Annotated in this window: 49 protein-coding genes; 21 read left to right on the forward strand and 28 right to left on the reverse strand. The window is 70.0% G+C overall.

The features are described 5' to 3' along the window. Positions 1–140: 140 nt before the first annotated feature. From ACFWU3_RS30355 to ACFWU3_RS30370, 4 genes are all read right to left on the reverse strand, one after another. Complete coding sequence (locus ACFWU3_RS30355) at positions 141–2,966, reverse strand: SpoIIE family protein phosphatase (RefSeq protein WP_384444098.1); 2,826 nt, start codon at positions 2,964–2,966, stop codon at positions 141–143. Positions 2,967–3,101: 135 nt separating this feature from the next. Continuing rightward, positions 3,102–3,713 carry a DUF402 domain-containing protein gene (locus tag ACFWU3_RS30360; protein ID WP_384444100.1) on the reverse strand — a complete coding sequence of 204 codons (612 nt, stop codon included), beginning with the start codon at positions 3,711–3,713 and terminating at the stop codon, positions 3,102–3,104. 170 nt (positions 3,714–3,883) lie between these two features. Continuing rightward, positions 3,884–4,846: an alpha/beta hydrolase gene (locus ACFWU3_RS30365; RefSeq protein ID WP_384444102.1), complete on the reverse strand. Its 963-nt coding sequence runs from the start codon at positions 4,844–4,846 to the stop codon at positions 3,884–3,886. Between the two features lie 53 nt (positions 4,847–4,899). Continuing rightward, a complete protein-coding gene (locus tag ACFWU3_RS30370) occupies positions 4,900–5,226 on the reverse strand; it encodes a putative quinol monooxygenase (RefSeq protein ID WP_384444104.1) in 327 nt (108 codons plus the stop codon). Positions 5,227–5,421: 195 nt separating this feature from the next. Between ACFWU3_RS30370 and ACFWU3_RS30375 the strand changes: the two genes are divergently transcribed. The 3 genes from ACFWU3_RS30375 to ACFWU3_RS30385 all read left to right on the forward strand — a co-directional run bounded on the left by ACFWU3_RS30375 (position 5,422) and on the right by ACFWU3_RS30385 (position 8,787). After that, complete coding sequence (locus ACFWU3_RS30375; RefSeq protein WP_384444106.1) at positions 5,422–6,324, forward strand: AraC family transcriptional regulator N-terminal domain-containing protein; 903 nt, start codon at positions 5,422–5,424, stop codon at positions 6,322–6,324. Positions 6,325–6,487: 163 nt separating this feature from the next. Then, positions 6,488–7,243 (forward strand): SDR family NAD(P)-dependent oxidoreductase, encoded by a 756-nt coding sequence (locus tag ACFWU3_RS30380; RefSeq protein WP_384444108.1) that lies wholly within the window; start codon positions 6,488–6,490, stop codon positions 7,241–7,243. Positions 7,244–8,040: 797 nt separating this feature from the next. Beyond that, complete coding sequence (locus ACFWU3_RS30385; protein ID WP_384444110.1) at positions 8,041–8,787, forward strand: DUF1775 domain-containing protein; 747 nt, start codon at positions 8,041–8,043, stop codon at positions 8,785–8,787. A gap of 114 nt (positions 8,788–8,901) precedes the next feature. Here ACFWU3_RS30385 and ACFWU3_RS30390 read toward each other — a convergent pair whose 3' ends face one another. Then, positions 8,902–10,269: a pyridoxal phosphate-dependent decarboxylase family protein gene (locus ACFWU3_RS30390; protein ID WP_384444112.1), complete on the reverse strand. Its 1,368-nt coding sequence runs from the start codon at positions 10,267–10,269 to the stop codon at positions 8,902–8,904. A 211-nt stretch (positions 10,270–10,480) separates the two neighbouring features. On the opposite strand from ACFWU3_RS30390, the gene ACFWU3_RS30395 reads away from it, so the two are divergent. Together ACFWU3_RS30395 and ACFWU3_RS30400 are read left to right on the forward strand one after the other, a co-directional pair. After that, the gene (locus ACFWU3_RS30395) at positions 10,481–10,966 is read left to right on the forward strand and encodes a pyridoxamine 5'-phosphate oxidase family protein (RefSeq protein WP_384444114.1); all 486 of its coding nucleotides are present in this window, start codon (positions 10,481–10,483) and stop codon (positions 10,964–10,966) included. A 134-nt stretch (positions 10,967–11,100) separates the two neighbouring features. Continuing rightward, entirely contained in the window at positions 11,101–11,736 is a 636-nt protein-coding gene (locus ACFWU3_RS30400; RefSeq protein WP_384444116.1) for a DUF1345 domain-containing protein, read from the forward strand. A gap of 71 nt (positions 11,737–11,807) precedes the next feature. On the opposite strand, the gene ACFWU3_RS30405 is transcribed toward ACFWU3_RS30400, so the two are convergent. Next, the gene (locus ACFWU3_RS30405; RefSeq protein ID WP_384444118.1) at positions 11,808–14,108 is read right to left on the reverse strand and encodes an FdhF/YdeP family oxidoreductase; all 2,301 of its coding nucleotides are present in this window, start codon (positions 14,106–14,108) and stop codon (positions 11,808–11,810) included. Positions 14,109–14,156: 48 nt separating this feature from the next. Further along, entirely contained in the window at positions 14,157–14,675 is a 519-nt protein-coding gene (locus tag ACFWU3_RS30410) for an SRPBCC family protein (RefSeq protein ID WP_384444120.1), read from the reverse strand. A 328-nt stretch (positions 14,676–15,003) separates the two neighbouring features. Here ACFWU3_RS30410 and ACFWU3_RS30415 point away from each other — a divergent pair, with 328 nt between their 5' ends. The 4 genes from ACFWU3_RS30415 to lexA all read left to right on the forward strand — a co-directional run bounded on the left by ACFWU3_RS30415 (position 15,004) and on the right by lexA (position 19,496). Next, entirely contained in the window at positions 15,004–16,179 is a 1,176-nt protein-coding gene (locus ACFWU3_RS30415; protein ID WP_384444122.1) for a Cmx/CmrA family chloramphenicol efflux MFS transporter, read from the forward strand. A gap of 203 nt (positions 16,180–16,382) precedes the next feature. Beyond that, entirely contained in the window at positions 16,383–17,597 is a 1,215-nt protein-coding gene (locus ACFWU3_RS30420) for an MFS transporter (RefSeq protein WP_384444124.1), read from the forward strand. 115 nt (positions 17,598–17,712) lie between these two features. Next, on the forward strand, positions 17,713–18,399 hold the full coding sequence (locus tag ACFWU3_RS30425) for a DNA alkylation repair protein (protein ID WP_384444126.1): 687 nt from the start codon (positions 17,713–17,715) through the stop codon (positions 18,397–18,399). Between the two features lie 407 nt (positions 18,400–18,806). Continuing rightward, positions 18,807–19,496, forward strand: a complete 690-nt coding sequence (lexA, locus tag ACFWU3_RS30430; RefSeq protein ID WP_384444128.1) for a transcriptional repressor LexA — start codon at positions 18,807–18,809, stop codon at positions 19,494–19,496. A 200-nt stretch (positions 19,497–19,696) separates the two neighbouring features. On the opposite strand, the gene ACFWU3_RS30435 is transcribed toward lexA, so the two are convergent. From ACFWU3_RS30435 to ACFWU3_RS30450, 4 genes are all read right to left on the reverse strand, one after another. Further along, entirely contained in the window at positions 19,697–19,894 is a 198-nt protein-coding gene (locus tag ACFWU3_RS30435; RefSeq protein ID WP_384444191.1) for a hypothetical protein, read from the reverse strand. 189 nt (positions 19,895–20,083) lie between these two features. Beyond that, complete coding sequence (locus tag ACFWU3_RS30440; protein WP_384444130.1) at positions 20,084–20,653, reverse strand: hypothetical protein; 570 nt, start codon at positions 20,651–20,653, stop codon at positions 20,084–20,086. After that, entirely contained in the window at positions 20,650–20,946 is a 297-nt protein-coding gene (locus tag ACFWU3_RS30445) for a hypothetical protein (protein WP_384444132.1), read from the reverse strand. The genes ACFWU3_RS30440 and ACFWU3_RS30445 overlap by 4 nt, the downstream gene beginning before the upstream one ends. Positions 20,947–21,065: 119 nt before the next feature. Further along, positions 21,066–22,307 (reverse strand): serine hydrolase domain-containing protein, encoded by a 1,242-nt coding sequence (locus ACFWU3_RS30450; RefSeq protein WP_384444134.1) that lies wholly within the window; start codon positions 22,305–22,307, stop codon positions 21,066–21,068. A gap of 230 nt (positions 22,308–22,537) precedes the next feature. On the opposite strand from ACFWU3_RS30450, the gene ACFWU3_RS30455 reads away from it, so the two are divergent. Next, on the forward strand, positions 22,538–23,146 hold the full coding sequence (locus ACFWU3_RS30455; RefSeq protein WP_384444136.1) for a GPP34 family phosphoprotein: 609 nt from the start codon (positions 22,538–22,540) through the stop codon (positions 23,144–23,146). 102 nt (positions 23,147–23,248) lie between these two features. Here the strand turns inward: ACFWU3_RS30455 and ACFWU3_RS30460 are convergent, their stop codons facing one another. The 8 genes from ACFWU3_RS30460 to ACFWU3_RS30495 form a co-directional block, all read right to left on the reverse strand. Then, positions 23,249–23,791 (reverse strand): GNAT family N-acetyltransferase, encoded by a 543-nt coding sequence (locus ACFWU3_RS30460; RefSeq protein ID WP_384444138.1) that lies wholly within the window; start codon positions 23,789–23,791, stop codon positions 23,249–23,251. Between the two features lie 80 nt (positions 23,792–23,871). Then, on the reverse strand, positions 23,872–24,807 hold the full coding sequence (locus ACFWU3_RS30465) for a DUF5996 family protein (RefSeq protein WP_384444140.1): 936 nt from the start codon (positions 24,805–24,807) through the stop codon (positions 23,872–23,874). A 67-nt stretch (positions 24,808–24,874) separates the two neighbouring features. Then, positions 24,875–25,906 carry an aldo/keto reductase gene (locus ACFWU3_RS30470; RefSeq protein WP_384444142.1) on the reverse strand — a complete coding sequence of 344 codons (1,032 nt, stop codon included), beginning with the start codon at positions 25,904–25,906 and terminating at the stop codon, positions 24,875–24,877. Between the two features lie 108 nt (positions 25,907–26,014). Then, the gene (locus ACFWU3_RS30475; RefSeq protein WP_384444144.1) at positions 26,015–26,953 is read right to left on the reverse strand and encodes a zinc-binding alcohol dehydrogenase family protein; all 939 of its coding nucleotides are present in this window, start codon (positions 26,951–26,953) and stop codon (positions 26,015–26,017) included. A 103-nt stretch (positions 26,954–27,056) separates the two neighbouring features. Next, entirely contained in the window at positions 27,057–27,239 is a 183-nt protein-coding gene (locus ACFWU3_RS30480) for a hypothetical protein (RefSeq protein ID WP_384444146.1), read from the reverse strand. Positions 27,240–27,435: 196 nt separating this feature from the next. After that, complete coding sequence (locus ACFWU3_RS30485; RefSeq protein ID WP_384444148.1) at positions 27,436–28,842, reverse strand: amidase; 1,407 nt, start codon at positions 28,840–28,842, stop codon at positions 27,436–27,438. 273 nt (positions 28,843–29,115) lie between these two features. Continuing rightward, a complete protein-coding gene (locus ACFWU3_RS30490) occupies positions 29,116–29,502 on the reverse strand; it encodes a hypothetical protein (RefSeq protein ID WP_384444150.1) in 387 nt (128 codons plus the stop codon). A 169-nt stretch (positions 29,503–29,671) separates the two neighbouring features. Beyond that, positions 29,672–30,574, reverse strand: coding sequence for a LysR substrate-binding domain-containing protein (locus ACFWU3_RS30495; RefSeq protein ID WP_384444152.1), 903 nt, complete (start codon positions 30,572–30,574; stop codon positions 29,672–29,674). 102 nt (positions 30,575–30,676) lie between these two features. Between ACFWU3_RS30495 and ACFWU3_RS30500 the strand changes: the two genes are divergently transcribed. The 3 genes from ACFWU3_RS30500 (at position 30,677) to ACFWU3_RS30510 (ending at position 32,683) form a co-directional block, all read left to right on the forward strand. Next, positions 30,677–31,516, forward strand: a complete 840-nt coding sequence (locus ACFWU3_RS30500; RefSeq protein WP_384444154.1) for an oxidoreductase — start codon at positions 30,677–30,679, stop codon at positions 31,514–31,516. Positions 31,517–31,648: 132 nt separating this feature from the next. Continuing rightward, entirely contained in the window at positions 31,649–32,071 is a 423-nt protein-coding gene (locus ACFWU3_RS30505; RefSeq protein WP_384444156.1) for an ester cyclase, read from the forward strand. Between the two features lie 90 nt (positions 32,072–32,161). Continuing rightward, complete coding sequence (locus ACFWU3_RS30510; RefSeq protein WP_384444158.1) at positions 32,162–32,683, forward strand: winged helix-turn-helix transcriptional regulator; 522 nt, start codon at positions 32,162–32,164, stop codon at positions 32,681–32,683. 45 nt (positions 32,684–32,728) lie between these two features. Here the strand turns inward: ACFWU3_RS30510 and ACFWU3_RS30515 are convergent, their stop codons facing one another. The 7 genes from ACFWU3_RS30515 to ACFWU3_RS30545 form a co-directional block, all read right to left on the reverse strand. Further along, positions 32,729–33,166 (reverse strand): glutaredoxin domain-containing protein, encoded by a 438-nt coding sequence (locus tag ACFWU3_RS30515; RefSeq protein WP_384444160.1) that lies wholly within the window; start codon positions 33,164–33,166, stop codon positions 32,729–32,731. 100 nt (positions 33,167–33,266) lie between these two features. After that, positions 33,267–34,517 carry an acyl-CoA dehydrogenase family protein gene (locus ACFWU3_RS30520; protein ID WP_384444162.1) on the reverse strand — a complete coding sequence of 417 codons (1,251 nt, stop codon included), beginning with the start codon at positions 34,515–34,517 and terminating at the stop codon, positions 33,267–33,269. Between the two features lie 178 nt (positions 34,518–34,695). Next, positions 34,696–35,154 (reverse strand): RrF2 family transcriptional regulator, encoded by a 459-nt coding sequence (locus tag ACFWU3_RS30525; RefSeq protein WP_384444164.1) that lies wholly within the window; start codon positions 35,152–35,154, stop codon positions 34,696–34,698. Between the two features lie 100 nt (positions 35,155–35,254). Next, the gene (locus tag ACFWU3_RS30530; protein ID WP_384444166.1) at positions 35,255–35,476 is read right to left on the reverse strand and encodes a helix-turn-helix domain-containing protein; all 222 of its coding nucleotides are present in this window, start codon (positions 35,474–35,476) and stop codon (positions 35,255–35,257) included. Continuing rightward, positions 35,476–35,973: a DUF2975 domain-containing protein gene (locus ACFWU3_RS30535; protein ID WP_384444168.1), complete on the reverse strand. Its 498-nt coding sequence runs from the start codon at positions 35,971–35,973 to the stop codon at positions 35,476–35,478. Before ACFWU3_RS30535 ends, ACFWU3_RS30530 begins: the two co-directional genes overlap by 1 nt. A gap of 255 nt (positions 35,974–36,228) precedes the next feature. Beyond that, positions 36,229–38,445, reverse strand: coding sequence for a catalase/peroxidase HPI (katG, locus tag ACFWU3_RS30540; protein WP_384444170.1), 2,217 nt, complete (start codon positions 38,443–38,445; stop codon positions 36,229–36,231). A gap of 33 nt (positions 38,446–38,478) precedes the next feature. After that, positions 38,479–38,691 carry a hypothetical protein gene (locus ACFWU3_RS30545; RefSeq protein ID WP_384444172.1) on the reverse strand — a complete coding sequence of 71 codons (213 nt, stop codon included), beginning with the start codon at positions 38,689–38,691 and terminating at the stop codon, positions 38,479–38,481. A 387-nt stretch (positions 38,692–39,078) separates the two neighbouring features. On the opposite strand from ACFWU3_RS30545, the gene ACFWU3_RS30550 reads away from it, so the two are divergent. The 3 genes from ACFWU3_RS30550 (at position 39,079) to ACFWU3_RS30560 (ending at position 40,709) form a co-directional block, all read left to right on the forward strand. After that, positions 39,079–39,489: a Fur family transcriptional regulator gene (locus ACFWU3_RS30550; protein WP_313942289.1), complete on the forward strand. Its 411-nt coding sequence runs from the start codon at positions 39,079–39,081 to the stop codon at positions 39,487–39,489. A gap of 256 nt (positions 39,490–39,745) precedes the next feature. After that, a complete protein-coding gene (locus ACFWU3_RS30555; RefSeq protein WP_384444175.1) occupies positions 39,746–40,261 on the forward strand; it encodes a GNAT family N-acetyltransferase in 516 nt (171 codons plus the stop codon). Positions 40,262–40,337: 76 nt separating this feature from the next. Then, positions 40,338–40,709, forward strand: coding sequence for a VOC family protein (locus ACFWU3_RS30560; RefSeq protein ID WP_384444177.1), 372 nt, complete (start codon positions 40,338–40,340; stop codon positions 40,707–40,709). A gap of 109 nt (positions 40,710–40,818) precedes the next feature. On the opposite strand, the gene ACFWU3_RS30565 is transcribed toward ACFWU3_RS30560, so the two are convergent. Beyond that, positions 40,819–41,475, reverse strand: coding sequence for a maleylpyruvate isomerase N-terminal domain-containing protein (locus tag ACFWU3_RS30565; RefSeq protein WP_384444179.1), 657 nt, complete (start codon positions 41,473–41,475; stop codon positions 40,819–40,821). Positions 41,476–41,764: 289 nt separating this feature from the next. Between ACFWU3_RS30565 and ACFWU3_RS30570 the strand changes: the two genes are divergently transcribed. The 4 genes from ACFWU3_RS30570 (at position 41,765) to ACFWU3_RS30585 (ending at position 46,180) form a co-directional block, all read left to right on the forward strand. After that, entirely contained in the window at positions 41,765–43,228 is a 1,464-nt protein-coding gene (locus tag ACFWU3_RS30570; protein ID WP_384444181.1) for an MFS transporter, read from the forward strand. A 185-nt stretch (positions 43,229–43,413) separates the two neighbouring features. Then, the gene (locus ACFWU3_RS30575) at positions 43,414–43,887 is read left to right on the forward strand and encodes a carboxymuconolactone decarboxylase family protein (RefSeq protein ID WP_384444183.1); all 474 of its coding nucleotides are present in this window, start codon (positions 43,414–43,416) and stop codon (positions 43,885–43,887) included. Between the two features lie 36 nt (positions 43,888–43,923). Next, a complete protein-coding gene (locus tag ACFWU3_RS30580; protein WP_384444185.1) occupies positions 43,924–44,847 on the forward strand; it encodes an RNA polymerase sigma-70 factor in 924 nt (307 codons plus the stop codon). A 382-nt stretch (positions 44,848–45,229) separates the two neighbouring features. Further along, positions 45,230–46,180, forward strand: coding sequence for an aldo/keto reductase family oxidoreductase (locus ACFWU3_RS30585; protein WP_384444193.1), 951 nt, complete (start codon positions 45,230–45,232; stop codon positions 46,178–46,180). 86 nt (positions 46,181–46,266) lie between these two features. Here the strand turns inward: ACFWU3_RS30585 and ACFWU3_RS30590 are convergent, their stop codons facing one another. Beyond that, positions 46,267–47,445 (reverse strand): aminotransferase class V-fold PLP-dependent enzyme, encoded by a 1,179-nt coding sequence (locus ACFWU3_RS30590; RefSeq protein ID WP_384444187.1) that lies wholly within the window; start codon positions 47,443–47,445, stop codon positions 46,267–46,269. 159 nt (positions 47,446–47,604) lie between these two features. Between ACFWU3_RS30590 and ACFWU3_RS30595 the strand changes: the two genes are divergently transcribed. Next, positions 47,605–48,243: a TMEM175 family protein gene (locus ACFWU3_RS30595; protein WP_384444189.1), complete on the forward strand. Its 639-nt coding sequence runs from the start codon at positions 47,605–47,607 to the stop codon at positions 48,241–48,243. The last annotated feature ends 29 nt before the right edge of the window (positions 48,244–48,272 follow it).

Below are 48,272 nucleotides of genomic sequence, written 5' to 3' on the forward strand. Positions count from 1 at the left end.
TAACACACCCCGTGGGGGGGGGGGGGTTGGTTGTGGTGCCGGTTTGGGTGGCTGTGGGGGGGGGGGGGGGGGTCAACCCCCCCCCCCCGGCGCTCCTTCGGTGCGCACCCTCCTCGACGCGTGGCCGCTCACCGGGCCGCTCACCAGGACATGGCGTCCAGGAGTTGGTCCACGGCAGGCTGCGGCGCGTCGAACAGCGGCTGTTCGGTCCAGATGACCTTCCCGGCCGGCGTGTACCGGATGCCCCATCGCCGGGCGAACTGGGAGACGAGGAACAGCCCGCGCCCGCCTTCGTCCGTCGCCGCCGCGTGGCGCAGATGCGGGGCGGTGCTGCTGCCGTCGGACACCTCGCAGATGAGGGTCCGCTCGTACAGGAGGCGCACATGGACGGGTTCGGAGCCGTAGCGGACCGCGTTGGTGATGAGCTCGCTCAGAATCAGTTCGGTGGTGAAGGCGATGTCCCCCAGCCCCCACTCCTCCAGTTGGCGGCCGCACGCGGCGCGCACGGGAGAGACCGCCGAGGGATCCAGCGGCAGATCCCATTCCGCGATCCGCCAGGGTTCCAGCAGGCGGGTCCGGGCCACCAGCAGGGCGATGTCGTCCGTACGGTCCGGCACCACCATGGTCCGGACGACGGCCTCGCACATCTCCTCGGGCGTCCGGTCCCCGTCTTCGGTCAGGGTGCTGCGCAGGAGACGGAGCCCGGCGTCGATGTCGCGGTCCCGGTGCTCGACGAGACCGTCGGTGAAGAGGACCAGCCCGCTGCCCTCGGCCAGCTGTAGCTCGACGGTCTCGACCGGCAGGACGCCGACTCCGAGCGGCGGAGACACAGGCGTGTCCGGGAGGATCTCCACCGTGCCGTCGGGACGGACCAGCGCCGGAGCCGGATGCCCGGCCCGGGCGAGACAGCACCGGCCCGAGACCGAGTCGTAGATCGCGTACAGGCACGTGGCTCCCGTGATGCCGTCGCCGCCTTCCTCCTCCTCGATACGGGCGACCAGCTCGTCCAGATGTCCCAGGATCTCGTCGGGCGGCATGTCGAGAGTGGAGAAGTTGTGGACCGCCGTGCGCAGACGGCCCATGGTGGCCGCGGCATGCATGCCGTGTCCGACGACGTCACCGACGACCAGCGCGACCCGGGCACCGGGAAGCGGGATGACGTCGAACCAGTCGCCACCCACCCCGGCGTGTGCGGGCAGATAGCGGTGCGCCACGTCCACGGAGTCCTGCTCGGGCAGCACCCCGGGCAGCAGGCTGCGCTGAAGCGCCACGGCGAGGGCGTGTTCTCGCGTGAAACGACGGGCGTTGTCGATGGCCACGGCGGCACGTGCGGCCAGTTCTTCCGCGAAGGAGAGATCTTCGGGCTCGAACGGCGCGGCGTCCTCCATGCGCCAGAAATTGGTCACGCCCAGGACGACACCGCCGGCCCGCAACGGCACCGTCACGAGCGAACGGATTCCGTAGGCGAGAGCTGCTTCCGCTCCGGGGGGATCCTGGGCACGCCAGCCGTCCGCCACGGTCAGATCGGCCTCCCGTACGCCATGACCGCTCGCCAGGGCCGCGGCCATGGGGGTCGTGGGGATGTCGAAGCCGATGACCTCGCCCACCGGCTGGAACGGGCTGTCGGTGCGGCGACCGCTCAATGCCGCACGCCGCAGATCCGCCTCGACGCGGGACGGCTCCTCGCCGCGTACGACGCTGTCCAGCAGCTCCACCGTCGCGAAGTCCGCGAACCGGGGGACCGACACCTGAGCCAGTTCCTCGGCGGTCTGCCGCACATCCAGTGTGGTGCCGATCCGGACGCCCGCCTCGTAGAGCATGCCGAGCCGCTCGCGAGCCACCCTCGCCGTGCCGGTCAGGGCGCTCAGCTCGGTGGTGTCGCGCAGCGTGGCCACCGTGCCGGGCACGCCCGCACGAGGTGCCGTGGGACGCGTGTTGACGGCCAGCAGGCGGTCTCCGGCGAGATGCACCTCGTCGGTCACCTCTCGGCCCGAAGCGAGCAGTTCGGCGATGTCGCCGTCGAGACCGAGATCGACGATGCGGCGGCGTTCCGCACCGGGTGGAATCTCCAGGAGCTTGCGCGCCTCGTCGTTGGCCAGCACCAGCCTGCCGTCGCTCCCGACGATGAGAACGCCTTCCCGTACGGCGTGCAGGACGGCGTCGTGGTGCTCGTACATGCGGGTCATCTCGGCGGGCCCCAGGCCGTGGGTCTGGCGGCGCAGTCGTCTGCTCACCAGCACGGCGCTGATCGTCGCCAGCGCGAGTGCGGCGGCTGCACAGCCGAAGAGGACGGGCATCTGACGGTTGACGTAGGCGCCGATGTGCTCGATCCGGACGCCGGCGGCCACCAGACCGACGACGGTGCCGTCGGCAGCGGTCACGGGGACGACCGCCCGCGCGGCGTTGCTCGGGTCTCCATGGAAGATCTCCGTGAAGGCCTCTCCGGACGCGGCGCGCTCGACCCCTTCGGCCCGCAGACCGATCAGTTTGCGATCGGAGTCGGCGAGGCGGACGCCCGACGGGCTCATGACCGAGACGAAGTCGACGCCCGAACCGTGCCGGGCCCCATCGACATGCGGTTGCAGGGCGGCGGCCGGCGCCTCGGATCTCAGCGCCGCCTCGGTGCCCGGGGCATCCGCGAACGACTCGGCGGCCGCGAGCGAGCGGTTCTCGGCGTTCTGCTGGCCGTCGTGCTGCGCTTCGAAGGAGAGCGCGGCCAGCGCGCCCGCGATCAACACTGCCGCGACGACGATCTGGAGGAAGAGCACCTGTCCGGCGGCGCTGCGGCTACCGAGGAAGGCGCGCAGTCCGCGCCGGCGTGATCTCCCGGGCGCCGAAGGCGAGTTGCCAGAAGAAGCGCTCCGCTCGCGCTGCGCAGCGCGGTTCGTGTGGTGCTTGCCCCGGAACCGAGCGACCGACGAGCGGAGCGAGGAAAGCGCCGAGCGAAGGGGAGATTTTCCCGTCATGCCCTTTTTGTAGCACTGGCCGGCTCATATATCGCCCCGACGAGGAGGGGCGGGAGCCTCTGATTCCCTGGCACACGGGTCCCGGCATGCGGGTGCGGGGGGCTGATCGGCAGCGCAGGGCTCCTGTGAGCCGTGTCAGGTACCGATGGCCGCTGCCCCGGCACCCCCGAGCGCCAGCGGTCCGGGAACCTCGGGGGCGGTCGGAGGGCGCCAGTCGCGCCACTGCTCCCACCAGCAGTCACCCGTCTCGATCAGCCGCACCACTTCGTCGGCGGCGGCGCGTACCGCGTCCGCTTCACCGGGGCCGAAGCCGCCCGCGCGCGCCCGCTCCTCGAAGTGGTCGGCGTCCTTCCATGCGAACGGTGAGCCGTCCGCCGGGATCACCAGGTCGAGTTCCTGGTCGAGGGTGTCGAAACCGCGCTCGGTACGTCGCATGGGCCGCTGGAAGTTGACGTACCAGTCCTTGAGTTCGGCCCCCTGCCACCGTGCCCAGACCGCGTATCCGTCCCCCGCGCGCTGCAACTGGAGAACCCCGGTGGACTGCCAGGAGTGGTCGAAGTCCACCCACGGGTGCAGCCCCCAGGAGAAATTGCCGCGGCCGAAGGTCAGCGGCGTCCCCTGGGCCAGGTACACGGCAAGAGTGCGGCCGTCGTCGGCGACCACGCGTACGGGGTAGACCAGCCATTCGCGATCATCCAGGATCTCGCGCCGGACGACGACCTGACCTGCGGAAAAGCGAGGTTCCATGCGTTTCACCCTAGCTTCGTGGGGGTGCGACGTACGCCGCGCCCCCCGCCACCTCTGGTACACGGCGCCGCCCGCTGCGGCCGAGGAGCAGGATGGATACAGAGGCCCTCGGATGTGACGGCCCGGGGGCCTCACCGGGGGTAGCGGGGCGCTCTCCCCGGCGATGCCCGTCACTCGGGACTGCTCAGCACCCTGGCAAGCCAGTCGCTGCGCGTCCTGCGTGCCGCCGCCGACACCCTCACCTGCGGATACAGCGCGTCGAAGCCATGGAAGCCTCCGGCCCAGACATGCAGTTCCGCCTGGCCGCCGGCCTCCCAGATCCTCGTGGCCCAGTCGACGTCCTCGTCACGGAAGACCTCGGCGGAACCTGCGTCGATGTAGGTGGTCGGCAGGCTCGAGAGATCGTCCGCGAGCGCGGGGGAGACGTAGGCGGGCACATCCTCGTCCGCGAGGCCGCCGAGTACGGATCGCCATCCGAACTCGTTCATCTCGCGCGTCCAGACGGCCGGTCCGCCGGAGTACTGCCGGCTGGAAGTGGTGTTGTTGCGGTGGTCGAGCATGGGGCAGATCAGCATCTGGGCGGCGATCGGCGGGGTGCCGCGGTCGCGGGCCATCAGCGTCACTCCGGCGGCGAGGCCTCCGCCCGCGCTGGCGCCGGCGACGACGACCCGAAGGGGATCCACGCCCAGCTCCTCGGCGTGCTCGAAGATCCAGAGCAGGCCCTGATGGCAGTCGTCGACCAGGGTCGTGCCGGTGGCCTCCGGCGCCAGCCGGTAGTCCACGGAGACGACGACGGCGCCGAACTCGTCGAGCCACTCCAGCGGGATGTCGATCTGTGAGAAGCGGTCCCCCATGACCATGCCGCCGCCGTGCATCCAGTAGACGCACGGAGCCTTCGTCGTGCGATCGGCCCTTGCGGGGCTCAGGACCGACAGGGGGATCTGTGCGCCGTCTCCGCTGGGGAAGGTGACCTCGCGTCGCTCGACCGCGCGGCCTTCGAGGAGTGTGTCGACCGGCGTGGCAGGAAGCCCTCGCAATTGCGCGAGCACCTCCCGGTCGAGCTCGGAGGGAAGCGCCATGTCGGCCAGCAGTGCTCGGAGTTCGGGGTCGATGTCGGGGCGTGCCTGGGTCACGACGGGTCCTTTCGGCGAAGAGGGGCGGGGTCGGTCGCGGATCCACGTGACGATCAGTGCGTGGGGAATGCGGCCTTGCCATGGACCGGTACCTGGTCGGTGTACTCGGGCTCCTGGAGCAACAGCCCTTCGATCTGCGAGACGACGCCTTGAGCGGCCTCACCGGCGAAAAGCCGGTGGTGGTCCTCCTCGCTGGTCCAGCCTTCGGTGATGTGGACGACATCGGGGTCGGACGCGGAGCGGCAGACCAGATAGACGACGCAGTACTCACTCGCGCCGGGGCTGCCCTCGTTCAGGCCCGTCAGCAACAGGTCGACGAGCTGGTCACTCATTCCGGGCCTGGCGGTCAAGGTGGCATGAAATCCGTAGGTGGCTGTCATGGCGATCTTTTCCTTTTCGCGTGAAGGCAGGAGAATTATCCGTACGGGGCGGGGAACTGGTCGTCAGCTCCGTGGAATTCGGTGGTTCCATTCAAGCCGTGTGGCCCGGGGAAACGACAGATCGATCCTCGCGTGCCCTTGCACAATCCTCTTCCGGTCGAGAGCATCCGGCCCGCTGTGTGCTGCAATGGAGGCATGTACCTCGACGAGCTCCGCACCCTGCTGGCCCGGCACGCGCGGCCCGACTGGACCACCGCGATCGACGGCGTCCTCATCTCGCGAGTCGAACGGTCGGACCCGCCGTCCCTGTCGATGTCCGGCACGGTGCTCGCGGTCATCGCGCAGGGCGCCAAACACCTTGCGCTGGGGGAGCGGGTGTACGCGTACCGCGCTGGTCAGTACCTCGTCACCTCCGTGGATCTGCCTGTCACCGGCCACTTCGTGGACGCCTCCCCGGAGCACCCGGCACTGGGTTTCGGGCTCACGCTGGAGCCGTCCGCCGTCGCCGAACTGCTGTTGCAGGCCGGACCGGGAGACGTCCCCCGCGCCGGCGGCGGCGCGTCGCCGGGCATCGCCGTCAGCGATGCGCCGGATGCGCTGCTCGACGCCGTGATCCGGCTTCTGCGTCTGCTCGATGAGCCCCGCGACCAAGCGGTGCTCGCGCCCTTGGTCAAGCGCGAGATCCTGTGGCGGCTGATCACCGGCGAACAGGGAGACATCGTCCGCCAGCTCGGCCTCGCCGACAGCAGCCTCAGCTACATCGCCCGGGCGGTGCGGTGGATCCGGGAGCACTACGCACAGCCGTTCCGGGTCGAGGACGTGGCCCGATTGGCAGGCATGAGCGTCTCCGCCTTCTACCGGAACTTCCAGGCGGTGACCGCGATGAGCCCCATCCAGTTCCAGAAGCAGATCCGCCTGCAGGAAGCCCGGCTGCTCCTGGCCACCCGCCCCAACGACATCACCGGCGTCGGCCAGAGCGTCGGCTACGACAACCCCTCACAGTTCAGCCGTGAGTACCGGCGTCAGTTCGGCGCACCACCCAGCCAGGACGCCGCCCGCCTGCGCCGCTCCGTGAGCCCCGCCGACGTCCTCTCCTGACGTCCCGGGCGGGCCATGATGAACGTCCAGTCCTCGATGCGAGAGGATTGTGCAGCCACGCGAGAGGATCTCTATTCTCTTCTCTCATTTACCGGTGCTTCCATGAATGAGTCGGATTCCCGCACCGAGGAATACGAGACCACTCATTACCAGGAGGCACATCATGAAGGTTGCCATTGTCACCGGCGGAAGCTCCGGAATCGGTCAGAGCGCGGCAGTGAAGATCGCCGAGCGGGGCGTCGGAGTGATTCTGACCTACAGCGCCAACCAGGAAGGGGCCCTCGACACCGTGGCGGCGATCGAGAAGGAGGGCGGCACGGCCGTCGCGCTCCCGCTGGACGTCGGCGACACCGGGGGCTTCCCCGCCTTCCGCGACCGCGTGATCGACGCGCTGCGCGACACCTGGCAGCGCGACACCTTCGACTACCTCGTCAACAACGCCGGCTTCGGACAGATGGCGATGTTCGAGGACACCACCGAGGAGTTGTTCGACCGCTTCACACGAGTCCTGCTCAAGGGCCCGTACTTCCTGACCCAGACGCTGCTGCCGCTGATGGCCGACGAGGGGGCCATCGTCAACACGTCCAGCAACTCCGCGACCTCGGTCGCGGAGCCCGGCTACTCGGCCTACGCGACGATGAAGGGCGGTCTGAACGTGCTGACCCGCTACATGGCCAAGGAGTTCAGCACACGGGGCATCCGCGTCAACGCCGTGTCGCCGGGCTCCACCCGCACCCGGATCTCCGGCAACGCCTTCGAGAAGTACCCCGAGGTGATTCCGGCCCTCGCCGCGAAGACCGCGCTCGGACGGCTCGGAGAGCCCGACGACGTCGGCATGGTGATCGCCGGCCTGCTCTCCGACGAGAGCCGTTGGATCACCGCGCAGAACGTCGACGTGTCGGGAGGCTTCAACCTCTGACCACCGCGGGGTGGGGTGCGTTACAGGACGCGATTCCCGAACCCCGGGGCCAGGAACTGCGGTGATGATCCATGATGGGTCAGCCATGCCGTGGACCAGCCGTACTCGCGCCGCGCGCCGCATCGGGCAGGAACCGATCAGCGGCGCGCCGGTGTGCGCTGTCCGGGCCGGGGTGTTCGCCGGCATCGGCACGGCTCTGGCGGTCACGGGACATCATCTGGTCTCGGGCCATCCGGTGCCGTGGCGGGCCGTGTTGCTCGCCGGCGGGCTGCTGTTCGTCCTGGCACTGCCGCTCGTGCGGACCGCGCGTTCGCTCCCCACCGTGCTTCTCGCCACCGTGGCCGCCCAGGCGGCCCTGCACTGGTCATTCCTCCGCGTCGTCGGGGAGGAACCGGGCCACGGGGCACATGCGATGGCCTCGCACGAAGGTCCCGGCGCGGCATGGCAGGCCACCCACCACGATCCTGCGATGACGGCCGCGCATGTCGTGGCCGCCCTGGTGGTGGCCTGGTGCCTGCATCGCGCGGACACAGCGAGCCGCCTCGTGGGACTCCTGGTCGAGGTGCTCGGCGGCATCGTCCTCCGGCTGGTACCCGACGCCGGCCTTGCCGGCGTGACGCGCACGCGTGCTGTGCCGCCGGCACGGACGCGGGCACAGTCGCAGCCGCGCACATCTCTGGTGCTGGCGCACGCCGTTGTGCGCCGAGGCCCCCCCCGGCGTCGTTCGCTACCGCCGTCTGACCTCGGGGCGCGTCTCGTCCGCGCCCGCCAGCCTCAACCCACCATGGGAGTCACCCGTGTCCCGCACCACCCGCGCACGCACCGCGCGCCGCTTCTCCGTCGTGGCCGGCGTCGCCCTCGCCGCCTCGGTCGTCTTCACCGCTCCGGCCTGGGCGCATGTCGAAGTCGAGTCGGAAGGCGCCGCCGCCCTGGCGCAGAACGTCACGCTGAACTTCTCGGCCGAGTCGGAGTCCGACAAGGCCGGGATCACCAAGCTGGAGGTGATCCTGCCCGAGGGACTCGTGCCGTCCGACATCACCTTCGAGAAGGGCCCCGCCGGCTGGAAGCTGACGCCCACGGCTCGCGGCTACGCGGTGTCGGGTCCGAAGGCCGCCGTCGGCGGGGACGTCGAATACTCCGTCGTCGTGCGCCAGCTCCCCGACGCCAAGTCCGTGGCGTTCAAGACCCTCCAGACCTACAGCGACGGCCAGGTGCACCGCTGGATCGAGCTGGAGAAGCCCAGCAGCGACGGGCACGGACACGGACACGGCAGCCCGGCCCCGGTGCTGAAGCTCAAGGCGGCAGCCCCGGGCGCCAAGCCGGTCAGCCCCACTCCCACGACCGAGCCCACCACCGCGGCCCCGACCACGGCCGCGCCCTCGGCGCCCGCCACCGAGGACGGCAAGGCGGCGGAGGAGACCGCGGAGACGTCGGACAGCGGCTCGTCGCCCGTGCTCCCCATCCTCATCGGAGTCGTCGTGATCGCTGCTCTGGCCGGCGGCGCCTGGTGGTTCAAGCGCCGGGGCACAGCGGGCGACGCCTGACGAGCAGGCCGCATCCAACGGCTTGCACCGGGTCGTCGGCGAGGGAGCCGTGGCGGAACTCGCCGCTCACGCACCCTCTTCCGGCGACCCGCCGCAAGCCCGCCGCGCGACACCTCAGAGGTCGACAGCTGCCCGCCGTATCGCGTCGAGCGCGCGCCTCACGTCGTGGTCGGTCGTCGACCAGTTGCTCACCGAGATACGCACGACGCGTCGGCCGCGCCAGGTGGAGCCGCTGATCCACGCCGTGCCGTCGTCGAGCAGCCGGGCGAGCACCCGTTCCGTACGCTCGTCACTGCCGAACTCCGCGCAGACCTGGGTGAACACCACGTCGTTGAGCACCGTCGCGCCGTCCATCCCCGCGATACCCGTGGCGAACGCGGCGGCATGTCGGCACAGCCGATCGACCAGGTCGGCCGCCCCCGACCGGCCGAGGGACCTGAGTGCAGCCCACACGGTGAAGGCTCTGCCGCGCCGGGAGAGCTCGGGGACCTTGTCGCTGGGATCGCCGCGCTCGTGCAGGATCAGGTAGTCGCCGTGCAGGCCCATCGCCGCCCGGAGCGCGTACGCGTCGCGCACGATGGCGAGCCCGCAGTCGTAGGGGACGTTCAGGGTCTTGTGAGCGTCCGTCGCCCAGGAGTCCGCTTCCGCGCAGCCGGCCGTCAGATGCGCGTACGCGGGGGAGACAGCCGCCCACAGTCCGAACGCGCCGTCGATGTGCACCCACGCACCCGCCTCGTGTGCCGCGCGGATCGACTCGACGAACGGATCGAAGGCGCCGGAGTGGATGTCTCCCGCCTGGAGGATCACGATCGTGGGGGCTTGCGCGCCGGTCGCCAGGGTGCGCCGCAGCGCCGCGGGCTCGATGCGCCCCTGATCGTCCGCCGTCACCAGTTCGGGCTGCCCGAGGCCCAGATAGCGCAGCGCCAGGTCGATGGCCATGTGGCGGTTCGCCCCGGCGATCACGCGTACGGCCGGCCCGCCCGCGAGTCCGTCCCGGGCGACGTCCCTGCCGGCCCGTCGCAGTACCGCGTCGCGCCCGGCGGCCAGGCACGTGAAGTTCGCCATCGTGGCGCCCGTGGTGAAGCCGACGGCGCTCTCGCCGGGCAGGCCAAGCAGATCGAGCAGCCAGGCGCTCGCGATGTCCTCCACCGCCGTGTACGCGGGGGAGACCGCGGACATCACGGCGTTCTGGTCCCACGCGCTGACCAGCCAGTCCGCGGCCAGCGCCGCCGGTTCGCTGCCACCGACCACGAATCCGTAGAAGCGGCCGCTGGGAAACGCGGTGAGCCCCGGTTCGCAGGCCGTGGCCAGCAGGTCGACGACGGCGGCGGGCGTACTGGGACCGCCGGGCAGCTCGGCACCGAGCGCGCTCACGATCTCGTCCACCGAGGCGCGGGCGGGAACCCGGCGGTCGGACAGGCTCGCCAGCCAGCGGACAGCATGGTCGTACGCCTGTTGGAGCGCCGTCTCGCGCGGGTCCATACCTCGGACTATGGGACAGTCGCCGGGGCCACGCAAGCGCAGTCGCGAGCGGACCCCTGACGGGGTCGACATGAGGCAACAGAAGTGTCCGCGCCCACGGATTGCCCGCTCTGCGACCAGCTCGGTCGCCCGAGCGCCTCGGACGGCGTGCGCCCTCGCCCACCCCCGGATCCGTACCACCGCGAGCCGGCGCCGTGCGACCATGCGGCCCATGACACCACGCGACGATCTGATCGAGACGGCCCGCCACGTCATGGACTCACAGCGGTATCTCACCCTCGGGACAACCGGGTCCGACGGACGTCCTCGGGTGTCGCCCGTGTATTTCAGCCACGCCGACTACCGGGACATCTACTGGGTGTCATCGCCGGCGGCACACCACTCCGCCAACATCGCCGAACGGCCGGATGTGGCACTCGTCGTCTTCGACTCCACCGCACCCGTCGGCCAGGGACGCGCCGTCTACATCGACGCCCATGCCGCGGTGGTCGACGACGCCGAACTGCCCCGGCACTGCGCTGAGGCGTTCAGCCGGACGGCAGAAAAGGGTGCGACGGCGTTCGAGCCCCACCAACTGAGGGGAGACGCCCACCTGCGCCTCTACCACGCCCGTGCCACGAGTCACGAAGTGCACATCCCCGGGCGGGACCCGGTGCATGGCACGGGCGTCGACACTCGCCGTCCCGTCACGCTCTGAGCGCTGTCCCGTCATCCCCGGCGGGACAGCCCTTGGCCGGCAAAGGCTTTCCGTAGGCGGTCAGGATTCTTCACCCGCCTCTGCGAGGTGCGTTGTCACGCCGAGTGACCACCGCGCGGCTAACGTGGTGCGCCATGAGAACCTGGTTGCCGCTTTCCGCGGTCCCACGACTTGCATGCGCGGTGGTTGTCGGAGCGGTGACCGGTCTGGTCGTGGGATTCTCGACCGGACCACTGCTGGGAATTCTCTCCGGAATCGCCGCCACGGAGACGGTCTTCGTGGTGACGGGCTGGATCGTGCTGTGGCCGATGAATGCCACGGCCACGCAGACCAACGCCCAACGCGAGGACTTTCAGCCTGCGCTCGATGAAATCGTCGTTGTCGGGGTCGCCCTGTGCGGGCTGGTCGCCATCGTGCTGCTGCTCCTGCTGGGCAAGTCCGACACCGGCCACGCGGCGGCCGCGACCGCGCTCGCCGGCGTTTTCATGGCCTGGGCGGCGCTCCATCTGATGTACGCCACGCGCTATGCGTGCCTCTATTATCTGCGGCCCGCGGGCGGCATCGACTTCAACTCCGAACGCCCACCGGCATACAGGGACTTCCTGTACTTCAGCTACAACCTCGGCATGACGTACCAGGTCTCCGACACCGACGTGTCGGGTTCGAAGATCCGTTCCGTCGTGCTGCGGCATTCACTGCTCTCGTACGTTTTCGGAACCAGCATCCTGGCGACGACCATCAACCTCGTGACCGGCATCGTCACCGGCTGATCCCGGCGGCCGCGGTGCGTGCCGTCCGGCCGCACGCACAGAGCCGCGGCCCGGCTTCCAGCAGGTGACACTCACTCCACTCTGACCGCGGTGGGCTCCAGACGGACCACGATGCCCTTCGCGGTCGGCTGGTTGCTCGTCCGGGCCACGCTGTCCAGCGGCAACAGGACATTCGTCTCGGGGTAGTACGCGGCGGCGCAGCCGGGTGTCGTCGGGTAGGGGACGACCACGAAGTCCTCCGCGCGCCGTTCCGCGTTGTCCGACCACACGCTCACCAGATCGACATGCTGCCCTTGCGTCAGACCGAGCTGGGACACGTCCTGCGGGCTCACCAGGACCACGCGGCGGCTTCCGTGGATGCCCCGGTAGCGATCGTTGTTGGTGTAGGGGATGGTGTTCCACTGGTCGTGGGAGCGCAGGGTCTGGAGCAGCAGGTGCCCCTCGGGCGCGTGTGACATCTCCCAGTCGTTGCACGTGAACAGGGCCTTGCCGACGGTCGTGGGGAAGACACCCTCGTTGACCGGATTCGGCAGCCTGATGCCTCCGGGCCGGGCGACCCGGCGGTTGAAGGCATGCAGTCCCGGCACGATGCCGGAAATCCGGTCGCGAATCGTTCCGTAGTCGGCCTCGAACTGGTTCCACGGAACACCGGCTTTGCCGTCCAGGGTTCGCATGGCCAGTCGGCAGAGGATGGCGACCTCGCTGAGAAGGATCGGGGATGCCGGCTCCAGGCGTCCCTGCGAGGTGTGGACCTCGCTCATCGAGTTCTCCACCGTCACGAACTGATGGCCGGTGGCCTGGATGTCCTGCTCGGTGCGGCCGAGGGTCGGCAGGATCAGAGCGGTCCCGCCGCACACCGTATGGGACCTGTTGAGCTTCGTGGAGATGTGGGCGGTCAGGCGGCACTGCCGCATGGCGTCCTCGGTGACGTCACTGTCCGGAGCCGCCCTGACGAAGTTCCCCGCGACGCCGAGGAAGACCTTGATACGGCCTTCGCGCATGGCTCTGATCGAGTTCACCGAGTCGAGCCCGTGGGCGCGCGGCGGTTCGAAACCGAACTCCCGCTCCAGCGCGTCGAGGAAGGAGTCGGGCATCTGCTCCCAGATGCCCATCGTGCGATCGCCCTGGACGTTGCTGTGTCCGCGCACGGGACAGGCGCCCGCTCCGGCCTTGCCGAGGTTGCCGCGCAGCATCAGGAAGTTCACGATCTCCCTGATGGTGGGAACGGCGTGGTTCTGCTGCGTGACCCCCATGGCCCAGCAGACGATGACGCGTTCACTGTTCAGGACCGCGTCCCGGACGTCGTCGATCTCTTCCCGGGTCAGTCCGGTCGCCGTGAGGACGTCGTCCCAGGCGATGGTTCTGGCGTGACGGGAGAAGTCCTCGAAGCCGCTGGTACTGGAGCGGATGAAGTCCTGGTCGAGCACGGTCCCCGGCCGTGCGTCCTCCGCCTCCAGCAAGAGCCGGTTCAGGCCCTGGAACAGTGCGAGGTCGCCTCCGCTGCGGATGTGCAGGAACTGATCGGCGATCTGGACACCGCGCCCGATCACACCGCGGGCCTTCTGCGGGTTCTTGAACGCCAGCAGTCCGGCTTCGGGAAGGGTGTTCACCGCGATGATGCGGGCGCCGTTGTCCTTGGCCTGCTCCAGCGCGGAGAGCTGCCGGGGATGGTTCGTTCCGGGGTTCTGCCCCACCAGGAAGATCAGGTCGGCGTGATGGAGGTCCTCCAGGCTCACCGTCCCCTTGCCGGTGCCCAGGGTCTCGTGCAGGGCGAAGCCGCTGGACTCGTGGCACATGTTGCTGCAGTCGGGCAGATTGTTGGTGCCGAAGACCCTGGCGAAGAGCTGAAGGATGAAGGCGGCCTCGTTGCTGACCCGCCCGGACGTGTAGAAGACGGCCTCGTCGGGCGAGTGCAGTGCCTTCAGCTCATCGGCGAGCAGTCCGAGTGCGTCGTGCCAGCTGATCGGCTCGTAGTAGTCCGAATCGGGCCGCTTGACCATCGGTTCGGTGAGCCTGCCCTGCTGGTTGAGCCACAGATCGGACCGCCGGCCCAGTGCGGAGACCGAGTGCCTGCGGAAGAAGTCGGCGGTGATGCGCCGTGTCGTCGCCTCGTCGTTGATGTGCTTGGCGCCGTTCTCGCAGTACTCGTTGAGGTGCCGGTGTCCGGGGGTGGGATCCGCCCAGGCGCAGCCGGGGCAGTCGATGCCGTCCACCTGATTCATGGTCAGCAGCGTCACTCCGGTGCGTTTGACCGACGTCTCCTCGAGCGAGTACTCCAGGGCATGGGTCACGGCGGGCACTCCCGCCGCCCATGTCTTGGGAGGGGTGACGGTCAGTCGTTTGTCCGGCTCGTCACCGGGGGGCTTCTTCATCGAGCTCGCTCTCTCGTTCTCCAGCGGACGGATCGGCCGGCAGACGGATCAGCCGACAGGCCAGTGCGGAACCCGGCTTCGGGGCGGCTCCGGTTCCATGGGTTCGACGCGTCCGTTACGGATGACTCCCCGCCAGGCCCCGCCCTCCTGGCCCAGGCCCTCGATGAACTCCTTGAAGTGACCGAGCTCGGATCGGAGCACACGCCTGGTGAACCCGGAGGCGCGGGTGTGGAGGCGCGCGGACTTCTCCGGCTCCGCGTGGATGCGTACGACGAGGGTGGTTCGGCCCGGTGCCGTGGCGCGGAACGACACCTCACCCCGATGACTGAAGCCCCGACCGAGGCTCTGCCACGCCACGTGGGAGTCCGGCAGCTGCTCCACGATCTCCGCGTCGAACTCGTGGCGGATCGGACCGAGTCCGACGACCCAGCGGGTGACGCTGGGCCGGACCTGTTCGACGCTCTTCACCGTGGACATGAACCGCGGAAAGCTCTTGAACTGGGTCCACTGGTTGTAGGCGGTGCGAACCGGCACGCCGACGTCGATCGTCTCTTCAACGGTAGTCATGGCTCACCTGTCTCAGGCACTGATGCACTCAGTGTCACCGCCTCGGCGACAGGCCGCCATCCGAGTCGCGGAGAGTGACGATCGGCCCCCGGCGGAGCGCGGCGGAAATCGGGGTGCCCCGGCCCGCACGGGTCGGATAGCGTGCGGATCATGTCGAGCCCTGAGGCATCCACGGTGGGGGCTTTCGGTCACGCCGTCAGCCCCCTGAACCACTGAGTTCACAGGTCCCCCCACCCGCCCCTGCTGCGGGTGTGTGAGTGCGCCTGTGGGTGCTGACCGCGGTGACGAGACGACCTTCTCGTGCTTCTCATCACCTCGGAGCCACTCGATGCCTCTCGCGCTGTATCTCCTTGCCATGGCCGTGTTCGCCATGGGCACCTCAGAATTCATGCTGGCCGGTCTGCTGCCGGACATCGCCTCGGACCTCGACGTGAGCGTCGGGACGGCGGCCCTGCTCACCTCGGCGTTCGCGATCGGCATGGTCGTCGGCGCCCCGCTCATGGCCGCGCTCGCCCGTACCTGGCCCGTCCGGTCCAGCCTTCTCGGGTTCGTCCTCGTCTTCCTGGCGGCCCATGTGGTGGGTGCTTCCACGCCCAGCTTTGCCGTACTGGTAGCCACCCGGGTGGTCGCGGCGCTCGCCCATGCCGGGTTCCTCGCGGTGGCGCTGACGACGGCCGGCACGCTCGTCCCGCCCGGCAGGAAGGGGCGGGCGCTCGCTGTGCTGCTGTCGGGCACGACGCTGGCCACCATCGCGGGCGTCCCCGGAGGATCCGCCATCGGCACGCTGCTCGGGTGGCGAGCCACGTTCTGGGCCGTCGCCGTTCTCTGTCTGCCCGCGGCCGTCGGCATCCTCAAGGGACTCCCGGCCAGGCCCGCGCCGCAGGACGAGCCCGACCGTCCGGTCCTGCGATCGGAACTCGCGCAGCTCAGGCAGCCGCGACTGATCCTGGTCATGGGGCTCGGCGCGCTGGTGAACGCGGCGACCTTCGGCGGCTTCACGTTTCTCGCACCCGTCGTCACCGACACCGCCGGACTGGGCGAGCTGTGGATCTCGGTCGTCCTGATGCTCTTCGGCGTCGGATCCCTGGTCGGTGTCACCGTCGCCGGCCGGCTGTCCGACCGGCGCCCCGGCCTGGTCGTCGCGGCCGGTGGCCCACTGCTGCTCATCGGCTGGCCCGCCCTGGCCGTGCTCGCCGACGAGCCGGTCGCCCTGCTCGTCCTGGTCTTCGTGCAAGGCGCTCTGTCGTTCGCGCTGGGCAGCACGCTGATCACGCGCGTCCTCTACGAGGCGACGGGAGCCCCGACCATGGCCGGCTCGTACGCGACGGCGGCGCTCAACATCGGCGCCGCGCTCGGACCCCTCATCGCCGCGGGCACCCTCGGCACCGCGGCCGGGCTCCTGGGGCCGCTGTGGGCCGCCGGACTGCTCGTCGCGCTCGCCCTGCTCGTCGCCTTTCCCGTGCGTGAGGTGGTCGGGGCTCATCGACGGCCGGACACGACATGACGGTTCGTGCCTCACTCCTCGACCGGGCGCCTCGTGGGCTTCGGGGGAGCCCCTTCCCCGACGTGGCGCCGCCGCGCACAATCGATGAGGCGTTGTCCCCGCCGGATACGTCAACGGGTCCCACGATGGGGTGAGTTGCCTCTCGGGTCAGGTTCGGCGGCATGGCAACGGGCCCGTGCCGGACGGGCGAAAGGTCGGTGGAGTTGTCCGCGTCCGAGACCCGCTACCGGGACCTGATGGCTCGTGAGCCACTGCTGTGGGGCCTGGTCGCACTGGCGAGCAAGACGCCCGTGGCCATGGCCCCACTGGCCCTGGTGTTTCTGACCCGGCAGAGCCCGTACGGCTACACCTTCGGCGCCCTCCTGGCCTCCGTGTACGTCCTGGGGGAGGTCGCCGGGGCGCCGCTGCTCGGAGCCGGGCTGGGCCGGGGCCGTATGCGGCGGCAACTGTCGTACGGGCTGATGGCGGGGGCGCTTGCCTTCGGCGCGCTGCCGCTCGCGGTCTCCGCCCCGCCCTCCGTGCTGATCGGTCTCGCCTTCATGGCCGGTGTGGCTCCGGCAGCCTGCCCCGGAGGCATCCGCGCGATGCTGACCCGGATGGTGGCCGACAACGCGGTGACCCGCGCACTGAGTGCCGAGGCCGTGCTGACGCAGATCGTCTGGGCCGCGGCGCCGGGTCTGGTGGTCCTCCTGGCTCTCCAGGTCCACCCCGGAGCCCCACTGATCGTGGTCGCACTGCTCGCCGCGACCGCGTCGGTCCTGCTGCTCCGGCTCCCGGAACCGCGGGAGCCCGCGGCAGCCGGACCGCCGCGCGGGCCGATGGCGGCGACCCTGCTCACGGGCTGGCCGGTCTACCTCACCAGCGCGGCCTCCATGGCGATGTTGGCCACCGCCGAACTGGTCCTGCCTGCCCTCCTCGAGGAGCGGCACATCGCGGTGGGGTGGGCGGGGCCGCTGCTCGCCGGCTTCGCACTGGCCGGCGCGGCGGGCGCGTTCTGCTACGGCCTGCGGACCTGGCCGGGTTCGGTACGGACTCAGAGTCTGGTGTTCCTCGTCGTCACCTCAGGATGCCTCGGTCTGGTCACCGTTCTGCCCGGTGTGACGGGCATCGCCGCCGGCCTTCTGCTGACGGGCATCTTCCAGGCCGGTGTCATGATCGCCCGCACGCTCAGCCTCCGGGAACGTCTCCCTCAGCACGCTCACGCCGCCGCGTACTCCGTCATGTACGCGGTCGGGGGAGTGGGATACAGCCTCGCCGCGTCCCTCTCCGCCGTGGTGTTGGACCGGGGGAGCGCCTCGGTCGCGATTCTCGGCGGTGTCACGGTCACCCTCCTCATCACCGCGGTCAGCGCCCTGGCCGAAAGCCGCCGCGCCGCGCCCCGTGTCCCGCACCCGGCCCGAGCCCCCGGCCCGCACTGACGTGAACCGCGAACGGACGTCGCATCGATGGCAGCCGCCGCACCGGCGTGTACGACAGGGACCCGCCTCCGTCGTAGGCTGCTGCACCACACACATGATGGGACTGGAGGCTGCGATGGCCGTGACGACGCCGACCGGGACGACGGTGACCGAGGTGATGGCCGAGCTGGCCGCCCTGGAGGACCCGAAAGCACGCGCGGTGAACGAGCGGCACGGCGATGATCACGGCGTGAACCTCGGCAAGCTGCGGGCGCTCGCGAAGCGGCTGAAGACGCAGCAGGAACTCGCGTGCCGGCTCTGGGAGACGGGGGACACCGCGGCGAGACTGCTGGCGATCCTGATCAGCCGTCCGAAGGCGTTCGAACGTGACGAACTGGACACGATGCTGCGCGATGCGCGCGCTCCCAAGGTGCATGACTGGCTCGTGAACTACGTGGTCAAGAAGAACCCGCACGCCGAAGAGCTGCGTCAGGCATGGTCCGCCGATCCGGATCCCGTGGTCGCGAGCGCCGGCTGGGCGCTGACCACCGAACGCGTCGCGAAGAAGCCCGAGGGCCTCGACCTCGCGGGGCTGCTCGATGTCATCGAGGCCGAGATGAAGGACGCGCCGGATCGTCTCCAGTGGGCGATGAACCACTGCCTGGCGCAGATCGGCATCGAGCACGCCGAGTACCGCTCCCGCGCCCTCGCGATCGGCGAGCGCCTGGAGGTGCTCAAGGACTACCCGACGTCGCCGGGCTGCACGTCTCCGTTCGCGCCCACCTGGATCACCGAGATGGTGCGCCGGCAGAACGCCTCGTAGGCGGCCCGCGTCTTCCGCCGAGACGGGTGTGGTGATACGTGACCGGACGAGCGTCAACGGCACGGCCCTTGCCCAGCTCGACAAGGGAGAGACCGCGATGTCCCCCTGCCGGATGTCCTACGGCGGCACCTGTGCCAAGTGCGGTATCAGCGGCACGCGTTGGGTCAAGGTGACGAAGCACGCCGTCACTGGCTACGTGGTCGGCACCTGCGTGCAGCAGCCGGCCCGGATCCCGACGCCCGAACGGCTCGGGTGCGCCGGGGCGCAGTCTCCGGGGCCGGTGAGGCGTCGCCCCGACCGCAGCCCCTCGACCGCGCTCACCGTCCGGCGACAGCCCCTCCTGTTCCCTTTGCGTCACTTGGCGGGATACTGTCCCTGCGTAAAGATCAAGGGCAGGGGTGGGACACATGCATGCGGACGAACCAGCGCGCCGGGGGCGCCCGCCGGGCGGGCAGACGGACGCGGACGGTTTGACGAGCAGGCAGGCCGCCGTGGTGAACTTCATCGAGCAGACCGTGGCCCGCAAGGGATACCCACCGTCGATGCGTGAGATCGGCGAAGCGGTGGACCTCAAGTCGACCTCGTCGGTCGCGCATCAGCTGATGACGCTGGAACGCAAGGGCTTCGTCGAGCGCGACCCGCACCGCCCCCGCGCCTACCGCGTCCGCCGACGCCTCACCTCCGACTCCGGCCCCGCGTCCGCGCCGCCCCGCTCAGCGGGGCACACCGCCGATGTGCCGCTGCTGGGACGCATCGCGGCCGGCCCTCCGATCCTCGCGGACGAATCCGTCGAGGATGTCCTGACCCTGCCGAGGCAACTGGTCGGCGAGGGCGAGCTGTTCGCACTGACCGTGGTCGGCGACAGCATGATCGACGCGGCGATCCGCGACGGCGACATCGTCACGGTCCGCCGCCAGCAGACGGCGGACCACGGTGACACGGTGGCGGCCCTCCTCGACGGCGAAGCGACCGTGAAGCGGCTCCACCGCGAAGCAGGCGAAGTCTGGCTGATGCCGGCGAACCCGGCCTACCAGCCCCTGCGCGGCGACCAGGCGCGGATCCTCGGCAAGGTTGTGGCACTCATGCGGCGCTTCTGAGGCCGCTGACCGTTCGGGGAGTCGGCCCGGCCGTGACCCTGCGCGGCGCGCGATGAGCCGGGTCTGCCCGTAGGCCGCCGACGGAGCCGCCCATCCGGCGGACAGCCACGACGAGGCCCGGCCACTCCCCGAGCGGGTAGCCGGTTCACCGCCGGAACCGAGGGCGTGCGGCAGCGAAAGACGCGCCGACGCCGAGTGGGTCACTCGGGCAGCGGAATGCGGATGACGGGGTCGAAGGGCCGCTTGTTGAATCCGGCGCGCACGTTCCGGCAGTTCGGTGCCGTGCACATGAAGAATCCTTCGACGTTCCTCCGGCTCGTGCGCTCTTTGAGCCAGGCCTTCTCCCGGCCGGTCAGAGGGCGATGCTGTTCGTCGGAGTCGCAGGTGTAACAGAACATCGTGTTGCGCGGCACGACACCTCCTGAGAAAGGCGGGCAGCCCACGTCAGGAGCATATGGGGACATGCGGGCGGCATGCACCATGAATCGAATGCCGCCGAGCAGCGGCACCGATCGGCGGTGAACACGGGCCCGCGTGTTGCGGAACACGCGCCGGAGTTCCGTCGCAGGCTCAGACGCTGTCGACCTCTACCCCTCGGCGAGCGGGCGCTTGTAGTAACGCCAGGGGAAGGACCCCGATCCGATCTGCGTCCATCCGTCGCTCTCCAGGCGGCGATGCCGGGCGCCGACGGCGAAGGTCACCCTGCGATGCTCCCAGGCGTGTTCCGACCTCTCCACCACATGGAACAGCGGGCCGTAGTCGACGACGTGCCAGCCGTCCTGGCCCGCTTCCGCGAGCGCCTGCATCTCGTTGAACGCGGTCAGCGGGGTGAGGACCCGGCGCTCCCCGGTGCCGGAGACGTCAGGGCCCGGCCCCTTGCCGGCGAAGCGCTGCTGGGCGGCCTGCCGGCTCACGCCCAGAACGCTGCCCACCGTGTCCCAGCTCTGCCCGGCGGCTCTCGCGCCCTGGACCGATTCGCGCAGCAGGCGGCTCGTTTCCTCCGCCCCGATGCGGGTGGCGGCGACGAGTCGGAGATAGCCGTCGGGATCGTGCTCCAGTGATTCGGCCAGCCCGTCCGGGCCGCCGAGGACCGCCGCGGCGATCCCTTCGCGGATCCGGAGGATCTCCACCGGGGTGAGCAATTCGGTCTCGTTCATCGCTGCTTGCCGTCGTTCGCCTCGGTCCGAAGCGGCTCGAGGGCATCGAGGGTGCGCAGGTCGTGCCGGAGCTCGGCAGCCTCACCCCTGGTGGCCGCGTCCTTCGACATGCCTCCGATGAGGACTCCCATGCCGAGGACGGCCACGAGGTCGGCGGCGATCAGGAGGAGGAAGGCCGGAGTTCCCAGGTCGTCTTCCAGGACGACGACCAGGGAGATCAGTACGGTCACGACGGCGAGCATGCCGTTGACGGCCAGGGGAGCCCCAGGGGACGGGCGGGACATCGGGTTCATGATGTCAAGGATTCCTTGACGCCGTCGCGGTTGTCAAGGAATCCTTGACGCGGGTGCTGAGTGCCTGGCTCCTGCGGCCCAGCCGGGCCTGCCGCCTGATCCCGGGTCACGCTCCCGCATCACGGGGCGGGCGTCGCGCTCGACGTCGGCCGGGCCGGTACCACCGGGAGGTTGTACACGTGGTTCGGGGTCACGATGCGGGTGATCGCCTGGCCGAGCAGGGTGCTCGGCTCCTGGTTGTTGTCCAGGACGTCCGTGTTGAGCAGCACCACCACCGTGGCCTCGGCCTCGGGCAGATAGATGGTCAGGGACTCGTAGCCGGGCAGGGAGCCGTTGTGGCCGATCCAGCCCTGCACGTTGAAGATGCCCAGGCCGTAGGAGGCGCCGGGGATCGTCGTCGGGGCCGTGTCAAGGCGCTGGGCCTGGGTCGCGGGCTCGAGCAGGCTGCCCGTGGCGAGGATGCGCGCCCACGAGCGCAGGTCCTGGAGGTTGGAGATCACCGCTCCCGCGGCCCAGGCCCACGAGGGGTCCCAGTCCGTCGAGTTGGCGATCTTGCCGTCAGCCGTCTGGTTCGTGTAGCCCTGGGCGTGCGGATTCGGGAACGTGGCGTCCGTCGCGAGGAACGTGTTGCGCAGCTTGGTGGGCCGCGTGATGTTCTGTGAGATGAAGTTCTGCAGCGGCATTCCGCTCTGCTTCTCCACGACGAGGCCCAGCAGGATCAGATTGGTGTTGCTGTATTCGAACTCCGCGCCCGGTTGGAAGTTCACCGGGTGCTTGAAGCTGTAGTCCAGCAACTGCTGCGGGGTGAACGGCTTTCGGGGGTCGGTGAGGAATGCTTTCTCGAAATCGTCGTCCATCGTGTAGTTGAACAGCCCGCTCCGCATCCCTGCCAGTTGCCGCAGAGTGATCCGGTTGCCGTTGGGGACCCCGTCGATGTACTTGTCGATGGTGTCGTCCAGCCCGGCCTTTCCCTGGTCGACCAGTTGCAGCAGGGCGGTCACCGTGAATGTCTTGGTCTCACTGCCGATGCGCATGTTCATGTCGGCTTCCATCGGTGCGCCGGTGCTCTTGTCCGCGACACCGAAGGTCCGCAGGTAGGTCCCCTTGTCGGGTGCCGACACGGACACCGTCACACCGGGTATCGCCGCTTCGCGCATCACCTGCTGGATGGCGGTGTCCAGGCGTGCGGAGATGGACGCGTCGAGGGTCGGGAAGGTGGAGCTCGGGGAGGGTGATACCGAGCCGGACGGATCCGGGGTGGGCGCTCCGTACGCGCCGCCGGCCGTGACCGGTATGACCAGCGCCGCCCCCACGGCCACAGCTACGCACGCCTTGCGCCAACTCTTCGGTGAATTCACCACGGCGAGCCTCCTGCCATCCGATGGCGACCGTCACGTTCAGGCTAGAGCGGTCCCTGGAGTCCCGCGCGGCGGCGCCGACTCGCGGGCCGAGCGCGGATGGGGTAAGGCGTCCGCGGTGGCCCGTGCGGTGAACTCCGTACGGGCCACCGCAAGCGCGGATGCGGGTGGCGCCCGTGCTCCGTAAGCTCATCTGAGGCATCACCGTCGACACACCGGACGTGAGGCCCCACATGACCACACCGCGAACCCTGCTGATCGTCGCCATGGACAGCGCCACCAGCGGACCGGTGGAATCGGGCGACCTGTCCCTCGCGCTCGCCGGAGCCGAACTGATCGACCTTCTGGATGCCCGGGCCATCGGGCTGGACGACGACCGGATCGTTCCCGGTACCGAGCCGGCACCGGCCGATCGTCTCCTGGCCGAGGCAGCCGACCTGCTTGTGCGGGACGAGCCGTACGAGTCGGTCGAGGACTGGCTGTGGCGCAGAGGCAAGGCCCTGGCCGTTGCCTATACGGCCGCCCTCGAGGAAGACGGACTGGTGACCCGTCCGCGCAGCCGCAGCCACCCCTTCCGGGGCGGACCGCCGGTCCTGGTCGAATCGCCCGCGCGCACAGCGGCGATGGAGCGCTGGGATTCCCGTGAACCCGTCCTCGCCACCCTCGCGGAATCCATCGGAGTGCGCGGCGAAGAGGGCAGCGACGCTCCGGAGGTGGCGGACGACTCCGTGGCGACAGTGCTCGCCGGAGTCAACAACGCGCTCGTGGAACTCCAGGCCGTACGGCAACGGAGGAACGTCGAAGAGGCGGCCTTCGACAACGTCTGGCGCGGCCTGGAATGACGCCCGGAGCGCCGCGCGGTCAGCCGGTTCGGGAGGACAGGGCCCACGGACGCGGCGTGAGGCGGGTCTCCGTGAGCCCGCGCCTGATCCGGACGACGGACCCTAGCCCTGCGAACCCGGCTTCCAGTCCTCCACGAGGAGCCCGAGCAGCACCTCGTCCAGGAACTCGCCCATCACCCAGGCCGACGAGCGCAGCACGCCCTCGCGGACGAATCCGTTGCGCTCGGCGGAGCGCAGCATCGCGGCGTTGTCCGACAGCGTCTCGATCTGCAGTCGGTGCAGGCCGCGCACGACGAATCCGTAGTGGCACAGCACCGCGACGACGTCCGTGCCGTACCCCTTGCCCCGGGAGGACGGCAGCAGCCCCAACCCGACGTGGGCGAACCGGTTGTGGTTGTCGATGCCCCACAGCGTCGCGGTGCCGACCAGAGCGCCGCCGTCCAGCTCCACCACGGAGAACGGGACGTGTCCCTCCTCCTTGTCGTCCACGACGAGCCGCGAGTCCTTCGAGTCGGGCGTGATCGGCCGCCAGGGCCTGCCGTCGGACCGGGAGGCGTTGACCACGTCGTCGTAGAGCTCGGCCCGCAGGACCGGGATATCGCTTTCGTGCCGGGCCCTGAGCCCGACCTTGCTGCCGCTGAGCATGCACGCTTTCTATCCGACGGCGTCGGCGAGCGGCAAACGAATATGCCCTGGGTGCAGCGCCGACCGGCCCTCGAACACGTCTAGGAAAGGATCACGGGATCGGTGACACCTCCGGGGCAGGCACGGCGGTCGATGTCCCAGTCGGCGAGGTCGGCCGCGGAACGGTAGACGCAGTCGAAGAAGTCGAGAACGGTGTCCCGCGGGTTCGGGCTGTTGCGGACTTCCTCGTAGTCCAGCGTGGCCAGATGACTGCCGCCTCGTTCCATCCACTGCGCGGCGTCCGGACGAAGAGGACGCTCGCCGAGCCCGCCGGGCTCGGGCGCCGCGTAGGAGTAGAAGGCCGGCCGGGGGAAGGAGTCGTCGCCGAACCAGAAGCCCGAGCTGATGACTTCACGCGAGTACGCCTCGCGTGTCACCGGGTCGACACTCGCCGGCTGGTCGACGACCCGGTCGGAGAACCGGGTGACCGCGATGTCGAAGGTGTGCCAGAAGTGGTGCACCGGGCTGACCTTCCCGGAGAACCCGGCGGAGAACTCCTCCAGCACCAGGTTGACCTGGCTGAGCACCTGCCAGTAGCGGTTGACCCAGAACGGGTCGTACGCAGAGTGCTCCGTGTCGTCGGCGAACGCCCGCTGGGCATCGGGCAGATCGAAGGGATGGGGATGCGCGATCGTCGCCGCCGCGCCCACCGCGCGCAGGGCGTCGAGCGTCTCGCGGTAGAACGACGCCACGGACTGCCCGACGAGCGGGAACGACGCGGTCAGGCCGTCGAGCGAGTGTGCCGTCAGCCGGTGATCGACGAAGTCGAAGTCGATCGTGAAGATGGACGTGCCGTACGCCCCACCCATGGGGCGGGTCGTGATGCCCCGGCCCGTCAGATGGAACGGGACGTTCCACCAGTGGTTGCGCCGGACGCTGCCGGCCAGCCGGATCTTGCCGACGATCTGGGTGAACCGGTGCAGTGTCTCTTTGGAGTCTTTCCACTCCGACAGGGGAAGTGCGGGAAACAGGTCCACGGTGTGCCCTTACGCTCGTTGTGCTGTGCCGCTGCACGGCTCGGTCGGTCGGTGCGTCCTCTGTGCGTCAGCGGCGCCGCAGCGCCTTGTCGGAGAGCGCGGGCGGCGTGTAGTACGAGTCGTCCCGGTTCAGGTCCGTTCCCGGAGGCACGATCTCGTCGATCCGGTCCAGTACGTCCGCGCCGATCGCCACGTCGGCGCCCTCCAGCAGGTCCTCCAGGTGCGCGGGTGTCCGCGGGCCGATGATGACGGAGGTGACGGCCGGGTGTGAGCGGACGAACGCGATCGCCATGTGCCGGAGCTGAAGGCCCGCCTCGTCGGCCACCTGCGTCAGTTCGGTCACCGCCTTCAGCTTGGCCGCGTTGCCCGGGCGCGACGGGTCGAACTTGTGCTGTTCCATCGCCGCGCGGCCGCTTCCCGCCGAGAGGTCGACGTCCGACGGTTTGCCGTACTTGCCGGAGAGCCAGCCCGCGCTCAGCGGACCCCAGGTCAGCACGCCCATTCCATAGCGCTGCGCCGTCGGCAGCACGGACCCTTCGACGCCCCGGGCGAGGATCGAGTACGGGGGCTGTTCGGTCCGGAAGCGCACATGACCCCGCCGTTCCGCCGTCCACTGGGCCTCGACGATCTGCTCGGCAGGAAAGGTCGAGTGGCCGATCGCGCGCACCTTGCCCGCCCGGACGAGATCCGACAGGACGGACAGGGTCTCGTCGATGTCCGTGTGCGGGTCGGGCCGGTGGACCTGATAGAGGTCGATCCAGTCGGTGTTCAGCCGCCGCAGGCTGTTCTCGACGGCCCGGGTGAGCCAACGACGCGAGTTCCCACTGCTGTTGGGGTCCTCGCCCATCGAACCGTGGCCCTTGGTGGCCAGTACGACGGCATCCCGGCGCCCCTTGAGCGCCTTGCCGACGATCTCCTCCGACTCGCCCTGGCTGTAGACGTCGGCGGTGTCGACGAAGTTGATCCCGGCGTCCAGGGCACGGTGGATGATCCGCACCGATTCGTCGTGGTCCCGGTTGCCCCAGGCGCCGAACATCATGGCACCGAGGGCGTATTCGCTCACCGAGATGCCTGTGCCGCCGAGGATCCTGCGCTTCATGAGAGCTGTTCCTTGTCTCGGATGCGGGAGTGGTGCCGTGATGGCGGATGTCGTGCTGCGCAGGCGGCAGCCGGATGCGCCTGATCGTCCGGATGGACGGGGGAGCGGTCAGGGGAAGGTGACGACGACCTTGCCCCGAATGTGCTGGGTGGCGAAGTCGTTGACTGCCTGCACGGCGTTCGCGAAGGGGTAGCGGGCGCCGATCTCCACCTGGAGCCGTCCGTCCGCAGCACGTGCCGCGAGATCGTCGAGCTCCCCGGGCTGCGCCTGGAACGAGCCGATGTAGACCGACTCGACGTCACGCCCGAGGTCGGCGGGCCCGTACAACGGCGAGACCAGCCGGCCGCCCGGGCGGGCCGCGCGTGCCGTACTCGCCAGCCCGTCGCCCGAGTTCACCAGGTCGACGACGACATCGACACCGCCGGGCACCAGGCGCAGCACCTCGTCCACCACATCCGTCCGCCGGTAGTCGACCGTGTCGTCGGCGCCGAGACCGCGCAGGTACTCCGCGTCCTGCTCGGTCGACGTGGCGATCACGCGGGCGCCGATCGCGTGGACGAGCTGCACGGCGAACATCCCGATGCCGCCGGTCGCCCCGATCACCAGCACACTCTCGTCGGACGTCGGCCGGACGGCCCGGAGCAGGTTCACCGCCGTCAGTCCTGATTCGGGGATCGCCGCCGCGTGCGGACTGTCCAGACCTGCGGGGCGCCGGGCGAGCAACGGCCCGGGCGAGCTGATGGTGTACTCGGCGACGGCGCCCGCGCTGCCGCCGGTGAAGACCAGGACCGGATCGCCCGCCGAATAGAGCGTGACGTTCTCGCCGACCTCGACGACGGTCCCCGCGGCGTCCATGCCGACCACCAGCGGATGGTCCGCCGGGTAGCTCTCCCTCGCCGCGCCGGTGATGAGCATCAGGTCGAGCGGATTGAGCGCGGCGGCCTCGACCTTGACCAGGACCTGGTCCGGTCCGGGGGTGGGAGTGGGATGCTCGGCGACGGCGACCTGGTCCAGCGGTACGTAGTCGGGCGCGACAAGGGCTTGCATCGAGTGGCTCCCTGACGTGGCGTGAGGAGCGACCTCGCGGCGCGCGGCGGCTCCGGGGCACCCGGTGTGAGCGCCCTTGTCCCTTCTACGCGGCCGTCCCGGCTCAAGCGAGGAGCGTGACCGTGGGAGGGGCCGAACGGGCGTCGTCCATCCACTCCTGACCACGGGCGGCTCCGCCGCGGTGCGCGTCGACGCCCGTCCGGACGGGAGCACCGGCCGGGAGCAGCAGAGCACCCGGACAGGAGGACGCCGGAAGAGGTCCGCCCGGCAGGACGCTGCCGTTCATCAGCGCCTGGGTCCTGTCCGGGCGATCTTGTCGGGCCTGCGACGGGCTACCGCACCTCGCCGTGTTGCCGGATGGCCCGAGTACGCCTCGTACGAGGGCGATCTCCCCCAGCCTCCGGCGGGGGCGCGCCCCCACCGCCGTGCGATGCAGCGCATCCGACGCCACAGGTGATCCTCGAAGATCGCCCGGACAGGGCCTAGGCGGGGAAGCCGGGCGGTGTCCGTCCGGCCCAGGGGCGCGCTGTCTCCAGTTGCGCGGAGAGCGACAACAGCGTCGGCTCGTCGTTCCGGCGGCCGACCAGCTGCACCGCGAGCGGCAGGCCGTCGGCGGAGAATCCGGCCGGTACCGAGGCCGCGGGGTTGCCGGTGACGTTCCACAGCGCGCAGTACGCGATCATCGGCATCGCCCGCAGGGCAGCCCGCACCGTACCGGTGCCGTTGAGTCGCCCGGCCGCGGGCGGGAGGCCCGCCATCGTCGGGGTGAGCAGCACATCGATCCGCTCGAAGACCTCGTTCGCCTTGGCGGCGGTCCGCTCGCCCTGCCCGAGGGCCCAGCGAGTGATCCGGGGGCGGACCCAGCTGCCGAGGCGGACCGTCTCACGAGTCCGCCGCTCGAGCCGGCTGTAGTCGTCCATCGCGAACGCCTCGGTCCGCAGACCGGCGAACCACTGCGGTACGAACGCCGCCGTCGGGTCGGGGTAGTGAGGGTCGACCTCCTCGACGTGATGGCCCAACTCCGCCAGCAGCGTTGCCGTTTCCCGGACGGCCCGGACGACGTCCGACGCCGGTCGCACTCCGAGCGAGGCCGACTCGGTCGACCAGCCGATCCGCAACTGCCGGGGTTCGGTGGCCGCGGCGGTGGCGAACGACACGGCCGGGTCAGTGGCGCGGAACATGTCGCCCGGCAGCGAGCCCCGGATCGCGTCGTGGACGAGCGCGGAGTCCAGCACGGAGCGCGTCAGGGGGCCGAGCACGCCCAGTCCCCACCAGAGGTGGGGATGCGGTGAGGTGCTGACGCGGCCACGCGAAGGCTTCAGCCCGAACAGGCCGCAGCTGGCGGACGGAATCCGGATCGAGCCGCCGCCGTCGCCGCCGATCGCGGCCGGGACCAGGCCGGCCGCGACGGCCGCGGCCGAGCCACCGCTGGAACCGCCGGGCGAATGCCCGGGTGCCCACGGGTTGAGGGTGGCGCCGTGCGCCGACGACTCGGTGAACGGGAAGAGTCCGAACTCGGGCATGTTCGTCTTGCCGATGATGACGGCCCCGGCCGTTCGCAGCCTGCGAACCACCTCGCTGTCGGCTGCCGCGGGCCGTTTGTTGGCCGCCGTCCCGAACGTCGTCACCAGTCCCTCGACGTCGTTCTCTTCCTTGATCGCGACCGGCACCCCGTGCAGCGGACCACGGTCGGCCCGCGGGGTCCCGTCCCGGCGGGCAGCCTCGGCGAGGGCCTGCTCGGCCATCACCACGGTGAACGCCGTCAGGCTGCCGTTGTGCCGTTCGATACGGGTGAGGAGCAGCTCGGTGAGTTCACGAGCCGACACATCTCCGGCGCGGACGGCTTCCGCCTGTCCGGCGACACCCGCGTAGGCAAGATCGTCAGTCATGGCGGGAAACTACATCTGTTCGGGGGCGGGGGAGAAGGGGAGCCGCCCTCCCTCTCGGCAACCGGGCGGGGGCGGCCGGCCCCGACGCGAGCCGCTGTGTGCCCCTGTCGCGGTTCGGTGAACACGATGAGCGCACCGAACCGCGACCGCACCTGGGTGAAGACCGTTGACCTGCCTGCCGGTTCATGCCCTGCTCGTGGAGCCGGTTCCGGCGACTACCGTGCCGGCCACTCCGGTCCATGGGAGTCCGGGACGCGGCGGGCAGTGGTCACCTCAGTCCTCGGTGAACTCCTTCTGCGAACAGACCTCGCCGGGCCCGTTCCAGCACAGTTTCAGCAGGTACTTCGCGCCGTAGGGAACGACGTTGTAGTCGAAGTAGCCGCAGCCGGAGTCACCGCCGTCCTGCTTCGTCTCCTTGAGCTGCCAGCCCGCCAGGTAGATGTACAGCTTGCCGGTGACCCCGTGTCCGTCCGCACGCGTGTCGCAGACGCGGAACGTGTCCGGGTCGGGGTCGAGGTGGGTCATGGTGCCGATGGTGTGCCCGCCGCGGGACAACCGCAGCGTGGTGTCGGCCGCGGCGGCCGGCCCCGACGCCGCGGCGACAAGTGCGATCGCACCGACCGCGGCGACGGCGGCACGGGCCCCGTAAGTCTTCCTCACCGATACTCCTTGTGAAGTGTTCATGCCTGAACTGATCCACTTCACCGTACAGAGCGGGCAAGAGCGTTCGGTGCGCCGGGTGTTGACCGCCGTCGACGGGCGTTCCGCTCTGCTTGCGCCGACGCGCGGGGGCAGACCCCGCTGCCGGCAGGACCCCTCAGGACCCCTCTCAGCCGGACCGGGTGAAGTCCGTGGTCGCGGCCATCTCGGTGACCACGTCCAGCAGCCTGTGCAGCGCGGGGGAGGTGTTGCCGGTCAGCCACACCATCTCGGTGGGGACGGACTCCCCGGCCAGGGGCACGAACACCACGCCCGTCCGGCGCAGATTGCTCGCCGACTGCGCCAGCCGCGTCACCCCGACACCGGCCGCCACCAGTCCGAGCAGGTTCTGCACGCTCGCGTCGCGCTGAACCACGTCGGGAGTGAAGCCGGCCGTGCGGAAGGAGTCGTCGAATGCCCGGTGCCAGGGTTCCCACGAGCTGCGCGGGCTCAACACCCAGCGCTCGTCCGCCAGTTCACCCAGGGTCAGCTGCGAACGTCCGGCGAGCGGGTGATCTTCGGGGAGGACGGCGCACACCGGCTCGCTGACCAGCGTCCTGGCCTCCAGCCCCTCCACCAGCGGGGGCCGCGTGAACGCGACGTCGTAGTGCCCTCGGCGCAGCCCCTCGACGAGAGGGGCGATCGTCGTCTCCTCCGTCGCCACGTCGAGTCCCGGCAGTCGCTCCCTCACGGCCCGGACCACCGGGGGGAGGAGATGGTTGGTCGTGGTGGCGAGGAAGGCCAGCCGGAGGCTGCCGAGCTCGCCGCGTGCGGCTCGTGCCACCACGTCCATCGCCTCATCGGCCCGATCGAGTACCGCGCGGGCCTCGGGGAGGAACAGCGCACCCACGGCGGTCAGGCTGGTACCCCGGCTGTCGCGGTCGAAGAGCCTCACCGCCAGCATGCGCTCCAGGAGGCTGATCTGCTGGGACAGCGACTGCTGGCTGATCATGAGCCGCTCGGCGGCGCGCGTGTAGCTGGACTCCTCGGCGACGGCGACGAAGTACCTCAGCTGCCGAAGATCAGGGGTCACAGGCAGAGCCTACAGCGACGACAAGCAGCCGGTGTTGGACGCTCCCGGCGCATCGGAACAACCATTGACCTCGATGAACACCACGTCGGAAGGGCATGGCTGATGACGATGAACACGCAGGACCGCGTCTGGTTGATCACGGGTTGCTCGGGCGGGTTCGGCCGGGAGATCGCGCTCGCCGCCCTGGCGGCCGGAGACCGGGTCATGGCCACGGCGCGTCGCCCGGAGACCCTGGCCGATCTGGCCGAAGCCGGGGGCGACCGGGTCAGTACGGCAGCGCTGGACGTCACGGATCCGGCCTCGGTCCAGGCCGCGGTGGACGCGACGGTCGCTGTGTTCGGCCGCGTCGACGTCCTGGTGAACAACGCCGGATACAGCGTGATCGGGGCTGTGGAGGAGACCTCGATGCAACAGCTGCGCGCGATGATGGAGGTCAACTTCTTCGGCGCCGCGGAGCTCACGAAGGCGGTCGTTCCCCTGATGCGGGAGCAGGGCTCCGGGACGATCGTGCAGATGAGCTCCCTCGGCGGCCGGATCACCTTCCCGGGCATGGGCGGCTACCACGCCACGAAGCACGCGCTCGAAGGGCTCAGCGAGTCGCTCTCGGCCGAGCTGGCGCCCCTGGGCATCCGGGTACTGCTGGTGGAGCCGGGCATGTTCCGGACCCGGATGAGCAGCAGCCTGGAGTTCACCCGCGAGATCCCGGGCTACGAGTCGACCTCGGGCGGGCTCCGGGAGCTGGTCACGGGCATCGTGGGCGCTGAACCCAATGATCCGGTGAAGGGCGCCGCGGCCATCCTCAAGGTCCTGGACGCCGAGAACCCGCCGCTTCGCCTCGTACTCGGCGGGGACGCGGTCGACGCGCTGCGCGAGCACGACGAGTCGCTGCTGGCCGACGTCACCAGGTGGGAGGACCTCAGCCGCTCGACCGCGGTGTCCTGACCCGCTGAGCTGCGCGGAAGCGGCCGGAAGGGTCAGGGACCAGATTTCCAATCCAGGGTGTTACGTTTGTTTCAAGCCCGCCGACGGAACGCCTCGGCCCGCCCGCCCCGTGATCGCGAAGGATCGACCAGCATGACGAAGCTCTCCGCCATCGACGCCGTGCACAACTTCTGGGCTCACGTCTGGCAGTCCCCGCAGGACTACGACGCCATCGACGATCTCGTGGTGGAGGACTTCGTCCTCATCACCGGCGGCAAGCGCGTCCAGTCGCGGGCCGCCTTCAAGGAGTGGGCACGGGGTTTCGGTACGGTCATCGACAACCTGGAGTTCGAAGTCGTCGAGTCGTTCGCGAATGCCGACGGTTCCCGCGTGGCCTCTATGTGGCGCCTGACCGGCAACAACAACGGGGCCCTCGGAACCACCCCGGACGGAGCGCCGATCACGATGACCGGCACGGCGGTATGGGCGGTGCGTGAGGACGGCAAGCTGCTGTGGAACCGCGTCGAGCGCAACGCCTTCGAGGTCCACCAGCAGCTCACCAACCCTGCGGCGTAGTCTCGCCGCAGCTCGCACACGGCGCGCTCGCGAACCGATGCACAGACGGGAATCGGATACATGGCGGTGCGGGTGGACAGGACGACCGCAATGGACGCGTCCGAGCCGGGGGCGCGCGGCGAGGTGTGTTCCATCCAGCGCAGCCTGGACATCCTCGGCCAGAAGTGGGCCTTCCTCATCGTGCGCAACGCGCTGCGCGGCACCACCCGGTTCTCCGACTTCCGTAAGGAGCTGGGCATCCCGACGGACGTGCTCAGCGCACGCCTCTCCACCCTGGTGGACGCGGGAATCTTCGAGCGCGAGTCCTACCGGGAGACCGGATCGCGGGGCCGCCATGCGTACCGGCTGACGCATCGCGGTCAGGAACTCAAGGTCGTCCTCGCCGCCCTGCAGCAGTGGGGCGAGGAGAACCGTCCCGTCGCCGGTGTCCCGGCCACGTACATCCAGGAACGCGGCGGTGGCAACGTCCAGGTGGCGATGCTCGACGAGGACGGGCACGTCCTCGACATCGACGACGTACGCCTGGTGCCGGCGGACGTCGCGCGCGAGATCCGGTCGCGGGCGAGCGCCGGAGCGCACCCGACTGACGAGGCACGGCCGGGACGGGGCTGAATCCGCGGGCCGGTGAGGCCGTCGGCGCGGCTGCCCCGCTCGCCGTCACGCCGAAGCGTCGAGCTGTTCGCGCACCCACGCTGGGTCGGGATTCACGTGTGGTCGGCCCGCCACGAAGACTGTCGGCACGGTCTCGTTGCCGTCGTTGACCGCACGCACCTCCGCCGCGCCGGCCGGGTCACGCCAGATGTCGACCCAGTGCACCTGGCGGGCACGCCGGCCCAGCCGGATGCGCATGCGGAGGCAGTAGGGGCAGCCCGGCCGCCAGAAGACGATCGGCCGGCCGTCGACCGCGCTGCGGCGTTGTGCCTCCTCCGCGCGAATGGGCTTCGGGAAGATCAGAGGCGAGTGCGCCGCTGCGAGCAGCACGAACAGCAGCAGGAGCGCTACGGCGGTGCCGGGGCTCCCACCGAGGAACAGCCCGGTCGCCACGACTGAGCCGCAGAGCACGAACAGCAGTGGCGAAATCCAGGCGCGCGTCATGACAGGAAGCCTAGGCCCCCTCGCCGCGGCCGGAGTGGCCCCGACCCGGAACGGTTCGCCGGCCGGGGTGGGACGACAGCGGAGCGGTCGTCCCAGCGCGTCAGACACGCGCCGTGAAGGGAGGACGAGCGCCGTTGAGGAAGTGGTCACCGATGTCGCGCAGACGGAGGGAGGAGGGGGTCCGCGCCGTCAGCACGCGCGCGTTGCGCCAGAACCTGTCGAGGCCCGTGCCACCGTTCACGTCGTCGGCGTCGGCGGTGAGCTCCAGCAGGCGCGTCGTGGTGTGCACGGCGGTTCGGCCGGTGACGGCTTCCGCGGTGGAGACCAGCACGGCGACGTCGGCATGGTGGTCGACGCCCAGTTCCGGCCCCAGCGCCACCGCATCGGCCAGTGCCTGCGTCGCATGCTCGACGACCGTGGCGGCGGTGTGGGCGCCGATCGCCAGTTCTCCGTAGGCAAGGAGAACGTACGGATCGTCGCTCGGCCGCTCCGCGTACGCGCCGCCCATCGGGCCGGCCGCCGGGAAGGGCGGTGCCGCACGGCTGATGTCCCGCGCCTCCGTGAGAGCCCCCTCGGTGAGCCCGAGAGCGACATGAGCGAGCAGGAGCCGAAGAGCGAGGGGCGCCAGGGCGGTGAAGGGGGACGTGGTGTGTTCGTCGCGGGGAAGGGTGCAGAGCACCTGATCCGCCCTGCTCACCGGCACGTTGTCGAAGTCGATGCTGCCCGCGCCGGCCAGCCGCTGCCCGACGCGCTCGTTCGCCGCCTCGACCAGGACGCCGGGATGCGCCGGGTCCACGAGCACCAGCAGTAAGTCACCGGTCTTCGCGCACGTCGCGCCCAGGACCAGCCGGTCGGCGACGGTGACCCCCGCGGCGAAGGTCCTGCGGCCGCCCAGCGCGTACCCCGTACCGGTCGGCGCGAGCGTCAGATCGCTCGGAGAGCCGGCCGGGATGTCGATGCTGCCGCCGAGCAGCCAGTGCTCCTCGGCGATCCGCGCTTCAAGACCACCTGCGGTGTCCGTGGAGCCGAAGAAGCGCGTACTCCACGCCAGGGCGTAGTGGCGGGCCAGCAGTTCGGCCATGGAACTGTCGGCGGCCGCTGTCTCGCGAACCACGGCGCAGGCGGTGCGCCAGTCGGCGCCCTGCCCTGGCGCCCGGGTGGGGGTCAGCAGATCCAGGAGGCCCGCCTCGCGCAGTCGCGAGACCTCGTCGGTGGGGGACTTGCCCGCGCGTTCGCGTGCGATCGCGTCGGTGGCGAGATCGTCCGCCAGCTCGCGGACGATGCGCGGCCATGGGGTCTCCTCCACGGGCGTCGGTGGGAGCGACTGCCCGTCAGCGGACTTCTTCGGCACTTCGCATCCCTTCCCCGGCCGGGCAACAGGATCGGCGTTCTCCCGCGGTCCCCTGATTCCTAGTATTCCTACTGGATTAGTAGGGATACTCGCAGAGGTCGTGCCCCGGCCCAAGAGGACGTTCAGATGGTGGACAAGTCGAGCCGTGTGGCGAGCGGTTGGAGCGGCGGGCGGACCGTCAGGGGTTGGTCCAGGCGGCGGCGTCCTCGCTGAGGGCGGACACCCTCGTGGGCAGCTCGGCCGACGCGACATCGGCCAGCGTCACGCCTTCGAGGATCTCGCGGACGTTCGCCCGGAGCGCGATCCACAGCGGCAGCAGCGCCTCGGCGGGACCGGTGTAGGACAGTTCCGGGGGTCGTACGCCCCGAACCGAGACGAGCGGTCCGTCCACGACGCGGATCACGTCGGCGATGCTGATCGACTCCGCGGGAAGTGCGAGACGGTACCCGCCACCGCCGCCGCGCCGGCTGGCCACGAGTCCGCCGCGGCGCATGTCGTTGAGGATGCCCTCGAGGAACTTGTGCGGAATGTTCTGCGCGTCGGCGATGGCCTCCGCCTTCAGCGGCCCGGTGTCCCGGTACGCGGCGAGTTGCAGCGCGGCGCGTACCGCGTAGTCCGCCCTGGCTGAGATCCGCATGCGGCCAGATTATCCCGCCCCGGTCGGGTCGGTGCCGGTTGTCGTCGATGCGGGAATGCTGCCACCGGCGGCCGGCCGCGCCGACCGCCGGTGCCGGGTGTCAGACGTCCGCGGTGTCGTGGGACTCCCAGCGCAGCAGGTCTCCCGGCTGGCACTCGAGCACCTCGCAGAGCGCGGCGAGCGTCGCGAAGCGCACCGCCTTGGCGCGACCGTTCTTGAGCACCGCCAGGTTGGCCGGCGTGATCCCGACGCGGTCCGCCAGTTCGCCCACGGACATCTTCCGTTTGGCCAGCATGACGTCGATGTCGACGGCGATCGGCATCAGATCACCTCTGCCAGTTCGGCCTGCATCTGCGCCGCCTCGACGTCGCGCGCGACGGCCTGGGCGAGCAGCATCCGCAGCACCAGCACGATGAGCGCGACCCCCAGGGCCGCCATGACGCCCCCGCCCAGCAGGAGGACGATGCCCGGTGGGACGGCCTCTCCCGGAGCCAGGACGACACCGAGCGCGAACAGCAGGATCGCTGCCGCCACGATCGCGCCGATCACGATGTGGACGTACCGGAAGGCCGCGTCGGAGAAGACGGTGCCGCGTCGGACCATCGTCACGAGCCGCCAGACACAGACCAGGACGACCTGGATCGTCACGATGCCGAGGACCGTGATCACGAGGAGCGGGGTGCGGAGGTACGCGACGTCAGGGTCGAGACTCTCCATGTCGATGGCCAGCAGCGGCACCATCACGGCCTGGACGAACACCGACCCGGCGAGCAGGCCCACCAGTACAGCCCGCAGCGCAAGGACTGTCAGCTTTCCCATCACGTCTCCTTCAATCGAACAGCGATGGAAATCTATCGAGAAACGATAGGTATGGCAAGGGGTGGACCGTCGGAGCGAGGGACGGTGGGGGATCCGATGCCGTCTTCCGCCCCCCGCCAACTGCCGCCCAGCTCGGTCAGGGCGCGCTCGCACGAACGACGGGAGGGGCTCACAGCCGGCCTGGCTGTGAGCCCCTCCCGTCGTCCTCGGCCGGTTCGCTCTCCTACGAGCACGAGCCGGCCCGGACGCCTTTGATCACACGAGGTCGAACCGGTCCAGGTCCATGACCTTGGCCCACGCCGCGACGAAGTCGTTCACGAACTTCTCCTTCGCGTCGTCGCTCGCGTAGACCTCCGCGAGCGCGCGCAGCTCGGAGTTCGAGCCGAAGACGAGGTCGGCACGGGTGCCGGTCCACTTGACGGCGCCCGAGGCGTCACGGCCCTCGAAGGTCGTCTGGTCGGCGGAGGTCGACTTCCACGTCGTGCCCAGGTCGAGCAGGTTGACGAAGAAGTCGTTGGTCAGCACACCCGGGGTGTCCGTGAACACCCCGTGCGAGGACTGGCCCTGGTTGGCGCCCAGGACGCGCAGACCACCGACGAGGGCGGTCATCTGGGGCGCGCTCAGGGTGAGCAGGTTGGCCCGGTCGAGCAGCAGGTACTCGGCCGGCAGGCGGTTGCCCTTGCCGACGTAGTTGCGGAACCCGTCGGAGGACGGCTCCAGCGCGGCGAACGACTCGGTGTCCGTGTGCTCCTCGGTCGCGTCCACACGGCCCGGAGTGAAGGGGACCTGCACCGCGAAGCCGGCGTCCTTGGCGGCCTTCTCGACCGCGGCGGCACCGCCGAGGACGATCAGGTCGGCCAGGGAGACCTTCTTGGCGCCGGAGTTGAACTCCGACCGGACGCCCTCCAGGACGCGCAGGACCTGCGCGAGCTGGTCGGGGTTGTTGACCTCCCAGCCGTTCTGCGGCTGCAGACGGATACGGGCGCCGTTGGCACCGCCGCGCTTGTCGCTGCCGCGGAACGTCGAGGCCGACGCCCACGCGGTGGAGACCAGCTGCGAGACGGTCAGGCCCGACTCCAGGAGCTTGGTCTTGAGCGCCGCGGCGTCCGCGGCGTCGATGGCCGCGCCCTCGGCCTGCGGCAGCGGGTCCTGCCACAGCATCGTCTCCGCCGGGACCTCCGGGCCGAGGTACAGGGACTTCGGGCCCAGGTCACGGTGGGTCAGCTTGTACCAGGCACGGGCGAAGGCGTCCGCGAACTCGGCCGGGTTCTCGTGGAAGCGGCGCGAGATCGGCTCGTAGATCGGGTCGAAGCGCAGCGAGAGGTCGGTGGTGAGCATCGTGGGCAGACGCTTCTTCGACGCGTCGTGCGCGTCGGGAATGATCTCCTCGGCGTCCTTGGCCACCCACTGGTTGGCGCCGGCCGGGGACTGGGTCAGCTCCCACTCGTGGCCGAAGAGGATGTCGAAGAAGTCGTTGCTCCACTGGGTGGGCCTGGTGGTCCAGGTGACCTCGAGACCGGAGGTGATGGCGTCGCCGCCCTTGCCGCTGGCGTAGGTGGACTTCCAGCCCAGGCCCTGCTCCTCCATGGAGGCGGCCTCGGGGTCGTTGCCGACCGCGTCGGCCGGGCCGGCGCCGTGGGTCTTGCCGAAGGTGTGACCACCGGCGATGAGGGCGACGGTCTCCTCGTCGTTCATCGCCATGCGGCGGAACGTCTCACGGATGTCGCGGGCCGCGGCGATCGGGTCCGGGTTGCCGTTCGGGCCCTCCGGGTTGACGTAGATGAGCCCCATCTGGACGGCGCCGAGCGGGTTCTCGAGCTCGCGGTCGCCGGTGTAGCGACGGTCGTCGAGCCAGGTGGTCTCGGGACCCCAGTACACGTCCTCGTCGGCCTCCCAGACGTCGGCGCGGCCGCCGGCGAAGCCGAAGGTCTCGAAGCCCATCGTCTCCAGCGCGACGTTGCCCGTGAGGATCATGAGGTCGGCCCAGGAGATGGACTGGCCGTACTTCTTCTTCACCGGCCACAGCAGACGGCGGGCCTTGTCCAGGTTGCCGTTGTCCGGCCAGCTGTTCAGCGGGGCGAAACGCTGCTGGCCACGGCCGCCACCGCCGCGGCCGTCGCTGATGCGGTAGGTGCCGGCGCTGTGCCAGGCCATACGGATCATCAGCGGGCCGTAGTTGCCGAAGTCGGCGGGCCACCAGTCCTGCGAGGTGGTGAGCACCTCGGCGATGTCACGCTTCACGGCCGCCAGGTCGAGGGCCTGGAACGCCTCGGCGTAGTCGAACTCCGCACCGAGCGGGTTGGCGACGACCGGGTCCTTGGCAAGGATCTTCAGGTTGAGCCGCTCCGGCCACCACTGACGGTTTCCACCGCCCTGGGTGGGGTGCGCGGCGCGATCATGCGCGACCGGGCAGCCGCCGCCTGAGCCCTCCGTCTTCGCGTCGGTGACGATTGCGTCGTGGTTCTCGGACATGGAAATCCTTCCGGAGGGGGCGGATCGCTGTGCTCAGGAACTGCAGTCGGTGGAACGGTCGGGGTACGGGCCCCGGTTGGTCAGGTGGGCCTCGTGGGCGGCGAGGCCGTGGTCTTCGCCGGCGGTCGGGCCGGCCGTCCTGCGGGCCGCCCGGCCGTTGCGGGCGACGACGCGAAGCGCGGTCTCGAACCGAGCCTGCGGGGCGGTGCGACGCACCCGGCCGGTCCGGGGTGCGCGTCCTGCCACGAGGGGCACGGGGAAGGTCTCGCGCCGACCGGGGGTGTGACGCGGCTCACGTGATCGCTCGTCCCGGAGGGATCGGAGGGGGCCGTCTCGATGAGAGAACGGTCACCGTTGCGCCGGTCTCGGGGAGCGCCACGCGGGCGGCGGGTGTCACCCGCGCGCCGACCAGGCACAACGGCTCGGCGGTGGTCGCGTCACGTCTTCTCTCCTGTCCTGCGGGAACAGTCGGGAACAGTCCTGTCCCTACCTGTCCCTTGGCTATTGCCGGAACCGATCCTACGATGGACAGAGTCCAGGTCAACAAGTGCGCCAAGCTCGTATTCAATCGGAACCCTGGCGTCCGCCGGGTAGCCTTCGGGCATCCCGCCGCATCTGAATAGGTGAACCGATATGAGTGACCTGCTGGAGCGACTACGAGGGCGTGGCTGGCGGATGACCTCCCAGCGGCGTGTCGTTGCGGAGGTTCTCGCCGGCGACCATGTGCATCTCACGGCTGACGAGGTGCACGCCCTCGCCGTGCAGCGGCTGCCCGAGATCTCCCGGGCGACCGTCTACAACGCCCTGGGCGAACTGGTCCTGCTCGGTGAGGTCATAGAGGTCTCCACGGACGGCCGCGCCAAGCGTTACGACCCCAACGCGCACCACCCGCACCAGCACTTGGTGTGCTCGCAGTGCGGCACCGTCCGCGACGTCCACCCGACGGGCAATCCGCTCGCCGACCTCCCGGCGGACGAACGGTTCGGCTTCACGGTGTCCCAGGTCGAGGTCACCTACCGCGGACTGTGCCCGACCTGCGCCTAGGGCACCTCCTCGGCAATCTGCTGCCTTCCTGAGGTCCATGCACCACACGCGCCGCCCCGGAAATCGGATGCGGTCGGTCGGTGTGGTGGTGTGTGCTCGGGCGTATGGCGATGGGGTTGGGCAAGCCGGGAGTCGACGGGCCGGGCGAGGTTGTGGCCGTGCTGCCGGAGCGGCAGGGGTACACGTCCTTCTGGCCCACGGGAGCAGACCCTGCCGGCGCGGAAGCGAGGCGGCTGTCACCGCTTAGGGTTCCCGCGTGACGACGACACTCGGGCTGCGGGAGATCACCCCGGCCAACTTCGACGCCGCGATCGGGCTGCGGGTCCGTCCGGATCAGGAGCACTTGGTCGCGCCGGTCGTGAAATCTCTGGCCGAGGCGTATGTCTACGGGCCAACAGCGTGGCCCCGCTTGATCGTTGACGGTGACGTTCCCGTGGGATTCCTCATGGCCTTCCTCGACCTGGACTGGAGCGACGACGGCACGGACATCCGCTCCGGGCTGTGGCGGCTCAACATCGCAGCTGGTCAACAGGGCCGGGGCTATGGTCGCTTCGCGGTCGAATCGGTCGCCGCCGAGATCCGTCGTCGCGGCGGGACCCGCCTGTTCACCACGTGGCATCCGGGCGCGGACGGCCCCGAGGGTTTCTACCTCGGGCTCGGGTTCCGGCTGACGGGTGAGACCAGTGGGGGACAGACAGTCGGTGAGCGCGACGTGCGCCACGTCCCGGACAGGGCCTCGGCCCACCCTGCCGGACGGCGTCAGAGTCGCTGACGAGGTCGGCCCGGTCGATGACCGGCCGGGCCCTGCCGAGGCTTGCTCCGGGCGATGGCCGGGCACACTGGGCGACATGCCTGTCTCGCTGCATCACATCGTCATCGACGCCCACGACCTGCCGGCCCTCGCACGGTTCTGGGCCGACGTGCTGCGCTGGCGGATCCTGTCCGAGCGGGAGCGGGAAGTCGTCATCGGGCCGGACGAGACCGCGCCCGTGGGGATCTGCTTCATGCCGGTGACGGACCGCAAGGTCGTCAAGAACCGCCTGCACCTCGATCTGACGTCCTCGGCGGAGAACCGGGAGGCCGAGATCGAGCGCATCCTCGCCCTCGGCGCCGCTCTGGCCGATGTCGGACAGACCGGCAGTGAGTCGTGGACGGTGCTGGTCGATCCGGAGGGGAACGAATTCTGTGTGGTGCGCCCGAAGGAGACGCTGATCGGGTAGCGGTAGCGGTTGCGGTCCAAAGGACTGCGCGAGAGCCCGGCCGTTGACGCAGAACGGGGATGACGGGACTGCCCCCTGGTCCCGCTCAGTCGGCGGAGCGGCCGGCGGATCAGCCGATGACGAGCGGAAGTTTCGCGGCCGACCCGCCCAGTTCGGCCTTCTCCACGTCGGTCGGGGCGCGCCGTCCGGTGCCGACCAGCAGCGCGTCCTTGTCGGAGAAGGAGGCGGGGAAGAGCGACCCGGCGATCTTCTCCAGCATCTCGCGGGACTGCGCGAGCCCTTCCGCGGGTGGTCCCGCCACGTTCGGGAGGTGCGCCACCAGGTCCAGGTGGTGCAGCGTCCACTCCATGACGTACGCGGTGAGGTAGTCGCCCGCGGTGAGAACCTCGTCGCGGGTGCCGACCCGGAGGGCGGGGTCGACGAGTTCGGCGGCGCGGCCGGCGGCGGAGCCCACGTCGTCGAGATGGAACCGGAGCAGCCGGGGTTCCTCGTACGCGGCGGCCAGCCGGACCGTGAGTGCGTCCAGCGGATCGTCGCCCGTCGGCTGCGTGTCGGCGACCTCCCAGTAGGTCACCGCGTCGCGGGTCGGTTCCGTGGCGGCGGGGGTCGCGAGGGTGATCAGGACGTCCTGAGCATCGATGACCAGATGGCACACCAGGTCCCGTACCAGCCAGCCGGCACAGCCGGACGGCTGCTCGAAGTCCGCGTCGGCGAGTTCGGCGACCGCCGTGCGCAATGCCGTCCACGAGCGTGAGAAGAGATCCACATCGGCACGGTAGTGCGGTGCCGCGGCGACGGACAAGCACGCGTCGGAGCGGGCGGATCGCGCCGGCAGTGAGACAGGGCCGGGGGTTCCGTGGCACACCCCGCACCCGTCGGGGGAGGGCGACCTGAGCGTCCTGTGACGCGCGTGGGTCGTTGACAGGGTTGGTGAGGGCGCGCTGTATAGGGTCTTGGCAACCGTCCTCCTCGGCAAGGCCGCCCGCCCCGCACACGACGGGACCCCGCGGCAGGCCGTGAGCGCAGACATGACTTCGATCGTCAGGAGTGCTGCCGTGCCATCCAGAGAGACGTCATCTGCGCCCGGCGGTCTTGGCCGCAACCGTGAGACCGCCATGCTCGCGCTGCTGTCCTTCGCCATGCTGATCGTCTCGCTCGACCAGTACATCGTGGTCGTGGCACTTCCCGACATCGCCCGCGACCTCGGCTACTCCGCACAGACGCTGCAGTCGGTCATCAGCGCCTACGCGGTCGCCTCGGCCGGCTTCCTCCTGTTCGGCGGACGTGCCGCCGACCTGCTCGGACGGCGGCGCGTCCTCGCCACCGGCCTCGCGCTCTATGCCGGGGCCGCCCTCGTGGGCGGGCTCGCCACCGGGCCGGGAATGCTCCTCGCCGCGCGCGCCATTCAGGGACTCGGCGGGGCTCTCGTCTTTCCCACCACCCTCGCGCTCATCAACACCACGTTCTCCGAAGGCCGTTCCCGCAACCGCGCGTTGGGGATCTGGGGAGGGTCGGGCGCGGCAGGGCTCGTCATCGGGGTGCTGCTCGGCGGCATTCTGACGCAGGCGTTCGGCTGGGAGGCGGTCTTCTTCGTCAACGTCGCCCTGGCCGGGCCCGCGCTGCTGCTCGCCTTCGTCGTCATCCCGCGGGACGGAGAGCGGGAAAGGGGGCGGAGGTTCGACCTGCCGGGCGCGCTGAGCGTCACTTTCGGGGTGACACTCATCGTGTTCGCCCTGGTTCAGGGTCCGGGGCTGGGGTGGCTCTCGCCGGGCATTGTGGTGAGCGCCGTGGCGGGCATCCTGCTGCTCGGAGCGTTCTTCGTCATCGAGCGGCGCAGCAACGACCCGCTGATGCCGACCGAGTTGCTCTCCAACCGCAACCTCATCACCGGTGTGTTCATCGCCTTCATGTTCATGGCGACCTTCGGCTCCGTGCTCTACTTCCTGTCCATCTACTTCCAGGAGACCCTGGGCTACGACCCGTTGCAGACAGGCGCCGGCTTTCTCATCCCGACCGCAGTGGTCGTGGCCGGTTCGACATTCGCCGGCCACCTCGTGACGCGGTTCGGCCTCCGGCGCACCCTGGCCGCGGCCCACATCATCGGCGCGCTCGGTGCGGTCGGCCTCGGCCTCGCGATCTCACCGGACGGTGGCTACGTCGAACTCATCCCCGGTCTCGTGGCGCTGAGCATCGGCGACGGAGTGGTCTTCACCGGCATGTTCATCGCCGCCGCCACCGGCATCCCCGACCGGCAACAGGGCATCGCTTCCGGCATCGCGTCCACCGGCTCGGGAGCGGGCGCGGCCGTCGGCCTCGCCATCCTGGTCCTGGTCGCGACCGCAGGGCTGGGCGGTCTCACCGGTGAGGAACTCCATGTCGCGACCGCAGAAGGAATCAGAACCGCGCTCTTCGCCGCCGCGGGCGGCATCGTGCTGACGTTCCTGGTCACCCTTCGCCGGTGCCCGACACCGCCCGACCAGGGCCTCACTCCTGTGCCGTACCAGACCCGCCGCTGCTGACCGCGCCGAAGAAGCGCCCGTAGTGGAGAACGACCCCCTGGTACTCGGGCACCTCTTCGGTCGCTGAGCGCTGCGGCGACCGGCCGCCGACCACGGGAGACGCAGGTCACACCCGGTCGTGTCACACGGCGTCGCGCCATCTCGTCTCGGGTGTGTAGCCACTGACGACCGCAGAGGAGCCCACCATGGACGCGCGACTGAACTACTTCGCCAGCCCGACCGCCGGCAAGGTCATCAAGTACGTCATGTCGGCGGGCAAGGCGCTCAAGGAGGGGCCGGTGCCTGCCGCGACGCAGGAGCTGGTCGCCCTTCGCGTGAGTCAGATCAACGGCTGCGCCGTCTGCGTCGACATGCACACCAAGGACGCCACCGCGGCCGGTGAGACCGCGGTGCGGCTGAACCTGGTCGCGGCGTGGCGGGAGGCCACGGTCTTCACCGAGGCCGAGCGTGCCGCGCTGGCGCTGGCCGAGCAGGGGACCCGGGTCGCGGACGGGGCCGGTGGAGTCAGCGACGAGGTCTGGGCCCACGCCGCGAAGCACTACGACGAGGAGCAGCTCACCGCCCTGGTGATCCTTGTGTCCTTCATGAACACGGTGAACAGGCTGAACATCATCACCCAGCAGCCGGCCGGCAGCTACGAGCCCGGACAGTTCCACTGAACGACCATCAGCATCTGACGTGAGGGAGGGGCCGGCGTGAGCAAGGTCGAGGAGTTCGAGGAGCTGCGGCCGCTGCTGTTCTCGATCGCCTATCGGATTCTCGGCAGTGTGAGTGAGGCCGAGGACGCGGTGCAGGAGACATGGCTGCGGTTCGACGGCTCGTCGACCCGGCCCACGTCGACCAAGGCCTTTGTCTCGGCGGCGGTCACGCGGATCGCCATCGACGTGCTGCGCTCCGCGCGCGTGCGGCGGGAGGAGTACGTGGGCCCGTGGTTTCCCGAGCCGCTGCTCAACGACCCGTACGAGGATCCGGCGCGGGCGGTGGAGCTGGCCGACTCCGTATCCATGGCCGCATTGCTGCTGTTGGAGCGGCTGAGCCCGCTGGAGCGGGCGGTGTTCGTGCTGCGTGAAGTGTTCGCCTTCGGGTTCGACGATGTCGCCGCGGCGGTGGGACGCTCGGAGGCGGCATGCCGACAGCTACTGGTGCGGGCGCGGCGGCACATGGAGGCCGGGCGGCCGCGGTTCGCGGCGGACGGGCAGGAACAGCGGGAACTGGCGACGCGGTTCTTCGATGCCCTGAAGGACGGCGATGTGGAGGGACTGCAGGATCTGCTGGCCGCCGATGTGCAACTGGTCGGGGACGGCGGCGGCAAGGCCCCCCAACTGGCCCGAGCCGTCACGGGCGCGGAGAAGGTGGCCAGGTTGCTCGCCACGTTCATCCTCCGGCTGGTCCCGCTCGATGTGTCGTTCGAGCCGCACCGGATCAACGGCCGGCCCGGGGCGGTCTTCCGGGACAGGGACGGCAAGGTGCTCCACATCCTGGCTCTGGACGTGCTCGAGGGGCGGATTCAGACCATCCGCGGGGTGATCAATCCCGACAAGCTCGGCCACATCGGGCCGGTCGCCGACGCGTGGGCCATCGACCGCGAGGTCAGGCAGGTTCGCCGGCGGACGAACTGACTCGCAGCCGGCCGTCCGGCTCTGCTGTCGCGCGCCGCCACCCGCCTGACGGGTCGTCGCCTTCCGGCACGTCCAGGCAGAGGCCGGGATCGAGCTCCATGGACTACGTCCTTTCCGTCGGTCCACCCGTATGAGCGGAGAACCGTGGGTCGGTGGTGGAGCTCCAGGTGCCGCTCCGCGCACGGCGCTCATGACGACGCCCGGTAAGACCGCCGCGCATCCGGAAGGGGTGCTTCTGCCGGTCACACGGCGAGAGGGGCAGCCCCGCTGCCGGTGCGACGCCCGGCAGCGCCCCCGGCCGTGCCCAGGTCAGGACGCGCAACGGATGAATTCGGCGTGGTCCCTCACCAGTGTCCGGTCGTAGGGTGGCGCCGTGACGACGATGGCGGAACAGACACAGACCGGCCGGCTCCTCTACGGATGCATGGGGCTCGGCGGCAGCTGGGACCACGAGCCCTACACATCGAAGGACATCGCGGTCGCGGAAGCTGCCGTGGAGGCGGCCCTCGACTGTGGCATCAACACGTTCGACCACGCCGACATCTACCGGAACGGCAAGGCCGAAGCGGTGTTCGGCGAGATCCTCGGCCGCGCGCCGGACCTGCGGGACCGCATCGTCGTGCAGACCAAGTGCGGTATCCGCCTCGCGGACGGGGACCACCCGGGGATCTACGATCTGCGCGGCACCACCATCGTGGAGCGCGTGGAGGAGAGCCTCGCCCGGCTGCATACGGACGTCCTCGATGTCCTGCTCCTGCACCGGCCGGACCCGCTGGCGGATCCCGACGACGTCGCCGAGGCACTGACGTCACTGCACCGGCAGGGGCTCGTGCGGCGTTTCGGCGTCTCGAACATGAGCGCCGCACAGATCGCCCATCTCCAGGGGGCGCTGGAGCTGCCGCTGGTCGCCAACCAGCTGGAGATGAGCCTTCAGCGGCGGGACTGGGTCGAGGCGGGCGTCGTGGTGAACACCCCGCAGGCGGCGGCTGTCGGCTTCCCCCTGGGGACGCTCGAGTACTGCCGTGCCAACGAAGTGCAGGTCCAGGCGTGGGGCGCCCTCGCCCAGGGGCGTTACACCGGCCGTCAGGAGACACCGGACGAGCAGGCGACCGCGCGGCTCGTCGAGGCGTTGGCCAAGGAGAAGGACACGAGCCCCGAAACGATCCTGCTGTGGTGGCTGCAACGACACCCCGCCGGCATCGCACCGGTCATCGGCACCGCCCGCCCCGAACGCATCCGGGCCTGCCGGGATGCCGCCACCGGGGAGCCGCGGCTCAGCCACGAGGAGTGGTACGACCTGTGGATCACGGCCCGCGGAGCGGCACTGCCGTAGGGCGTCGATGTGCCGGGGGAGGCCCCACATGGGGTCGGGCCTCGCCCGGACATCACGTGCGCGGCCGGAGACGGGCCGCGGCCCGTTCAGGCTCCGCGCGCGGCCTCCGCGATCACCTCGACGGTCCGGTCCAGTTCGGCCTCGGTGTTGTAGTAGTGCGGCGACAGCCGCACCAGCGGGTGAACTCCCCTGTTCAGCGTGTCGAACTGGGTGTGCTCGGCGACGGTGGTCGACACATTGATCTGGTGGCGCGCGAGGAGTGCCGCGAGGTCATGGGTGTCCAGTCCGTCGACCTTCGCGGTCACGATGGCGCAGCGTTCGCGGCCGAGGTCGTACGTCGTGACGCCGGGCAGCGCGTCGAGCCGGTCGCGCAGCCGCGCGCCCAGCGCGATGCTCCGGCGGCCGATGTGCGCCATGCCCAGTTCGAGGGCCTGGACCACGGCGGCGTCCAGGCCCAGGACATTGGCGTAGCTCATCTCCCAGGAGGCGAAGCGACGCGCGCCCTGGTGCCAGATGAAGCCGTTGCCGCCGTCCCAGGTGGCGGCCTCGATGTCGTTGACGAACGGGTCGAGGTGTTCGAGCATCTCCGTCCTGACCCAGAGGAACCCGGTGCCGCGCGGTCCCCGCAGGAACTTGCGGCCGGTCGCGGTGACCATGTCGCAGCCGAGGCTCTCGACGTCCACGGGGAACTGCCCGATGGACTGGGTCGCATCAAGGAGGAACGGCACCCCGGCCGCACGGGCGATCCGTCCGATCTCCTGAGCCGGGTTGACCAGTCCGCCGCTGGTGGGGACATGGCTGATGCCGATCAGCCGGGTGCGCTCGTCGATCAGGTCTGCGAGGGCCGTGGTGTCGGTCTGCCCTGACGCGTCGTCCGGGACGACGACGATCTCGACGCCGGTGCGCCGGGCGGTCTGGAGGTAGGCCAGGACGTTGCTGCCGTACTCGGCGCGGCCGGTGAGAATACGGTCGCCCGGCTGGAAGGGGAGCGAGTAGAAGGCGGCGTTCCAGGCGTGGGTGGAGTTGTCGAAGAGGGCCACCTCGTCGGGCCGTCCGCCGATCAGTTCCGCGATGTGCCCGTACGTGGCGTCGATCCGGCTCCGTTCCTGCTTCGCGGCCTCGTAGCCACCGATGGACGCCTCCAGTTCCAGGTGCGCCGTCATCGTGTGCAGCGTCCGCCGCGACAGCAGCCCGGCTCCGGCGTTGTTGAGGTGCACTCGGTTCGCGCATCCGGGGGTGTCCTGGCGCAGTGCCTCGATGTCCACGTGAACGCTCCCTCGTCGGTCCGATGCTGTGACCTCTACCCGTCGGCGACTCCCCGTCCCGGGTTGCCGGCTGCTCGATCGCACTGGTCCGTAGAGCGATCGGGGGAGCGCACGGAGCGGTGACCGGGAACGGCGGCGCGACGTCCGTAGCGTGGCCGCGTGGCGCGGATCGACGAACCTGAGACAGCGGGCCTGGCGGGGGACCCGGGCCGGCTGCTGGCCCTGTCCGACGGCATCTTCGCCATCGCGATGACCTTGCTGGTGCTCGATGTCGCCGTGCCGGACGATCTCGACGTACGCCGGTTCCAGGAATCGTTGCGCGACCTGTGGCCCAAGGTGGCGGCGTACGGCCTGAGCTTCACCATCCTGGCGGCGTTCTGGATGGACCACCGGAGGATCTTTCTGTGGGTGCGCCATGTCGACGACGCGGTTCTGCGGGTGTCGCTGTGCGGTCTCGGGGCCATCGCGCTGCTGCCCTTTCCCACGGCCCTGCTGGCGGAGTATCCGGCCCGTACCGTCTCCGTGGCGCTGTACGCGGGCACCATCGCCGTCACCGATCTGCTGCATCTCGCGCTGTTCGTCATCGTGTGGAAGCGTTCGCGGCTTCAGCACGAGCCCATCGGCGACCGTGTGGGCCGTGCCATGGCCGCCGACCTCATCACCTCGATCGTCGTCTTCGGGGCCTCGGTGGGCATTGCCTTCGCCTCCCCGCGCGCGGCGATGTGGAGTTGGGCCGTGCTGCTGCCGGTCAAGTTCGTGATGGGCCAGCGCGCCCGGGCAGGCGTCCGGACGCCGTGAACCGCCTGGGGCGGCCTGCTGCGGCAGGC

Source organism: Streptomyces sp. NPDC058685 (genome assembly GCF_042714725.1).
Taxonomy (GTDB): Bacteria; Actinomycetota; Actinomycetes; order Streptomycetales; family Streptomycetaceae; genus Streptomyces.

Bases quoted from the DNA above. Each gene is read 5' to 3' on its own strand.
- ACFWU3_RS30360 (WP_384444100.1), bottom strand. From the start codon at position 3,713: ATGGAACCTCGCTTTTCCGCAGGTCAGGTCGTCGTCCGGCGCGAGATC.
- ACFWU3_RS30510 (WP_384444158.1), top strand. From the start codon at position 32,162: ATGGACGCGTCCGAGCCGGGGGCGCGCGGCGAGGTGTGTTCCATCCAG.
- ACFWU3_RS30470 (WP_384444142.1), bottom strand. From the start codon at position 25,906: ATGAAGCGCAGGATCCTCGGCGGCACAGGCATCTCGGTGAGCGAATAC.
- ACFWU3_RS30500 (WP_384444154.1), top strand. From the start codon at position 30,677: ATGACGATGAACACGCAGGACCGCGTCTGGTTGATCACGGGTTGCTCG.
- ACFWU3_RS30480 (WP_384444146.1), bottom strand. From the start codon at position 27,239: ATGAACGGCAGCGTCCTGCCGGGCGGACCTCTTCCGGCGTCCTCCTGT.
- ACFWU3_RS30445 (WP_384444132.1), bottom strand. From the start codon at position 20,946: ATGAACCCGATGTCCCGCCCGTCCCCTGGGGCTCCCCTGGCCGTCAAC.
- ACFWU3_RS30415 (WP_384444122.1), top strand. From the start codon at position 15,004: ATGCCTCTCGCGCTGTATCTCCTTGCCATGGCCGTGTTCGCCATGGGC.
- ACFWU3_RS30535 (WP_384444168.1), bottom strand. From the start codon at position 35,973: ATGGGAAAGCTGACAGTCCTTGCGCTGCGGGCTGTACTGGTGGGCCTG.
- ACFWU3_RS30455 (WP_384444136.1), top strand. From the start codon at position 22,538: ATGACCACACCGCGAACCCTGCTGATCGTCGCCATGGACAGCGCCACC.
- ACFWU3_RS30370 (WP_384444104.1), bottom strand. From the start codon at position 5,226: ATGACAGCCACCTACGGATTTCATGCCACCTTGACCGCCAGGCCCGGA.
- ACFWU3_RS30380 (WP_384444108.1), top strand. From the start codon at position 6,488: ATGAAGGTTGCCATTGTCACCGGCGGAAGCTCCGGAATCGGTCAGAGC.
- ACFWU3_RS30575 (WP_384444183.1), top strand. From the start codon at position 43,414: ATGGACGCGCGACTGAACTACTTCGCCAGCCCGACCGCCGGCAAGGTC.
- ACFWU3_RS30460 (WP_384444138.1), bottom strand. From the start codon at position 23,791: ATGCTCAGCGGCAGCAAGGTCGGGCTCAGGGCCCGGCACGAAAGCGAT.
- ACFWU3_RS30585 (WP_384444193.1), top strand. From the start codon at position 45,230: ATGGCGGAACAGACACAGACCGGCCGGCTCCTCTACGGATGCATGGGG.
- ACFWU3_RS30400 (WP_384444116.1), top strand. From the start codon at position 11,101: ATGAGAACCTGGTTGCCGCTTTCCGCGGTCCCACGACTTGCATGCGCG.
- ACFWU3_RS30375 (WP_384444106.1), top strand. From the start codon at position 5,422: ATGTACCTCGACGAGCTCCGCACCCTGCTGGCCCGGCACGCGCGGCCC.
- ACFWU3_RS30355 (WP_384444098.1), bottom strand. From the start codon at position 2,966: ATGACGGGAAAATCTCCCCTTCGCTCGGCGCTTTCCTCGCTCCGCTCG.
- ACFWU3_RS30435 (WP_384444191.1), bottom strand. From the start codon at position 19,894: ATGTTCTGTTACACCTGCGACTCCGACGAACAGCATCGCCCTCTGACC.
- ACFWU3_RS30395 (WP_384444114.1), top strand. From the start codon at position 10,481: ATGACACCACGCGACGATCTGATCGAGACGGCCCGCCACGTCATGGAC.
- ACFWU3_RS30425 (WP_384444126.1), top strand. From the start codon at position 17,713: ATGGCCGTGACGACGCCGACCGGGACGACGGTGACCGAGGTGATGGCC.
- ACFWU3_RS30485 (WP_384444148.1), bottom strand. From the start codon at position 28,842: ATGACTGACGATCTTGCCTACGCGGGTGTCGCCGGACAGGCGGAAGCC.
- ACFWU3_RS30440 (WP_384444130.1), bottom strand. From the start codon at position 20,653: ATGAACGAGACCGAATTGCTCACCCCGGTGGAGATCCTCCGGATCCGC.
- katG (WP_384444170.1), bottom strand. From the start codon at position 38,445: ATGTCCGAGAACCACGACGCAATCGTCACCGACGCGAAGACGGAGGGC.
- ACFWU3_RS30390 (WP_384444112.1), bottom strand. From the start codon at position 10,269: ATGGACCCGCGCGAGACGGCGCTCCAACAGGCGTACGACCATGCTGTC.
- lexA (WP_384444128.1), top strand. From the start codon at position 18,807: ATGCATGCGGACGAACCAGCGCGCCGGGGGCGCCCGCCGGGCGGGCAG.
- ACFWU3_RS30560 (WP_384444177.1), top strand. From the start codon at position 40,338: ATGCCTGTCTCGCTGCATCACATCGTCATCGACGCCCACGACCTGCCG.
- ACFWU3_RS30410 (WP_384444120.1), bottom strand. From the start codon at position 14,675: ATGACTACCGTTGAAGAGACGATCGACGTCGGCGTGCCGGTTCGCACC.
- ACFWU3_RS30515 (WP_384444160.1), bottom strand. From the start codon at position 33,166: ATGACGCGCGCCTGGATTTCGCCACTGCTGTTCGTGCTCTGCGGCTCA.
- ACFWU3_RS30505 (WP_384444156.1), top strand. From the start codon at position 31,649: ATGACGAAGCTCTCCGCCATCGACGCCGTGCACAACTTCTGGGCTCAC.
- ACFWU3_RS30530 (WP_384444166.1), bottom strand. From the start codon at position 35,476: ATGCCGATCGCCGTCGACATCGACGTCATGCTGGCCAAACGGAAGATG.
- ACFWU3_RS30525 (WP_384444164.1), bottom strand. From the start codon at position 35,154: ATGCGGATCTCAGCCAGGGCGGACTACGCGGTACGCGCCGCGCTGCAA.
- ACFWU3_RS30475 (WP_384444144.1), bottom strand. From the start codon at position 26,953: ATGCAAGCCCTTGTCGCGCCCGACTACGTACCGCTGGACCAGGTCGCC.
- ACFWU3_RS30550 (WP_313942289.1), top strand. From the start codon at position 39,079: ATGAGTGACCTGCTGGAGCGACTACGAGGGCGTGGCTGGCGGATGACC.
- ACFWU3_RS30405 (WP_384444118.1), bottom strand. From the start codon at position 14,108: ATGAAGAAGCCCCCCGGTGACGAGCCGGACAAACGACTGACCGTCACC.